The following is a 57,671-nucleotide window of genomic DNA, read 5'->3' on the forward strand; positions in this document are numbered from 1 at the left end:
AGGCCATTCTGATCGACTACGGCGCCATTTCTGCCGAAGCCACCGACTGCTCCTGGCTCGGGGATCTGTTGTTGTCTTTCCTGATTACGGTCAAGGAAATCCTGCAGCGTCGCATTGTCCCGGCTAGTCCCGGTCGGGAGCCAGCCCTGGACTTTATGATGCTTCCGCCGCGTTATCGCAATGCATTCATCCAGGCATTCGGAAGTGATCAAGCGCGCTGGACGTTTGCAGAGCTCCAGGAGTGCCTAGCGCGTTCCGAATCCGTCGCGCTACGTGCGCCAGAGTGGACTTCGCTTTACAGCCACATGCAACAGGCGCTGCTGAGCTACAACACACGCCTTGGGGCGCTCTATACGCAGAACGAGCATGACCGTGTTGAGCTTGCGGCACGCGCATCCTTGATTGAGCGCCTGCAAGTAGGTGCTCAGCAGGCACAGGACAAGCTTGAAACCCTTCAGCTGGAAGCAGAGGCGGCCGAAAAGCGCTACCGCGATCTGGAAAAGGTGAGTAGCGAACTGCAGGAGTGGGCGAAAGATCTGGAAAAGCGTACTGTTGAAGCCGAGGACAGGGAGAAGCAGCTCAATAAGGTAATGGCGGATCGCGAGGCCGAGAGCGCAAGGCTCGTCTCGCAGATTTCGGTGCTCGAGTCGGAGCTGGAAGAGCGTCAACGGGTTCGTGAATTGTCGGAGTTGCTTGCCGCTGACCTCAGTCGACTGGTTGAGGAACGCGATGGGATGCAGGTCAGCATGTCGGGGATGGAGCACGTTAACGCGCGGCAGCAGTCCACCATCGACGAACTGCAGGCGAAAATTGTTTCTCTGGTTCAGCGCGTCGATAGGTCGGAGACTGCCGGCGCCACGGACGCACGCAGGGTGAAGGAGCTGCAGCTGGATCTGTCCCATCGCTTGAAGGCCCTCGAGGACGCACGTAGCCGCATTCGTGAACTTGAGTTGGCAGTGGATATGCTGGAGGGCCAGATCGGAGAGCTTCATACGAGTCGCTCATGGCGTGTGACAGCACCTTTGAGATGGGTCACCATGAAAGTGACCAAGCGTGGCAGACCTCTCGGGGTTCATGCGCCACAGCGGCTGGAGCGCACAGAGCCTTTGCTTGCGGAGGATGAGGTGGCAACGCCAGCTGATGTTGCAATCGACAAGCAGCTGGCAGCGCTGGATCAGTTGGGTAGCCGGATCAGGAAATCGAAGAAATAAGGACAGGGATGCCATGTACCGGCAAGGACATCATGAAGGGGAATGTAGGTGAAGAGAGTTATTGTGCTTGGCGCGCAGGTGCCATTTGTCAGAGGCGGCGCGGAGCTGCTTAACGAAGAGCTTGTCAAGCAGATCAATCTGTGGGGCAAACAGCGCCAGGTCGTCGCAGAGCTGGTGCAGTTGCCTTATAAGTGGTACCCAGAAACAGAAATTCTGTCTTCTATGCTCGCATGGAGATTGTTGAATTTGAACGAAAGCAATGGTCAGAAGATCGACCTGTGCATTTGCACCAAGTATCCGACCTATGCCGCCTCGCATGCCAATAAGGCGCTTTGGCTCGTGCATCAGCATCGGGTGCTCTACGACCTAGAACGCACGCGGTTCGATCAGCCCCACCTGACCGCGAAGGATTCGGCGGTGCGTGATGCCCTGCGGGCCTCCGATAGCGAGCTGCTGGCGGAGATCGAGCCGCGCTACACCATTTCTCAGACGGTTACCGACCGTCTGCGGCAGTACAGCGGTCTAGGCTCCGAGGTTCTCTATCCGCCGTCGAAGCTGGCGCCATTCATTACCTCGGGAGACTATGGCGACTACGTGTTGTGTATCGGTCGTGTTGAGCTGATGAAGCGTCCCGACCTGCTGATTCGGGCCGCGAAGCATGTACCCCATGCCAAGGTGGTCATCGCCGGAACCGGTACCAGCGAGTATGCCCACTCTTTGGCACCGCTGATTCGCGAGCTGGGCCTGACGGATCGTGTCCAACTTGCAGGTTTCGTGGAAGACGAGAAGCTGCTCGAGCTGATTGCCAACTGCCGTGCGGTCTTCTACTCGCCGGTGGATGAGGATTACGGATTTGCGACGTTGGAAAGCTTCGCCGCCTATAAGCCGGTCATCACAGTTGACGATAGCGGTGAAGTGGGCAGGATCGTCGAGTCCACCGGCAGCGGTTGGGTCACAAGTCCTACGCCAGAGGCGATCGCTGAAAGCCTGCTTGATTGTTATGAGAAAGGACCGGCGCAACTTCGTGCATTGGCCGAGGCTGGACAGCACATGAGTACCTCCATTACATGGGATCGCGTGATAAGCAATCTGGTGGAGGGCCGACTTTGAGTACGCCGTTTCGCATCGCGATGGTTGGGCCGCATCCTCCGGAGCGCTCAGGCATTGCCGAGTACACGGCAGGCCTGTCGAATTTGCTGCGTGACCAGGGGATGCAAGTTGATGCATTTACCCTGGAAGATCTTACTCGCCTCGGGGTGAGCGTCGCCATCGGCAGATTGCTTAACGCAGATGCGATCGTTTACCAAATGGGGAACCACCCGGTGTTTCACGGCTGGATGCTGCCCTTGATGGCAGGAGCGCCGGGGATCGTGCATTTGCATGACCTCGTATTGCATCACATGGCTGCCGGGGTGCTCAACGACGAAGGCCGTCTACTCAACGGCGACTATCTGAATCTGCTGGATAAGTGGTGCTCGGTCACTGATGTCCGGACCGCGAGTCTGGCGCTTCGTAGTGGATCGCCTGTATGGAATCGGGAAGACGTAGTGCGTTTCCCGCTGCACCAAGTGGCGACAAAGCTGGCCACCGAGGTGGTGGTTCATTCACAGTATGCGGCCGATCGCGTCAATAGAGATTTTCCCTGGCTTCCCGTCACGGTAGTGCCACAACTGTATCCGGTCGTTGCTCCGTACCGCGTCCGCGACGGCCTTCGTACCATCGCACTATTGGGCGGTGGACAGGCCAATCGCCGTTTCGACTGGGTCGTGCAGGCACTGGCGATGATCGACGCCGATCTGGATAAACCCATCACGCTTGAGATTGCCGGCCAGGTGGAAGCGGCCGTACTCTTACAGTTGGAAACTCTTGCCGACCTGCGCAACGTGCGATTGGTCAACCACGGTCATGTCGATGATGAACAGTTCTGGAAGATATTCGAGCGCGCGGATCTGATGATAGCGTTGCGCCAACCGACGATGGGCGAGGCTTCGGCAGTCGTGTGTAAGGCAATGCAAGCTGGCCTTCCGAGCGTCGTATCCGATCACGGGTGGTACGCAGAACTGCCCGCTTCGGTCAGGAAGCTCGCGCCGGACACGGAGTGCCCGCAGGCCCTTGCCGCATTGCTGCGCCAACTGGCAATTGACCCGGTAGCTTACGCCGCATGGGCTGAAGAGTGCTCCGATGCAGCAAGGCGGCCGGCGCTAGATCCGTATGTCGCTACCAAGCAGTATGCACGCCTGCTGAGACGGCATCGTGTCGTCTCCGATTTCAAGGATCTGGTTGCCGATGCAGTCGTGAGCCTGAAAGTCGAAATCGACTCGCCGCTTGCCGAAGAGTTGCATCGAATTGACGTGCTGAGCAGCCTGCGTGGGGACCGCTGGGTTAACCCAGCCCTGGCAGCATTGAAGGATCAAGAACTGGATTCGCATGCGCGTGTAGTGGAGGCAACAGTGGGACCCTATCCCTACAATGAGCCACTGCCGGAAGAGGCCTTTCAGGGGCAGGCTGTCGTTGATGATCAGGGGGTACCGGTTGTCGAACCATCCAGCATGGTCTCTTTGCGTGTCGAATTGACCAACAACAGCGCATACTCCTGGTCCAGTCCGCTCGGTCACGCACTGCGGCCGTTCGGCATTTACCTCGGACACTTCTGGATTCATGCAGAAACACCGACGGCAGTAGCCGAGCAGCCTCGTCATTTTATTCACGATGCGGTTGCGCCGATGTCTTCTGCAGTCCAGGATATCACCGTCCGCGCTCCGGCAGTTGCAGGTGACTATTACCTGGAGATTGATCTAGTCCAGGAGTCGGTTTGCTGGTTCAAACGCCGTGGCTTCTCACCGGCCCGACTTCTCATTCGAGTAGAAGCCGCTCAATAATGAGCGGCGCACTCATCCACCACAGGTCCTTATCCATGAAAAGTAGTATGAAATCTCCTGTCTCCTTCGGTTCATTTGCAGTACTGGCAACGGTAATCGCGTTCACTGGCTGCTCAAAGGCCCCGGAAGCAGAACAGCCAGCGAAGGCCGAGCCACAGCAGGCTGCCCAGACTACCGAGGTCGGCGGTATGTCGACTCCGCTGACGCAAGAGCAGGTCGGCGCACGCTACGCCATTGCCTCGGAACCGGTACTGGTCAATAACGGCGAACTGGTACGGATTGTGGTGTCTGTCATCAATTCGGGCAAGGTCGCGATCAACTCCAAGGGCACACTGCCGGTCAATCTCGCCATCTCCCTAGTGGATGATTCCGGCAATTTCTCGAATCGAGACTTCCTGCGCGCTCCGCTTCCTGCCGAGGGCATTCCTGCGGGTGGTTCCGCTGAAGTGGTCGCAGATGTACCCAGCCACGCAGTGATTGGGAAAACGCTGAGATTCGGCCTCGTTCAGGAATCGGTGGCGTGGTATAGCGACTTCAAGGTGAATTCGCTCGACTATGGTCCCCTGACTTCGTGCCAGGACCAGGGCAAGGAAACGGTTTGCGTTGCAGGCGGAAAGCCTTTGGCCACGCGCTGAGACTCGACGATCACAGGAAAGAGCCGCATTGAGTCTCGGCTTGATTCCGGAATTTATAAGTAACCAAGAGAGGGATGATGAAAACTGCATTGATTACCGGCATTTCCGGCCAAGACGGTGCCTACCTGGCCCAGCTGTTGTTGGATAAAGGCTACCGCGTGTTCGGCACATATCGCCGTACTAGCTCGGTCAATTTCTGGCGAATCGAAGAGGTGGGAATTGCAAACCATCCCAATTTGCACCTGATCGAGTACGACCTGACCGACCTTGGTTCGAGCATCCGTATGCTTGAAAGCACCGGCGCCACCGAGGTATACAACCTGGCGGCCCAAAGTTTTGTGGGCGTGTCGTTCGACCAGCCCACGACGACCGCGCACATCACCGGCATCGGCCCGGTTCACCTGCTGGAAGCCATTCGACAGGTGAACAAGGACATCCGGTTCTACCAGGCCTCGACGTCGGAAATGTTCGGCAAGGTGCAGGCGGTCCCGCAGATCGAAAGCACGCCGTTCTATCCTCGCAGCCCTTATGGCGTTGCCAAGCTGTATGCGCATTGGATGACGGTCAATTACCGTGAGAGCTATGGCATCTTCGGTTCCAGCGGGATTCTGTTCAATCATGAAAGCCCGCTGCGCGGCCGCGAATTTGTGACACGCAAGATCACCGACTCGGTAGCCAAGATCAAACTTGGACGGTTGGAATGCCTGGAGCTGGGCAATCTGGATGCCAAGCGCGATTGGGGTTTTGCGCGCGAGTACGTGGAAGGGATGTGGCGCATGCTTCAGGCCGATGAGCCGGATACCTTTGTTCTGGCGACAAATCGCACTGAAACCGTCCGTGATTTTGTCAGCATGGCCTTCAAAGGCGCCGGGATTGACGTCGAATTCCGCGGCAAAGATGCAGATGAAACTGCAGTGGATGTCGCTACCGGCAAGGTGGTGATGCGCATCAATGCGAAGTTCCACCGCCCTGCAGAAGTGGACCTGTTGATCGGCGATCCTGAGAAAGCGACTCGCGTTCTCGGCTGGAAGCCTGAAACTACACTGGAGCAGCTCTGCCAAATGATGGTCGAGGCCGACCTCAAGAGGAACGCGCATGGCTTCTCGTTCTGATCTGGACGGTAAGCGCGTTCTGGTCAGCGGAGCGTCCGGGTTCACCGGACGCTATCTGACCCAGGAACTCAGAGAGCAGGGCTGCACCGTGATCGGAGTTGGAACCCGTGCGGAAAGTGCGGGTTCGGCCGTTACAGACGAGTTTCTGCCGATGGACCTGCGCGATGCGGCGGATGTTGCGCGCGTCGTTGCAGAGGTTGACGCCGACTACGTCGTTCACTTGGCCGCAGTGGCCTTTGTCGGACATGGCGAAGCCGACGATTTCTATCATGTCAATCTGATTGGAACGCGTAACCTACTGCAGGCGCTGGCCTCCGCCCAACGCCGTCCAGAGAGAGTGCTGATTGCCAGTAGCGCAAATGTCTATGGTAATGCGACCGAGGGCGTCATTGAGGAGTCGGTAGAGCCAGCTCCTTCGAACGATTACGCGGTAAGCAAGCTCGCCATGGAATATGTGGTAAGGCTGTGGCATGAGCGTCTTCCGTTGGTGATCACGCGCCCCTTCAACTACACCGGCGTCGGTCAGTCAGCTAATTTCCTGGTGCCGAAAATTGTTTCCCATTTCGCATCACGAGCTCCTGCAATAGAGCTCGGCAATACCGAGGTGTGGCGTGATTTTGGAGACGTCAGATCGGTCGTGCTGGCCTATCGGCAGCTTTTGCAGACACCTGATGCCGATGGACAAACCGTCAATGTATGTTCCGGGACTGCCAGTTCGTTGGGTGACATCATCACGATCTGCTCGGAAATCACCGGACACCGGATCGGTGTGCAGGTGAACCCTGCATTTGTTCGTCAGAACGAAGTCAAGAAACTGCTTGGCAGCAATGCGAAATTGCAGAGCCTGATCGGTGACTGGCGTTGCCCGCCGCTGGAAGACACGTTGCGGTGGATGCTTGAGAGTGCAAATCAAAGTAGCTCGGGAGTGGACTAAATCGTATAGCTAATAAAATAGCAAAGCCTCGCTCTCAGAGTAATACTGTTCACTTAAGCAACTGAGTCACGAAAATCCTATGCCAGACCTCTGGTATCGGATTTGTTTGTGCCTTTTCAACAGTAGCTGCTCGACCATAACGCGACCTGTTCAACCTGTCGACTCCCCATGATTCAACACCAGCTAAAATTAGCAGTCTGCGATTGATATTGGGCGCCGGATTCCGCGGGAGTTAATCTGCACAAGCAAGCATACACTAAGTTAAGAATTTAAAGATGTTTTTCCTAAAGTTTAGTCTTTATAATTGAATTTCTTTCAAGATTAATTGAGGTCAGATAAATCCCCAGCATTCTGTCATCTGATGACAAGCCGAGCTGAACAGGTGATGCTGGTTCATCATAATTTAAGTCAAGCTGAATCGATTTTCCTGAGGGCAGTTGCGGCAATGAAATCCTGAGTTCTTGGGGCTGCGTTGAAGACGCACTTAGCACCTTCTCCTGCCAATTCCCCCCGTTGACTCTCACATTTACGTGCATGGCACTTCTCCCTACTGCCCATAGAGCAGTAACCCGCAAGATCAATTCATCTCCTTCATTAGTCGTTCCCTGGAAGCGCAGTCTAATCTCCGAATTTTCGCCTACTGACCATATGCCTAATGGTTCAATTCGAGACCATCCATTTCCTAAGTAGGGCCGAAGATCTCTTGCAGCCAGAGCACGCGCGCTTGGAAAAAGCGGTGCTTGTGGTAGGTCTATCTTATTAACCAAAAAATACTGGGATGAAGAAGGAGGGGGGCCGATTTTTCTGGCAATTAGCTTCGCTGCAGTGCTTGAGGAAAATCCGCATGCGCCTTCTGGGTAAACAGTGATCTTGCTCGAATCACCTCCCGGGATGAAAAGTGCCTTTCGACACCTTGGGCCTAACACCAATGCGGGCCGAATAGGTGGTACATCCGCAACTCCGGCATTGCGCTCGAAAAAGACTTCCTCATTTGGACTCCAAATCCACGGCACATAGCCATAGATAAGTTGAGCTGCGCGGCTTGGAGTAAGAAAAGATTCTGGTTTGAGAGGCCAAGCAATCTTGATGCTGCCCATTGCCGCAAGCGTGATGGCAAGACTGATTATAATTTTTAGTGGTGAATTTTTTATTTTACCAATTTGTAGCAATGTTAACAAAATCAGTGGATAGAAAAAGCATAGGTACCAAAGGCCATATCGTGCTGGCCCAAACGTGCCGCCAGAATTAACGTTCGTGGTTGCGCCCTGCGCAAGCATCGAAATTAGAATGTAGACTGATATCCAAATCCAGAGCATCGGATGGCGCGGCAGACGAAACTGCCCACGTGCAACACCTGAGCTGACGGCCACCACGACCACGACCACGCCAAGCGGCCAATTAGGCAGTAGGCCGATATCTGGGTCAGATAAGTAGCGAAATGAAGATAAAATGTGCAGGTCTGATACCTGTGCACCACCATTTATCAATTGTGGCGTAATACTGCCAAACCGAGAAAAGTAATAAAATGGATGTAAAACGCCAATGGCAGGCGTTAGTGCTAGTGCGAGGACCTCAATAGCCGATAGTTGGTATTTTTTCGATTTTGTATGATTTATTAGGGCGAATGTGCTCGCCGCAAAAGCGGGGGCTGCGAAGCTGATGTTCTGAGAGGTAAGGATCGCTAAGAATAGTCCAGTAAATGCCCAGCGATGACGTAACGCGCAGGCCAATGAGGCGGTGGTCAACGTTATCGTGAAAAGCTCTGTATGAACTTTGTTGACGTACCATAGCGCGGGAGATGCGAAGAGGATCAACGCTGCGGCCAATCCTCCCCGCAAACCTTGTAACCCAAAGCACAGCAAAATTAGGCTCGAAACCAATACTGCATGCAATAGCATGTAGTGATCGTGCGGGTCTTTGCTAAGCCCAATCATTTGGCCGGCCTGCCCAATTATTGCTGCGGACGCGGGGTAAAACCAGAAATGGTTGAAATCCGTTCCGCCATTTACAGTTAGGCGCTTATAATAATCTTTGAGGTCATCAGCCGACTGAAGACCCCTTATTTTTTCTGAAATCCTTTGTTGCTCATATGCTGCCCATGTTTTCCCTTGAACATAGGGTCTGTGTTCAATACTAATTGCCATTTCCATCGCATAGTATTCAGATCCATCGCCCGTACGATCTCTCGAAAGACTACAAAGGATTGGGTAAAGCACCGCGACGATCAGCAGCCCAGCGACCAGATACAGCAAAGAGATGCGAATACGTCGCTGGTTGTCCGACATTTTCCGGCGCAAGTCATCCGTGCCCTGTGCAACGTATTCGGTAGTCATTAACGCCCATCCGAAGCCAGAATGTCGTTGGCCAGGTTCCTGCCTTCGCGCACGGCATAGTTGGTGCCGCGGTCTTCCGGATAGACCTGCGCCATGCTGGTCAGGTAGACATTGGGTAGCGGGGTCTTACGTCCCGGGACCAGACTCGAATAGTGCTTCTCGGCGATCGGCTGGGCATATTCGGCGCGCCATACATGTACGTCCTGAATCCAGCTACGATCGAACGCAGGAAACATCTTCTGTAGATGCGGCAGCGAGAAGTCGACCAGCTCCTGGTTGGTCATCGTGTACATCGGGTGGCTGGTCGGAAGGTACTTAGACAGATAGACGATATGGCGACCACCGTACGAACTGGCCGGCTCGAAGTTCGTATGCTCGATCACCCCGACGTACGGGAATCCGGGATCGTTGACATTCAGCCAGTAAGTCTCAGACAGGCTTCGGTCCAGCGAAAGCACCATGCACACATTCGCCAGGTAACGGATGCGCCGCAGCGATTGCAGGAATGCGTCGTCGGTCTTGCCCTGGAGCAGATTGGCGGAGATGGGGAAGGCGGTCGACAATACGACGTTGTCAGCCTGTACTTCGCCGTCTTCCAGCAGCACGCCGGTGGCAATGCCATTAGCGGTCAGTACCGAGGTCGCACTGGTACCAAGCCGAATTTCGCCACCCAATCGAACGATGGCTTCACCGAGTTTTTCAGCCAGCGCGGCGAAGCCGCCCCGATAATAGGCGAGCACTTCGTCGCCCGAGTTGCTACGGCTGCCGCCACGCAACACAAGCTTTTTCCAGAACCAGACCGCGGAAACATCGTCGGCCACATCGCCGAACTTGCCGACAAGCAGCGGATCCCATACGACCTTGTAGGCTTTCTCCCCACACAGGTCGAGCAGCCATTCCTTGGCACTGAGATTCTCCAGCTTCTTCCAGTCCTTAACCGAGCGGGCACGCAGGACCGCGATGCCAAGACGGATGCGATCAATGAATGGCAGGGCATCGAACCGGAGCAGGTCCATTGGAGTGCTGAGGCGATAGAACTGGTCCGCAAAATACATGCCGGTCCGGGTGGGGCGCAGCATGATGTTGTCGTTTGCTCCCAATTCTTCGATCAGCTTGAATATCTCGACATCGTTGTTGAACCAGTGGTGATAGAACTTCTCGAGGACCTGGTCGCCAACCTTGAAACCGCCTGCCAGGCCGCCAAGTTCATGGTCACGCTCGACGACCAGGATGCGCTTACCCTGCTTGGCGAGCTCGTAGGCGACAGATAGGCCGGCGAAACCGCCGCCGATGATCACAGTATGGAATTGGTTCATTTGCTTGAGATGCTCGCAGGGGATCGGAATGTAATGGCGCGATTGAGAGAAAATTGCAGGATTAGCACGACCACCAACGTGGCCAGCTTGGCCCAAAGCGGATTCCAGCCGAGGACCGACACCAGACCCCATAGCAATGCGCTGGAAACGAGGTAGCCCACCAAGGCCGTTGCAACGAAGAGGCCGAGACGCCGCATCGTTTTATCGTAGGTCTGAAACGTGAAGTGGCGATTCAGTGCGAAACTGAGCAGGGTGCCGGCAAGATAACCAGCTGCGTTGGCAAGTTGGTAGTTGACGTGCAGCCAGATCAGCCCGGTGTAAACACACAGGTCCAGGCAGACGCCGGAGCCCCCGCAGACCGCGTAAAGGACAAACTGGCGGATGCGCGGGTCCGCCAGCGCCACGCGCAGTAATTTCATCATGTGGCCCGTTCGTTATGTGATGGGATATTCGCGGTCGACTCAATCACTACTTGCGGCGTGGCGTTCACGTGCCGCAGGGCGCGGCCGAGGTATTCGCCAATGACGCCGATCGCAAGTAACTGGACGCCGCCAGTGATGAGCACGCAAACCATCAGGGAAGCCCAGCCGACCGGCATGGCGTTGACGGTGAACCGTTGAACGACAAAGACCAGCGCAAGCAGGAAGCCAAGCATGGAGACGGCAATCCCCATCAGCGAGGCAAGTCTCAGGGGAAATACCGAAAAGCTGGTGGCCATCTTCAGCCACAGCGAGATGGACTTGCGGAGGCTGTAACCGGACTGTCCGTCTGCACGCGCGTGATGGTCGATCTTGATGCTGGTGATTCTCGTCGTGGTAGTAAGAATCAAACCATCGAGATACACGTTGGGGCCGGTGAACTTGACCAGTTCTTCCCGGACTCCAGCGACCATCGCACGAAACGGCGACAGATAGAGTCCCTGGGGCTTGCCAAGCAGATACACCGCCATCCGGTCATTCAGTGCGCTTCCGGCTTTTTTCCACAACGCGTGCTGCTTGGAGTGGAAGCCTGCATAGCAGACATCGTAACCATCGCCGAGAGCGACAAGCAGCGCGGGAATGTCGTCGGGATTGTGCTGCAGGTCGTCATCCATGGTGATGATCTGCTGGCCGCGCGCTACACGCAGGCCGGCCATGATGGCGTTGTGCTGGCCTGCGTTCTTGCGTAGGTTGACCACCTTCCACCAAGGCCGCTCGCGCGCCAAGTCAAACAGTACCTTGCGCGAGTCATCCGGGCTGCAGTCGTTGACCAGGATGACTTCAAAGGAATCGCCGAACATGGCGGGCAGTGTCCGGCCCAGCTTGTCTGCGAGTTTTGGCAGGATCGACGCACTCTTGTAGACCGGGATAACGACCGAAAGTTTGCAGGTCTCAGTTGGCATTGTCATGGCGATGATATTTTTCCAGGAGGCGCCGCGTGTACCCGGGGCTTACGTCGATACCAAGTGTCGGTGCGACCCGCACCATGAGTGTGGCATCCGGCTGCGCCCCCCCGGTGCGGTCGACAATCTCGCGGCGCGCATGCATGCCCAAGATCGATTCCATGACGTCTAGCAGTGCCGGCATGCTGATGACCTCCGGCGGCGCCAGGCTGGCGCGCAGTTGCTCAGGCGCCCCATCCTGCAGCAGGTGCATGGTGATTGCTGCGACGTGCTCAACGTCTATCAGGCATCTCACGGCACCGGACCACATCGGGATCGGCCTGCCGCAGCGCAGACGGTCGGTCAAGAAATTGATCAGGTTGTGCGGATTTCCCGTGCGCCCCACCACTTGCGGCAAGCGCAGGATCAGATAGCGGCCGCCGCGATCGGCAACCAACTGTTCCATCCGCACTTTGTGACGAGCGTATTGGCCGCTCCCGCGATCTGGGTCTTCGATGCTGCACGTACTGAAATAGACGAAGGCGCCCTTGGCGGCCGCCAGCCGCTCCTCTAGCAGTTGCTGTTCGCGTGCATAGGCGGAGGGTTCGATCTCGCTGGAATTTGAGACTCCGGATGCGAATAATGTGGCCTCCAGTGTTTCAATAGCTTGAGCATCAAAAGCGGATGCAAGCAGTCCTCTACCGACAATCATGGGCGCGATGGATCCTCTGCATGGCGGGTGCAGGCCGATGCGACATGTCGATCCATGACCATCTCGCCTGAGCGGGGGTTGAACAGTTTACAACCAGAGCGACCGTTCTAGGAGACGATGCTAAGCAAAGAAGTGGACAGCGCTCTATGCGAGCGCCGTCTCAAGTTCCGGCAGGAGAGTGAAAAGGTCCCCCACCAACCCGATATCGGCAATCTCGAAGATTGGCGATTCCGCATCCTTGTTGATCGCCACGATCGTGCCGGCGTCCTTGATGCCGGTCAGGTGCTGGATGGCGCCGCTGATGCCGATGGCCACGTACAGTTCCGGGGCGATGATCTTGCCGGTCTGGCCGACCTGCAGCTCGTTGGGCACGTAGCCGGCGTCCACGGCCGCGCGCGAGGCGCCCACGGCTGCGCCGAGTTTGTCGGCCAGACTGTAGATGTGCTTGAAGTTGTCCGCCGAACCCACACCGCGGCCGCCAGAGACCACGCGCTTGGCGCTCTGTAGGTCAGGGCGGTCGGAGTTGCCGGCCGCCAGGCCGATGAAGCGGGTATGGGTGGGCAAGGTCGCATCGACCGTCACCGATTCGACCGCCGCGCTACCGCCCTTGGCCGCTTCGGGCCAGGACGCGCTGCGCACGGTGGCCACCACGATCTGGTCGGCCGGGGCCTTGACCGTGATGATGGCGTTGCCTGCGTAGATCGGGCGCTTGAAGGTGTAGGCGTCCTCGACCGTCATCAGGTCGGAGACCTGATTAACGCCGAGCAGTGCCGCAACCACTGGCATCAAATCCTTGCCGAAGGTGGTGGAGGGGCCGAACACATGGGTGTAGCCCTGGCCTGCCAGCTGGGCGATCTGCGGCCCCAGCACCTGGGCGATGGCGTGTTCGTTGGCGGCATTGGTCACGGTGAGTACGCGGGCAACGCCGGCCAGCTGCGCGGCCTGCGCGGCGACGGCGGCCGGGTCGGCTGCCAGCACGACCACATCGATGGACTCGGCCGAGATTGCCTGCGCGGCGCTCAGGGTCTTGGCGGTGGCCGCATTGAGCTGGCCGTTGAGATGTTCGGCAACAATGAGAACCTTGGCCATTACAACAACCCCTTCTGCTTGAGTGCGGCCACCAGTTCGGCGGCATCCTTGACCATCACGCCGCGGCTGCGCTTGGACGGCGCGGCATGGTGGGTGGTGGTCAGGCTGTCGTGCGCGTCCACGCCGAGGTCGGCGAACGCCAAGGTTTCCAGCGGTTTGCTCTTGGCCTTCATGATGTCCGGCAACTTGATGAAGCGCGGCTCGTTCAGGCGCAGATCGGTGGTAATCACGGCCGGCAGGTCGACTTCCAGCGTTTCCAGGCCGGCGTCCACTTCACGTGTGACCGTGGCCTTGCCGTCGGCCACCACGAGCTTGCCGGCGAAGGTCGCCTGCGGGCGACCCCACAACGTGGCCAGCATCTGGCCGGTCTGGTTGGCGTCGTCGTCGATGGCCTGCTTGCCCAGGATGACCAGGTCCGGCTGCTCCTTCTCGACCAGCTTGAGCAGGGTGCGGGCGGCGGTCAGCGGCTGGATGGCGGAGTCGGTGACCACATGGATGGCGCGGTTGGCGCCCATGGCCAGGCCATTGCGCAGGTGTGCGGCGGCGTCGGCCGGCGCCAGGGTGGCGACCACCACTTCACTCGCGATGCCGGCGTCGCGCAGGCGCAGCGCCTCTTCCAGGGCGATTTCGTCGAACGGGTTGGGCGAGAGCTTGACGCCCTCGGTCACCACGCCGGAGCCATCCGGCTTGACCTGGATGCGGACGTTGTAGTCCACCACGCGCTTGTAGGCGACGAGGATTTTCATCGTGTACGAGATCCTTCAGCTGTTGCGGGAAGGCCCGGCCGCGGCAGCAGGCTCGGGAGTGCGCCCATTCTAACCAGGGTGGGCGCACCATGCGATTGCGTATGGATATCGTGGCGCGGCACTCGCGTGGTGTCCGCTTAAGGTATGGGATTGCCTGGAGCGTATATCCTGTGCGGTTCGAGGAATGCAGTACGGTCCGTGAGCGATCAGGAGAAGTGGACAGTGACGACTTGGCTTGTAACCGGCGGTGCCGGTTTCATCGGTGGCAATTTTGTTCTTGAAGCGGTGGCCCGCGGAATTCGCGTGGTCAATCTGGACGCGCTCACGTATGCGGGGAATCTGAACACGTTGGCGGCGCTGGACGGCAATCCGGATCACGTGTTCGTCAAGGGCGATATCGGCGACCGTGCATGTGTCGCCGGCCTGCTGCAGGAGCATCAGCCGGACGCAGTGTTGAACTTCGCCGCCGAAAGCCATGTGGATCGTTCGATCGATGGCCCCGGCGCGTTCATCCAGACCAACGTGGTCGGCACGCTGGGCTTGCTCGAGGCGGTGCGTGACCACTGGAAGACGTTGCCGGACGCGCGCCGCGCGGCGTTCCGCTTCCTGCACGTGTCCACCGACGAGGTCTACGGCACGCTTGGGGAAACCGGTAAATTTACCGAAACCACGCCGTATGCCCCCAATTCGCCGTACTCGGCGTCCAAGGCGGCATCCGATCATCTGGTGCGCGCGTTCCACCACACCTACGGGCTGCCGGTGCTGACGACCAATTGCTCGAACAACTACGGCCCGTACCACTTCCCCGAAAAACTCATTCCGCTGGTGATCGCCAAGGCGCTGGCCGGCGAGCCGTTGCCGGTCTACGGCGATGGCAAGCAGGTGCGCGACTGGTTGTTCGTCAGCGACCACTGCGAGGCGATCCGTACCGTGCTGGCGAAGGGCGAAGTCGGCGAAACCTATAACGTGGGCGGCAATTCCGAACGCCAGAACATCGAGGTCGTGCAGGCGATCTGCGCGCTGCTGGACCAGCACCGTCCGCGCGCGGATGGCAAACCGCGCGCGAGCCAGATCACGCATGTCACCGACCGTCCCGGCCACGATCGCCGCTATGCGATCGACGCCTCCAAGTTGAAGAACGCACTCGGTTGGGAGCCGGCATTCACCTTCGAGCAGGGCATCGCGCAGACGGTCGAGTGGTATCTGAGCAACCAGGCGTGGGTCCAGGGTGTGCTGGACGGCAGCTACCGCTTGGAACGGATCGGCGCGGCAGCTTGACCCCTAGCCCCTCGCAAGAGCCCGCGCATCCCTGTGCGGACGTCCAAAGGAAACAGCGCATGACACAACGCAAAGGCATCATCCTGGCAGGCGGTTCCGGCACTCGCCTCTACCCGATCACCCAGGGCATCAGCAAGCAGCTGCTGCCGGTGTACGACAAGCCCATGATCTATTATCCGCTGAGCGTGCTGATGCTTGCGGGTATCCGCGAGGTGCTGATCATCAACACGCCGCACGAGCAGGCGCTGTTCCAGGCATTGTTGGGCGACGGCTCGCAGTGGGGAATGGATATCCAGTACGCCGTGCAACCCAGCCCCGACGGGCTGGCACAGGCCTACGTGATCGGTCGCAACTTCGCGGCGGGCAAGCCGAGCTGCCTGGTGCTGGGCGACAACATTTTCCACGGACATGGATTGACCAGCCTGCTGCAGCGTGCCGATGCGCGGCAGCAGGGCGCTTCGGTGTTCGGTTACTGGGTCAACGATCCCGAGCGCTATGGTGTGGCGGAGTTCGATGCGAGCGGCAAGGTCGTCGGGATCGAGGAGAAGCCGGCCGTGCCGCGCTCCAACTATGCCGTGACAGGGTTGTACTTCTACGATGGCAACGCGGCCGACTACGCCGCCGAGCTGCGGCCGTCGGCGCGCGGGGAACTGGAGATCACCGATCTCAACCGTCGCTATCTTGAAGCCGGCGCACTGCATCTGGAGGCGTTGGGGCGCGGATACGCCTGGTTGGACACCGGCACCCATCAGTCCTTGCACGAAGCGGCGAATTTCATCGAGACGATCCAGGCGAGGCAGGGATTGCAGATCTGCTGCCCGGAGGAGATTGCCTTCGGACAGGGCTGGATCGACGCGTCGCAGTTGCAGCGCCTGGCCGCGCCGTTGCTCAAGAACGATTACGGCAAGTATCTCCATGAGCTTGCGTTGCGAGGGAAAGTCCATTGAAAGTGATCGCGACCGATCTGCCGGGCTGCATGGTGATCGAACCGGCCGTGTTCGGTGACGAGCGTGGCGTTTTCTTCGAAACCTGGAATGCGGAGCGTTTCGGCGGACATGGCCTGCCGACGCACTTCGTGCAAAGCAACGTCTCCACGTCCGCCAAGGGCGTGTTACGCGGGCTGCATTACCAGTGGCCGCGTCCCCAGGGCAAGCTGGTGAGCGTGCTGGAAGGCGAGGTGTATGACATCGCGGTGGACATTCGTCGCGGTTCGCCCCATTTCGGGCGATGGACCGCGGTGCTGCTCAGTGCGAAAAACCGTCGGCAGGTGTGGATTCCGGAAGGCTTCGCGCATGGCTTCGCGGTGTTGTCGGAACGGGCATTGTTCAGCTATCTGTGCACCGACATCTACGTCAAGGAAGCCGATGCGAGCGTGCGCTGGGATGACGCGACGATCGGCGTCGATTGGCCGATCAGCAATCCGTTGCTGTCCGCCAAGGATGCCAATGCACCGTTCCTGAGCGATGTGCCGGCCGAGCGCCTGCCAGTCTTCGTGCCGTGACCACGCTGCTGTTCGGAGCCAACGGGCAGGTCGGTACGGAGTTGTTGCGTGCGCTGGCAGCCGATGGTCCGGTGCGGGCCACGACACGTAGCGGTCTGCTTCCTGATGGAAGCGCCTGCGAAACGGCGGACTTCGGCGTGCCTGAAACGCTCACCGCATTGCTCGATCAGCTGCAGCCTGCCTGCGTGGTCAATGCCGCTGCCTATACGGCAGTGGATCGCGCCGAGCAGGAGCGCGACAGCGCGCTGCGTGCGAATGCGCAGGCCCCGGGGGCCATCGCGCAATGGTGCGCGTCCAATGGCGTTCCCCTGGTGCATTACTCGACCGACTACGTCTTCGATGGACAGGGCGCTGCGCCGTATCGCGAGGATGCACAGACCTCGCCCTTGGGCGTCTACGGCGAGACCAAGCTTGCCGGCGAGCAGGCCATCCGCGCCTCGGGCGCGCGGCATCTGATCCTGCGCACCGCGTGGGTGTATGCCGCGCACGGCGCGAATTTCCTACGTACCATGCTGCGTGTAGGTGCCGAGCGCGACGTGCTGCGCGTGGTCGCCGATCAGATCGGAACGCCGACGCCGGCGTCCCTAATCGCCGATGTGACCGCGCAACTGCTGCGCCAGCGCAATACCGAAACATCCGGCACCTGGCATCTCACCGCCGCAGGGCAGACCAGCTGGCATGGCTTCGCCGAAGCGATCTTCGAAGAGGCGGTCAGTGTCCGTCTGTTGGCGCGAGCGCCGCAGGTCGTGCCGATCACCACGGCGGACTATCCAACACCGGCACGGCGGCCGGCGTATTCGCGGTTGTCGATCGAGAGGCTGCAAACCGATTTCGGCATCGCCTTGCCGGAGTGGCGTGCAGGCTTGCGCGACGTGATTGCCGAGTTGGCTGCCGGCAACCGGTAAGTTCGCCGCGTCGCTACGGCATCCCTCAACGCGGAAAGATAGGGCATAAAAAAACAGCCGGGGAATCCCCGGCTGCTTTCATCGCGCATCAGTCGCCTTGCCGAACCATCAGGCCCGCCCGTAGGTATCCTCAAAGCGCACGATGTCGTCCTCTCCCAGATAGCTGCCGGACTGCACTTCAATCAGTTCCAGCGGCAGCTTGCCCGGATTACGCAGGCGGTGGGTTACGCCGAGCGGGATGTAGGTGCTCTGGTTTTCGGTCAGCAGCAGCACTTCTTCGCCACGCGTCACTTCGGCAGTGCCGCTGACCACGATCCAGTGTTCCGCGCGGTGGTGGTGCATCTGCAGGCTCAGCACGGCACCGGGCTTGACGGTGATGCGCTTGACCTGGTGGCGCTGGCCCATGTCGATCGAGTCGTAGGCGCCCCACGGGCGATAGACCTTGCGGTGCCAGGTGGCCTCGGAGCGCCCGTCGGTCTTGATCCGGCCGACCACCTCCTTCACTTCCTGGATGCGATCGCGGTGACCGACCAGCACGGCATCCGGCGTCTCGACGACCACCACGTCTTCCAGGCCGACCATGGCGATCAGACGCGAGCCGTAGGCATAAGTATTGCGGCAATCCAGCTGGATCACGTCACCATGATGCGCGTTGCCCTGCGCGTCCTGCTCGGACACATCCAGCAGCGACGACCACGAACCGACATCGTTCCAGCCGGCATCCAGCGGGACCACGACCGCGTCGGCGGTCTTTTCCATCACCGCATAGTCGATCGAATCCGACGGGCTGGCCGCGAACGCGTCCTTGTCCAGGCGGGTGAAGTCGGCATCGCGCTTGCCGTTCTGCCACGCGGTCTGGCAGGCGTCGGCGATGGCGGGATGGAACTTGCGCAGTTCTTCCAGGTAACGCGAGGCACGGAACAGGAACATGCCGCTGTTCCAGTAGTACTCGCCGCTGGCCAGGTAGCCCTGCGCGGTTGCCAGGTCCGGCTTTTCGACGAAGCGCTCCACGGCCGATGCGCCGGTGCCTGCGCCAGCCTTGATGTAGCCGTAGCCGGTTTCCGGCGCGCTGGGCTTGATACCGAAGGTCACCAGTTTGCCTTGGGCCGCAGCGGCGGCGGCAACGGTCACCGCTGCCTGGAAGGCGGCCTCGTTGCCGATCACGTGATCTGAGGGCAGCACCAGCAGCAACGGATCGCCGCCATCGCGCGTGGCTTCCAGCGCGGCGACCGCAATGGCGGGGGCGGTGTTGCGGCCCTTGGGCTCCAGCAGGATGGCAGAGGGCTTGACACCCAGCTGCTGCAGCTGCTCGGCGGCCATGAAGCGATGCTCTTCGTTGGCCACCACGATGGGGGCATGGCCCGCAACGGGAGCGGCGCGCAGCCAGGTGGCCTGCAGCATGCTCTTGTCGCCGACCAGCGGCAGGAACTGCTTGGGGTAGGACTCGCGCGACAGCGGCCACAGGCGCGTGCCGGAACCGCCGGACAGAATGATCGGAAGGACGTCGCTCATGGGCGGGGGAAACTCCAGTGCGTCAAGGTGGGGGGAGAATGGTAGATCAGGCGCGCAACAAGTCGGAAATTTCCTGCGTACGCGTTTCCAGCAGGGCGGCATCGCCACGCGTTTCCACGTTCAGGCGCAGCAGCGGTTCGGTGTTGGAGCTGCGCAGGTTGAAACGCCATTGACCGAAATCGGCACTGATGCCGTCGGTGTAGTCCAGCTCCGGCGACAGGTCGGCGTAATGCTCCATCACCCGGGCCACCGCGGCCTTGGCATCGGCCACCTTGAAATTGATCTCGCCGCTGCAGGGGAACTTTTGCATGCGCGCCTCGACCAGGTCGGCCAGCGAGCGGCCGGACTGCGACACCAGCTCGGCGATCAGCAACCACGGGATCATACCGGAGTCGGCGTAGGCGAACTCGCGGAAATAATGGTGCGCGCTCATCTCGCCACCGTAGACGGCGTTCTCGCTGCGCATTTTTTCCTTGATGAAGGCATGGCCGCTCTTGCACAGCACCGGGATGCCGCAGGCTTCCTCGACCTGTTCGACCGTGTTCCAGGTCAGGCGCGGGTCGTGCACGACCTTGCCGCCCGGCTGCTTGGCCAGGATCGCCTGCGCCAGCAAGCCGACCAGGTAATAGCCCTCGATGAAGCGGCCGCCATGGTCGAAGAAGAAGCAGCGATCGAAGTCGCCATCCCAGGCAATGCCGAAATCCGCGCCATGATCCTTGACCGCCTTGGCGGTGGCGTCGCGGTTTTCCGGCAGCAGCGGGTTGGGAATCCCGTTGGGGAAGTTGCCATCGGGCTCATGGAAGACGCGCACGAATTCGAACGGCAGGTGCGGGGCCAGCAGGTCCACGATCAACCCGGCGCCACCGTTGCCGGCATTGACCACCAGCTTGAGCGGCTTGAGGGTGCTGCGGTCCACATAGCTGAGCAGGTGCTCCAGGTACGCGGTCTTGTCGGTACGGCTTTGTTCGCTGGCCGTGGGCGCGCCGGGCGCGGCGGTATCGGACGCGACCGTGTCGCGGATCGCAAACAGGCCGGTGTCCGAACTGATCGGGCGCGCCTGCTCGCGCACCAGCTTCATGCCGTTGTAGTCCATGGGGTTATGGCTGGCGGTGACCATCACGCCGCCGGCGGCCTTGAGATGATCGGTCTGGAAATAGACCTCCTCGGTGCCGCACAGGCCGATATCGATGACCTCCCTGCCACTGGCGCGCAGTCCGGCGGATAACGCTTCCTGCAACGCCGGGCTGGCCAGGCGCACGTCGTGGCCCAGGACCACGGGCCCCTGATCCAGCTGCGCCGCCAGTGCCACGCCGATCCGGCGGGCCAAGTCCTCATTGAGTTCATCCGGCACGCGGCCGCGAATATCGTAGGCCTTGAAGGCGGGTAGCGACATGGGCAATTCCTGAAATGGGGGACACAGGAGTCTAGCGGCTGCGCCGTGTCTTGGGTGTGGCGGAACTGCGACCAGGGACAGGGAACGCTCAGCAGATAGAATGGCCGCTTCGCATCAGCGAGGTGAGGGCGGTGATGGGCAACGATGAACGTGGTACGGCTGGCGGCAAACGCCATGCCGATGCCAAGGCTGCGCTGGACGGGGTGTTGGCCGATGGCCAGACCCTGGCGGTTGGCGGCTTTGGATTGTGCGGAATCCCGGAAGCCTTGATTGCCGCCGTGCGCGACAGCGGGGTGGGCGGGTTGACGGTGATTTCCAACAATGCCGGCGTGGATGGGTTCGGGCTGGGGCAGTTATTGGCCACCCGCCAGATCCGCAAGATGATTTCGTCCTATGTCGGTGAGAACAAGGAGTTCGAGCGCCAGTACCTGGCGGGCGAACTGGAGCTGGAATTCAACCCGCAGGGCACGCTGGCCGAGCGTCTGCGCGCGGGTGGGGCGGGCATACCCGCGTTCTACACCGCTACCGGCTACGGCACCATCGTGGCCGAGGGCAAGGAAACCCGCGCATTCGACGGCAAGCACTACGTGCTGGAAACCGCATTGCAGGCCGATGTCGCGTTGGTCAAGGCATGGCGGGCCGATACCGCCGGTAACCTGGTGTTCCGCAAAACCGCACGTAACTTCAATCCGGCCTGTGCGATGGCCGGACGCATCTGCATTGCCGAGGTCGAGGAGATCGTGGAGCTGGGTGCGATCGATCCGGACCAGGTGCATCTGCCGGGCATCTATGTCGATCGACTGGTGCTCAACGCGGCGCCGGAAAAACGCATCGAACAGCGCACCGTGCGCAAGGGAGACACCTGATGGCCTGGACCCGCGATGAGATGGCCGCGCGTGCCGCGCGGGAGCTTACCGACGGCGCCTACGTCAATCTGGGGATTGGCCTGCCGACGCTGGTGGCCAACCACATCCCCGACGGCGTGGATGTATGGCTGCAATCGGAAAACGGCCTGCTCGGCATCGGCCCGTTTCCGACCGAAGAGGACGTCGATGCCGACCTCATCAACGCCGGCAAGCAGACCGTGACCGCACGTGCTGGCGCCAGTTATTTCGGCAGCCACGATTCGTTCGCGATGATCCGTGGGGGCCATATCGACCTGGCGATCCTGGGCGCGATGCAGGTCACCGATCGTGGCGACCTGGCCAACTGGATGGTGCCCGGCAAGATGGTCAAGGGCATGGGGGGGGCGATGGACCTGGTGGCCGGGGTCAAGCGCGTGGTGGTGCTGATGGAACACGTCGCCAAGGACGGCAGCCACAAGATCCTGCGCGAATGCGACCTGCCGCTGACCGGTGTGGGCGTGGTGGATCGCATCATTACCGACCTGGCGGTGTTCGATGTGACGACCGATGGGTTGGTGCTGGTGGAGGCCGCGGACGGGGTGGAGATTTCCGAATTGCGCACCAAGACCGGCACGGATTTCCGGAGCTGAAAAGGCGGCAATGTGTTCCACCATCAGCAAGGCGCCGTTATGGCGCCTTGCGTGCATAGCGATAGGGCGTGCCCGCTGCCGGTTCGCCTTGGCCCAGCAGGCCTTCGATCGTGGCAAGGCGGTGCCCTGACTGGCCGACCGCATGGCCGAGGAAGCGTTCGATCGCATGCGCCAGGGTGCCATCGATCTGGCCTAGCTCGCTTTCGAAGTCGCCTGGCTGCAGATGCGCATCGAGCAGCGGGCGCAGCGCTTCGAGCCTTGCCCAGAACATGCTGCCGGAGGCGAACCGGTCGTGCTCGGCCACCGCGCGCGTCCCGGTGCGAACGGCCAGATAATCCAGCGCATCGGTGTTGCCACCGATAAAGTCGGTGACGGCCAACAGATGCTGCGCTGGTGCGGCAAGCCCAAGCTGCGGGTCGGCGACGAACGCACTGACGATTGCGTCCATGCGCCCACCGCCCAATAACGCGGCCAGCATCTCGCGCCGCCATGCGTCGCCATCGTGGCGATGCGTCGATTTCTTCGTATGCAGTTTCAAGACCACCTGCTCGCCTTCGTCGAGCAAGCGATTGGCCACGTGCAGGAACGGCAGGATGTCCCGGCCTCGATTCTCGAAGCCTTCCACCTCCGCTTCGATGCCGTGCTGCCGCAGGCATTGACGCACGTGTCCGACCAGCGTCACATCGGTGGTGACGATCAGCCGCAACGCAGCGATGCAGGGTGCAAGCGCGTCGAGGATCTCGTCCAGCACATCCAGATACCAGGCGTGCACGACCACGCAGGCGCCGTGCCGGTGCGGTGGAGGAACGCAATCGGCCGAGCGTGTCAACGCCTGGCGCGTCGCTTCCAGCCATGCATGCCCCAGGCGCATGTCCGGTTCGAGGACGGCGCCTTCGGCCCACTCGTTCCAGGCATTGATGAAGACCAGGCGATGCGCGGCCGGCGCATTTGCGAGGCGCTGCCGCACGGTGTTGGACAACCAGTCCCGATAACGGCGAGGGGAGGCGTGCAGATAGACCCGGCCTTTGCCCGAGCGGCGAGGCTCGTTGTCCCAACCTGGATTGACCCCCGGGTACAGCGTGTAGTCGCGCAACGGACGTTGCGCGATCTCGCTTGCAAGCACGCGCCAATCCAGCACCTCGCCGCTGAAATCCGGATTCAGCAGGCGCTGCTGGGCCGCCACCGATGGTGGAGTGCTCATGTTGGGAGGAAATTCGACCGCCGCATCGAATCCGATATCGCGCGGATCCGGGCGTTCGAAACCCTGCACGTAGGCCAGGTGGATTTCGCCAATGCCATTGTCGCGACACCAGGTGCGCCAGCGCGCGGCGGTCTGTGCCGGTTCGGGAAGCAGATTGGGTCGATACACCAGTAGCAGTGGACGTCCTTCGACTCGCCAATACTTCGGATGACGCATGTACGACGCAACGTGCGCAATGAAGGCGAGATCGTCGTCGGCATCATGCGCTTGATCGATCAGAATATCGTCGCCGCGCCCGTCCCAGCGCCGCGCCCATTTCTCATTCGCCCAGCACAGGCAGAACGGCAACGTGATCGAGTCATCTTCATGCCATTGAAGGATAGGCATTTCCAGCAAGGTCTTGCCGGCGAACCAGTAGAAATAGAAGCAGAATGCGGCAAGGCCGTACTCCTGCGCCAGGCGCGCCTGTTCGCGCATGATCTGCGGGTTGCGCAGGTCATAGAAGCCTAGATCCGCCGGGAGCCGGGGTTGCAGATGCCCTTCGAATTGCGGAAGCGCGCGAGCGACGTTGCGCCATTCGGTAAAGCCTCTGCCCCACCACGCATCGTTTTCCGGAATCGGATGGAATTGCGGCAGGTAAAAGGCAATCAGGCTTGCAGGAAGTACCTCAGGCAGGGCTTCGGTGCGATAGGGCACATGCCCGATCGCGGCCTGGTCGCTGCGCGCTGCTGGACGCCGAGCGATGCCGTGGCCGCTTCGGCCACGCGCAGGTTCCGGCACCCAGTCGGCATGGCGGTCCAGGAACCAGCCGCGCCAACGGTCCCGTGTCGCTTCGTCGAGCGGCATGGCACGGAACGCGGCGCGCAGCAGACCGAACAGGCGGGTGCGCAGGTGATTCCCAATCGAACGATGAGACGAATTCACAGGTTCTGGTAGTTCGGGCCCGAACCACCCTCCGGCGTCACCCAATTGATGATTTCGTAGGGGTCCTTGATGTCGCAGGTCTTGCAGTGCACGCAGTTGGCGGCATTGATCTGCAGGCGCTTGCCGGATGGGCTGGCGGTGTCTGCGACCATTTCGTAGACGTTGGCGGGGCAGAAACGCGTGCAGGGGTTGTCGTATTCCTGCACGCAGCGGGTGGCGCAGATGTCGGTGTCCAGCACCTGCAGATGCACCGGCTGGTCTTCGTCGTGTTCGGTAGCAGCGAAGTACACCGCCTGCAGGCGGTCGCGCGGGGCCAGCTCGCGGGCGACGTAGTCGCGGGTGGGTTGCTCGTAGTCGCCGATCTTGCGCAACGCCGACCAGTCGGGCTTGTTCTTCAGTGTCCACGGCGAGGCGCCCTTGAGCGCGGTTTCCCAGGCGGCGTTGAGCAGGCCAAACCACAGGCCCTTCTTGAAGCCGGGCTTGATGTTGCGCACCTGCTTCAGCTCGGTCATTGCAGCGGAGGCGCGCAGCTTGGCGTCGAAGCCCTGCGGGACCAGTTGCGACTGCACCAGGTGTTCGGCGGCCAGCATGCCGCTGCGGATCGCTTGATGAGTGCCCTTGATCTTGGGCACGTTGAGCAGGCCGGCGGTATCGCCGATCAGCAGGGCACCGGGCATGTCCACTTTCGGTAGCGACTGCCAGCCGCCGGTGACGATGGCGCGCGCGCCGGACGAGAGGATGGTGCCGCCTTCCAGCAGCGGCTTGATGAGCGGGTGGTTCTTCCATTGCTGGAAGGCCTCCCACGGTTGGTACTTGGGATCGCTGTAGTCCAGCCCGCTGACATAGCCGAGCGCGATCTGGTTGTTGTCCAGGTGATACAGGAAGCTGCCGCCGTAGGTGCGGTTGTCGGCGGGCCAGCCCAGGGTGTGCACGATCTTGCCGGGGCTGACGCGGCCTTCTGGCACCTGCCACAGTTCCTTGATGCCGATCGAATACCCCTGCGGGTCGCTGTCGGCAGTGAGGTCGAAGCGTTTGAACAGCCGCTTGGTCAGATGGCCGCGCGCGCCTTCGGCCAGCACGGTGACCTTGGCGCGGATGTCGATGCCGGCGGTGTAGCCGGGCTTGTGCGCGCCATCCTTGGCCACGCCCATGTCGCCGATGCGCACACCGATCACCTGGCCATTGTCGTCGTGCAGGGTTTCGGCGGCGGCAAAGCCCGGATAGATCTCCACGCCCAGCGCTTCGGCTTGCGGCGCCAGCCAGGCGCACATGGCGCCAAGGCTGACGATGAAATTGCCATGGTTGCGCATGCCCGGCGGCACCACCGGAAACTTGCGCGCGCTGTCCTTGCCGAGGAACCAGAATTCGTCGTCGGTGGCGGCCACGCAGATCGGCGGCGGGGTGTCGCGCCAGCCCGGCAGCAGGGCATCCAGCGGGCCAGGCTCGATCACGGCACCGGAGAGGATATGCGCGCCGATGGTGCTGGACTTTTCGATCACGCACACGCTCAACGCGGGGTTGAGCTGCTTGAGCCGGATCGCAAACGACAGCCCAGCCGGCCCGGCACCGACGGTGACGACGTCGTATTCCATGACGTCACGTTCGACCGCCTCTGGCGCCTGTGCGCCGACTCCCGTTACCGACATTGCTCCGCTCCCGTTGGCTCGATGGCTGAGCCGCATTTTCCGGGATTGCATGTGACGGCGGCAAATCGGGCCGATTCATCCGCTGCCGACGGCGCGTTGCGGACACGCGTGTTAGCGTCCGGGCGATGAAGATCGAGGTGGCATTGCCGGGGGCGCAGATCCACTGGCAGCGAGGATGGCTTGACGCGGCGCAGGCCGATGCGCTGCTGCAGACCCTGCTGGCGCAGGTGCGGTGGGAAGTGCACCGCATCCGCATGTTCGGGCGGGTAGTGGATTCGCCGCGCCTGAGCAGCTGGATCGGCGATGCGGATGCCAGCTACCGCTATTCCGGCACACGGTTTGCGCCGCAGCCGTGGCTGGACGCATTGCAGCCAGTCCGTGCGCGGCTGCAGGCCGAGACGGGGCACCCATTCAACAGCGTGCTGGTCAACCGCTACCGCAGCGGGGCCGATGCGATGGGCTGGCATAGCGACGACGAGCCGGAGCTGGGGGCGCAGCCGGTGATCGCTTCGGTCAGCCTGGGCGCGACGCGGCGCTTTGCGTTCAAGCATCGCTGCAATGCGGCGCTGAAGCAGACACTGGAACTGGGGCACGGCGATCTGCTGTTGATGGGGGGCGACACCCAGCGTTACTACAAGCACGCCTTGCCACGCACGGTGCGGCTGGTGGGGGAGCGGATCAATCTGACCTTCCGGCAGATTGCGCCGGTGGCATCGGCGTAATGGCCACGGCTAGCGCCGGTTGCTCGGTGAGCGTGTTGTGCGGTGATGCCGGAGTGCCCTCATCCGGCGCTGCGCGCCACCTTCTCCCGCGTGCGGGAGAAGGGAAGGCGTTTCGGGCGCCCGCGTGTGGGAGAAGGGAGGCCGTTTCGGGCGCCCGCGTGCGGGAGAAGGGGATTGAGCACGGCGCGCACGGCGCTTATGCTCGGGATGCCCGGCGTTTACGGTGTCTGCGGCAGCGAGGCGTTGTCCTGCTGCCCGGTCGTCAGCGTCCAGCCGACGAGTTCGGTGGTGACCTGGGTTAGCGCCTGTTCGAAAGCGACCGCGACTGCCGCAGTATCGGTGGCGCTGGAAGGGCGTGCCACCAGGAAGGTGCGCGAGGCCACCACGCGCTGATCGGCCGAATGCAGCAGCTTGGCGTTGAGTTCGATCGTGGCCGACGGCAGCGACTGGCCGGCGTAATCGGATTCGAAGCGGCGCACGTCGATAGCCAGCTTGTAGTCGGAACGGATGCCGGTGCCGATGCGAGCCACGGCGGCGATCTTGCCGGAGTCCTCGAACGCGCGGACCACGCTGTCTTCCAGCAGGTCGGTGGCGGGTTGCGCCCAGCCGGCGCCTTGGTAGACCTGCAATTCGCCCGGCGTGGGCCGTACGTTGATACGCGGGCTGTCGATCACGCGCGCGGCACTGGGTTTGGCAACCGACAGTTGCCAACGCACCTGCGGCCAGGATGGATTGGGGGTGATCCGCACGGTGGGCGCATAGATCGTGGCCGGCTTCTGGTCGCCGCCGGACAGTACCGAGCAACCGCCCAATGCCAGCAACGAAACACACAACACGGGACGCAACAGGCGCATGGCAGTCATTTCGGTTCGAACTCCTTGGGTGCGTCGCGGCCGAGCAGGTAACGCGCAGGGTTGTTGTCCAGTTTGTCGCTGACCCGGCGCAGGTCGCGGATGAGACCGCGCAATTCGGTCAATGTCGGCCCGAGCTGACCCAGCCCATCGCTGGCGAAGCTGTTGATGGCCGCGCGATTCTCGCCAAGGATGGTGTCGGCGTTGCCGGCAGCCGAATCCAGCTTGACCAGGGTGGCGTCGAGCTTTTCCAGGATGCCCGGCAACTGCTGCACCAGGTTCTGGTCCAGCCGCTTGATGGTGCCATTGGTGGTGGTCAGGGTGGTATCCAGATTGCGCGCGGCATCGCGTGCGCTGACGATCAACGCCTGCATGCCTTCGTCGCGGTCGGCGATGCCGCCGCTGATCTTTTCCAGGTTCTGCAAAGTGGCGGTGATGCTGGCCACGTTCTTGTCCGAGAGCATCTCGTCCATGCGCTCGACGATGCGGTTGGCGGTGTCGGTGATGTTCTGCAGCGCCGACGGGGTGGTCTGGATGATCGGCGCGTCGCTCTTGTCGATGGTGGTCAGCGATGGCGCTTCGGGCGTGCCGCCGGAGAGCTGGATGATCGACGGGCCGGTCAGGCTGGTGATGCCCAACTTGGCGCGGGTGTCGCTCTTGATCGGCGTGGTGGAATTGATCCGCACATGCGCCACCACCTGGCGTGGGTCGTTCGGGGCCAGGGTCAGCTCGGTGATCGAGCCGACCGCGATGCCGTTGTATTGCACCGGGCTGCCGACCGTCAGGCCGGTCACCGCCTCGCGGAACACCACCCGGTACTCTTGCCAGGTGCGGTCGGAGGAGTACTTGGCGGCCCATAGCCCGAATAGCAGCAAGGCCAGGCCGGCCACGATGGTGAAGGCGCCGATCAGGACGTAATTGGCTTTGGTTTCCATGCTCAGGCGGTCTCGGTGGAGTCGGTCTTGGCCGCGCGCGCGGCGCGGGCGCGCGGACCGTGGAAATATTCCTGGATCCAGGGATGGTCGAGCTGTTCGACCTCGGCCAGCGGTGCGTTGGCGATCACCTTGCGATCGGCCAGCACCGCGATGCGGTCGCAGATGGCGTACAGCGTATCCAGGTCATGGGTAATCAGGAACACGGTCAGGCCCAGCGCCTGCTGCAGGGTGCGGATCAGGCGATCGAAGGCGGCCGCACCAATCGGGTCCAGCCCGGCGGTGGGCTCGTCCAGGAACAACAGCGGCGGGTCCAGCGCCAGCGCACGCGCCAGGCCGGCGCGCTTGCGCATGCCGCCGGATAGCTGCGAGGGCAGCTTGTCCAGCGCATCGGCCGGCAGCCCGGCCAGCTTGATCTTCAGCAGCGCCAGTTCGAAATACCAGCGCTCCGGGAACTCGCCGTGGTGTTCCTTCAAGGGCACCTGCACGTTCTCGCCAACCGTCATCGAGGAAAACAGCGCGCCATCCTGAAACAGCACGCCGGTGTTGCGGGTGATGTGCTGGCGGTCGGCGAAACGGCCCGAGCGTGCATCCGCACCCAATACCTGGATGCGGCCGGCATCGGGTTCGCGCAGGCCCAGGATGCTGCGCATCAGCACCGACTTGCCGGTGCCCGAGCCGCCGACCACGCCGAGGATTTCGCCCCGGCGCACGTCCAGGTCCAGCTCTTCGTGCACGGTCTGGCTGCCGAAGCGGTTGGTTAGCCCGCGCACGCAGATCGCCAGCTGGTCGTCGTCGGCCTCTGGGCCGGGATTGGGGAATGGGGATTGGGGATTGGTCAAGGCACAACTCTCCCGACGCTCAGTGCGCCAGCCACGCTTCTGCTCTGCACCGATCCCAAATCCCGACTATCGAATCCCGGCTCCATCACCACCCCATCTTCATGAACCACAACGCTGCAATCGCGTCGAGGATGATGACCAAGGAAATCGTCTGCACCACCGAGGAGGTGGTGCGTTCGCCCACCGATTGCGCGGTGCCGCTGACTTTCAGGCCTTCCAGGCAGCCGATCAGGCCGATCACCAGCGCGAACAGCGGCGCCTTGGACAGGCCGACCAGAAAATGCCGCAGTTGGATGGTGTCGTGCATGCGCGCCAGATACATCTGCGGCGGGATATCCAGGTCGAACGCGCCCACCGTGACGCCGCCAGCCAGGCCGGCGATCATCGCGATGAAGGTCAGCAGCGGCAAGGTGAAGATCAATGCGAGCAAGCGCGGGATCACCAGCAGGTCGATCGGGTCCAGGCCGAGCGTGCGGATGGCATCGACTTCTTCGCGCGACTTCATCGCACCGATCTGCGCGGTGAACGCGCTGGCGGTGCGCCCGGCCAGCACGATGGCGGTGAGCAGCACGGCGAATTCGCGCAGGAAAGCGATGGAGACGAGCTCCACCACGTAGATCTCGGCGCCGAAGTCGCGCAGGATGGTCGAGCCCAGGAACGCGATCACCGCGCCCACCAGGTACGACAGCAACACCACCAGCGGCACCGCATCCAGGCCCACCTGCTCCATGTGGTGCACGGTGGAGGTCAGGCGGAAGCGGCGCGGCTCGTGGATCAGCCGCATGATCTTGACCAGGTTCTCGCCGAGGAAACTGTTGAGTTCCAGGATGCCCTGGCCAACCCCATGGGTAGTGCGGCCCAGGCGATCGAGCGCGGCCACAAAGCCGTAGTCGCGCTTGGGCTTGGGGCGCTCGTCGTTGAGTTCCTCGATGGTGCACACCAGCGCCTGGTGCTCGTCGCGGAAATCGATCGCGTCTTCCTTCAGCCCCATGCGCCCGGCAAAGCGCAGCAGCTGCAACACGCCGGCCGAGTCCAGTTGCCCGATATCGCGCGCGTCGATGCGGCGCACGCCGTCGGGTACGGCCTGCAGCAACTCTGCCTGGGGCAGGGCGGTGGCCAGCACCCAGCTGCCGGCGAGGCGGACCTGGGTCTGATCCTGCGGGTCTTGTTCGAGGCGGGGAGGTTGCTGTTCGATCATGGGTGGCCTGTCCGTGGCGCCAGCATACAGGCACGGTGTGAGCGAAAGATGGGGATGCGGCTGAAAACGGCCGGCGATGACGACGCCGATAGCAAGCGCTGCGGCATACACTGGCGTTCTCGCCTGATGGCGCCCTCGTGCTTCCACCCGCCACGCATGTCCGCTGCCATCGTCGTTCCACCGTCCGCCAGCGCCACCTATGCCCAGCGTGTGGCCTTCGTTTCGGAAATCGCCGGGCGCCTGCATTCCTACGGTACGACGGCGCAGCGGCTGGAGGCGGCGGTGATCGGTTTGTCGCAGAAGCTGGGCCTGGACTGCGAGCCCTGGTCCAATCCCACCGGCATCATCCTGAGCTTCAGCGACCCCACCAAGGCGATCGGGTCCAGCGACATCACCCGCGTGATCCGCCTGGCGCCGGGCGAAAACGACCTCTACAAGCTCAGCGTGGCCGACTATGTGGCCGACGGCGTGGCCCATGGACGCATGAGCATCGCGCAGGGGCATACCGCGTTGCGCCGACTGGACCGTGAGGTCGATCGCCGCGGCAAGGCGCTGCAGGTGCTGGCATTCGGTCTGGCGGCCGCCGGCGTGGCCGGGCTGTGGAAGCTGCCCTGGCTGGATATCGCCACCGCTGGCGGCATCGGGGTGTCGATCGGCCTGCTTACCCAATACACCGACCAGCGGCCAGCCACTAAGGAGGCGGGCGAAGCGCTGGCCGGCCTGTTGGCCGGGGTGGTGGCGGCGATGGTCGCCTCACTGCTTGGGCCGTTGAACCTCAATACGGTCATCATCGCCTCGCTGGTGGTGCTGCTGCCGGGAATGTCGCTGACCAATGCCTTCAACGAGCTGGCCAGCCAGCATTGGGTCTCCGGTACCGCGCGCCTGGCCGGGGCGGTGACCACGGTGCTCAAATTGACGGTGGGCGCGGTGATTGCGGTGACCTTGACCCAACTGGTTGGCCTGCATCCACAGGTGGCCGCCTTGCGTCCGCAGGCCGGCTGGGTGGAATGGGCTTCGCTGCTGCTGGCAGCCTATGCATTCGCGGTGTTGTTCAAGGCCAACCGCCGCGATTATCTGTGGGTGATGGCCGCCGCGATGTCCGGTTATGTCATTGCGCGTTACGCAGGACATGCCTGGGGCGGGCCGGCGGGAGTATTCGCCTCTGCCATGACCTTGACCGCCGCCGGTAATCTGTTCGGAAGGGTGATCCAAAAACCCGGTGCGTTGATTCGCTTGCCCGGCATCATCATGTTGGTTCCCGGCAGTGTCAGCCTGCGGGGATTCTTGACCCTGGTGCAGCAACAGGATGTCGGCGTCGGACAAGCCGCGTTGCTGGCGGTCACCAATATCGTGATGGCCTTGATGGCCGGCCTGCTGTTCGGAAATCTGTTGATTCCAGCCCGCAAGAATTTATGACGGGCGGAAAAGATCAGATAAAAACGCCGGCACTGCCGGCGTTTTTATCGGGATGGATCAGGCGGCCTTGGACCTCTTGGCGGCGCGCTTGGTGGTCGCTTTACGTGGCGAGGCCTTCTTGGCCGACGCCTTTTTTGCACTGCCACCCTTCTTGTTGATCAGGAACTCTTCCACGCTCTTGCCGGCGGCGGTGAATTCGGCCAGCCAGCGCGGCTGCTTGCCACGGCCGGTCCACGTGTCCTTGCGATTGGCCGGGTTGCGGTACTTCGGCGCAACCTTGCCCAGCTTGCGACCAGCGCGCGGACCCGGCTTGCCGGCAGCGGCCGGGCGACCCGGGCCTGCAGCGGCACCGAACACTTCTTCGATGGAATAACCGTGGGCCTTGGCAGCGCGGGTCAGCTCCGAGCGGACCTTGGTGATCGGGGTGCGTTGGGCGACCACGGAATGCTGTTTCTTTGCGTTTTTGATCAGTGCCGCCAATTGCTTGACCGACAGGCCGGTGAGATCGATCGACATCACGACTCCAGAAGATGAGAGAGAAAAGAATGCCAATCCCTGGCAGGGGCGGCCATCATAATGTCAGAAAACCAGTATGACAAATGCGCCGAAATAATTCGGCGCCTTGCGTTCATCCAATTGGAGCGGGATACAGGGGTTGGATCAGTGCCCCAGGCGCGTGAATAATCCGGCCTTATCCAGATTTTCCGCCGCATCGGCGGTGCGGGCACGATATTCAAATGTGCCGGCGGCCAATCCGCGCTCGGAGACAACGACCCGGTGCGGAATACCCAGCAGTTCCATGTCGGCGAACATGGCGCCGGGGCGCAGGCCGCGATCGTCCAGAGCGGCGTCGATGCCGGCAGCGGTCAATGCTTCGAGCAATGCCTGGGCGGCAGCGACGACCTGTGCGTCGTGCTTGGGGTTGATGACGCACACCACCACCTGCCAGGGGGCCATCGGCGCCGGCCAGATGATGCCGGCGTCGTCGTGGTTCTGTTCGATGGCTGCGGCCACGATGCGCGAGATGCCAATGCCGTAGCAGCCCATCTTCATCACCGCGACCTTGCCGCCCTCGTCGATGACGGTGGCCTGCAAGGCCTGGGCATACTGGCTGCCGAGCTGGAACACATGGCCTACTTCGATGCCGCGGGCCAGGCGCAATTCACCGCCATCGGCCGCGCGCTCGCCATCGACCACGTTGCGCACATCGGCCACGGTCTCCGGTTCCGGCAGGTCACGGCCCCAGTTGACGCCGGCCAGGTGGGCGCCGGCCACATTGGCACCGACCACGAAGTCGGCCATGGCCGCGACATCACGGTCGGCCACCACGCGGATCGGGCGGGCGGTAGTGACCGGGCCCAGGAAGCCCGGCTCGCAACCGAGGTGGTCGCGGATTTCGGTGTCATTGGCCAAGCGGTAGTCGGCCAGGCCGGCCACCTTGCCCAGCTTGATCTCGTTGACGGCATGGTCGCCGCGCACCAGCACCAGCACGAAGCCGGCCTGCGTCATCACCGCCACCGACTTGACCGTACGCTGCAGGGCGATCCCCAGCAGCTGGGCAACGTCCTCGCAGGTCTTCTGGGTGGGCGTTGCGACCTGGTGCATGGCCTCGCCCGCATCCGGGCGCGGGCCGGGCAGGGCGGCGCTGGCGGTTTCCACATTGGCCGCGTAATCGGAAGCCGTGGAGAACGCCAGCGAATCTTCGCCGGAGGCAGCGATGACGTGGAATTCCTGCGAGGCATCGCCGCCGATGGCGCCGGAATCGGCCTGCACCGCGCGGAACTCCAGCCCCAGGCGGGTGAAAATGCGGGTATAGGCCGCGCGCATGTTGTCGTATTCGCGCGCCATGTCCTCGTCGGTGAGATGGAAGGAGTAGGCGTCCTTCATCAGGAACTCGCGCGCGCGCATCACCCCGAAGCGCGGGCGGATCTCGTCACGGAACTTGGTCTGGATCTGGTAGAAGTTCAGCGGCAGCTGCTTGTAGCTGTTGATTTCCTGGCGCGCGAACTCGGCGGCGGCCTCTTCGGCGGTGGGGCTGTAGCAGAACTCCTGCTCCTTGCGGTCGGTGATCTTGAGTAGCTGCCCGCCGAACTTCTCCCAACGCCCGGTGGCGTCCCACAGCTCGCGCGGCTGGATGGTGGGGAACAGCACTTCCACCGCCCCGGCGCGGTTCATTTCCTCGCGCACGATCGCCTCGACCTTGCGCAGCACGCGCAGGCCCAGCGGCGACCAGGTGTACAGCCCGGAGGCCAGCTTGCGGATCATGCCCGCGCGCAGCATCAGCCGGTGGCTGACCAGCTCGGCGTCGGCCGGGGTTTCCTTGGTGGTGTGCAGGTGGAACTGGGAAAGACGCATCGGGCTTCGCTTGGGCGGAAAACCCGTAGTTTGCCAGTGTGCGCCCTGCCGGTCATTGTCGGGCGCCGCCGGCCCGGTGTCGCTGGCCGCCATGGGGCGGCCATGGGTTGGCTCAGGCCGCGGGAGCACCGGCGGCGGCCGGCTTGCAATAGGCCTTGGTGGCGGCCTCGGCCAGGTTGCGCTGGGCGGCGCGGGCTTCCGGATCCAGCGTGGTGCCGGGCTTGCCGTCGGTGCCTGTACCCATGGTCACCTCGCCCTTGCCGCTGAGCACCTCCAGGTTGCGGCGTGCGGCTAGGCAATCGGCCGACTCGGGCGTGGCGGTCTCCGACGCGGCAATGGCCGCCGTGCCGCTGCGCGCGTCGATCCGGCGCGCTTCGTAGCGCTGGCCGGTTGGCGGCGGTGTTTCGGTGTAGTGGGTCACGCCCTTGGCGTCCTTCCACTTGTATAAATCGGTGGCGCCGGCGGCGGCGCTGGCCAGCATCAACAGGGCGCAGAGCCCGGACGACAGGTGCATGTGGCTTCCCCTGGGTGATTCCCGCCACGATTGCAGCATCCGCAGCCCGTGCTGGCAAGCGATCCTGGTCCGGCGCGGCGCGCTACCCCCGGATGGACCTCAGGCCCTACACTTGGCGCATGGATGAAATGAGACCGCCTCCGCGCTCGCGCACGATCTACCTGCTGCCGAACCTGTTCACCACCGCCGGGCTGTTTTCCGGGTTCTACGCCATCATCGCCGCCGCCAATGGGCAGTTCGTCCATGCCGCCATGGCGGTGTTCGTGGCTGCGGTGATGGACGGGCTGGACGGGCGCGTGGCGCGGTTGACCAACACCAGCAGCGAGTTCGGCGTGCAGTACGACTCGCTGGCCGACCTGGTCAGCTTCGGCATGGCGCCGGCGCTGGTGATGTACCACTGGTCGCTGTCGGCGCTGAAATACGACAGCAGCGTAATGGGCCGGGTCGGCTGGTCGGCCGCCTTTCTTTATGCGGCGTGCGCGGCGCTGCGGCTGGCGCGGTTCAATACGCAGGTCGGCGTGGTCGACAAGCGCTGGTTCATCGGCCTGGCCAGCCCTGCGGCGGCCGGGCTGATGATGTCCTTCGTGTGGGCATTCGCCGACGATAGCTTGGCCCTGGACGGTGAACAGCTGCGCTATGTGGCGCTGGCCGTCACCGTGGTGGCGGCGTTGCTGATGGTCAGCCGGATCCGCTTCTGGAGTTTCAAGGGCAGTGCTCAGGGTGCGCGGGCCGACCGGGTGCCGTTCCTGGCCCTGGCGATCGCCACGGTGGTGATCGCCTTGCTGGTCATCGACCTGGCGCGGTCGCTGCTGGTGATCGGCGTGCTGTATGCATTGTCTGGCCCGGCGATGTGGCTATGGCGGCGCTGGCGCCGCGCGCCCGAGCTTCCGTGAGTCGCGGTCGATGAGCGCGTTGGCGAACGAGCCGGTGTGGTCGGATCTGCAGGTGTCGTGCCTGCAGGCGATGGGGCACACCGTGTACCTGGACCGTGCAACGGCCGAGGCCTTGCCCGCGCCGGTCGACGTGGCCGACAGTGCGCCGGTGTCGGCGACGGTGCGCCAGCAGCGTGTCCCGCCGGTGGAGGCGGCGGCTGCGCCCTTGCCGCGTCGCTCCGCGCCCACTGCGCCGGCTGAGCCGACGCGTGCGCCCAACACCGCGCCTGCGGCCGCACCGCAACGACGCAGCCGCGTCGGGCTGCCGGACCGGTTGCAAATGGCCTTGCTGCGTGCATCCGGCTGCAATCCCGGTGATGCCAGTACCCAGGCCCTGATGGCGTCCTGGCCGCTGGCCGAATTGCGAGGCAACCCCGCTGCCAAGCGCGCGTTGTGGCCGCAGCTGCGTGCGCTGCGGCGGCGGCAGGGTCCGGCGTGAACGCAAAGAATGCGCCGTTGCCCACCGCGTTGCGCGCCATGCGCGAGAGTGATCTGGATGTGGTGATGGAGATCGAACTGCGCGCCTATCCGTTTCCATGGACGCGCAGCATTTTCCGCGATTGCCTGCAGGCCGGATATCCGGGCTGGGTGATAGAACAAGCCGGTCAGGTGATCGGCTACGGCGTCATCAGCATCGCCGCCGACGAGGCGCATGTGCTCAACGTCTGCATCGCACCGGAGGCGCAATCGCAAGGGCATGGCCGCGTGCTGTTGCGCGCGCTGGTCAAGGGCGCCTGCGATCGTGGCGCGCGGCGCGCGTTCCTGGAAGTGCGCCCCTCCAATCCGTCGGCCATTGCGCTCTATCACTCCGAAGGCTTCAACGAAATCGGGCGACGTCCGCGTTACTACCCCTCCCACACCGGCCGCGAAGATGCGCTGGTGATGGCGATCGAGTTGTTCTTCGAAGGCTTTTCCTGAGCCTTGCGGCGGCCGCGCCGCCGCCTGAGGTTTTCGATTGGTTGCCACGCGCTGACGTCGGCGGCGTCCATCGTCCGCCACGGCATTTGCACCAAGACACCGACGCTGCCCGCGTAGCGCACTGCTGAGGCTATCGACCAACACCGCTACGCCCAGCGAGGGCGGCGGTGGCATTGCGCCTGTGCTGCGCATGCTGCATCGCAGTGTCCATGGCCTTGTCTCTACCTGTCCCGATTGCAGCGATTTGTCCCTTCCTGGGTGTCTCGCAACCGTTTGCGTGACTGGGCATGCACATCCATGCATTGCCTAGATACAAGCGATTGCGGCGCTCCTAGTATTCGTTTTGCGGATCTGAATATTACATAGATGAAAAATACAGTCCGATTTCGATAGACGAGGGATGCGCCGCTGCTCGGCGCATCGAATCCAATCAGGGAGAGATCAAGATGAAGCCGAAATTCTCGACGGCGGCCGCCGCGTCGCTGTGTGTCTGTGCGTTGCTGCTGACCGGCGCTGCCAGCGCCGATCCGGCACTGGAAGTGGCGACCACCGGCTGGGCCACGCAGAACGGTGGGACCAAGGGCGGCTCGAAAGCGGCGGCCGCCAACATCTACACGGTCAAGAACGCGGCAGAACTGAAAAGCGCGTTGAAGGCCAGCGTGGGCAGCAATGGGCGCATCATCAAGGTCAGCGGCATCATCGATATCAGCGAGGGCAAGCCGTACAGCACCACCTCCGACATGAAGTCGCGTGCGAGGCTGGACGTTCCGACCAAGACCACCTTGATCGGCATCACCAGCAATGCGGAAATCCGCGAAGGCTATTTTTACGTCAAGGCCAACGACGTCATCATCCGCAATCTCACCATCGAAAATCCGTGGGACCCGCAGCCGGTTTGGGATGCGGACGACGGCAGTGCCGGTAATTGGAACGCCGAATACGACGGCCTGACCGTCGAAGGCGCCACCAACGTGTGGGTGGACCACGTCACCTTTACCGATGGCCGCCGTACCGACGACCAGAATGGCACCGCCAATGGTCGTCCGAAGCAGCACCATGACGGCTCAATGGACGTCAAGAAGGGCGCCAACTTCGTCACCGTTTCCTACTCGGCGTTCAAGTCGCATGAGAAGAATTCCCTGATCGGCTCCAGCGACAGCGCCTCCAGCACCGACAGCGGCAAGCTCAAGGTGACCATCCACAACACCTTGTTCGAGAACATCTCTGCGCGCGCGCCGCGCGTTCGCTTCGGCCAGGTGCATCTGTACAACAACTATCACGTCGGTAGCACCAGCCATAAGGTCTATCCGTTCTCGCACGCGCATGGCGTGGGCAAGGAATCGAAGATCTTCTCCGAGAACAATGCCTTCGATATCAGCGGCGTGAGCAGCTGCGACAAGATTGCCGCCGACTACAAGGGCAGCGTGTATCGCGACCAGGGCTCGTTGCTCAACGGCAAGTCGCTGAGCTGCTCGTGGAACAGCAGCATCGGTTGGAAGCCGCCATATACCTACAATCTGCTGTCGGCCAACCAGGTTGCCGCAGACGTCAAGGCCAAGGCCGGCGCCGGCAAGCTGTAATCGTATCTCCACCTGATGCTGCGATGGCTGTGGCGTGACAAGGCATCACACAACGCCCGCAGCGATGCGGGCGTTGTGCGTTTGCGCATGTAAGGTGGAGCCCGCAGAAGCCGCGTCGTCGGCTGCGATGCGGCATGACTGCCGCACAACGCCTTGACCGGTGGCCTTCAGAGTTTGGCGCGCTGCTGGCGCAGCCCGGTCAGCTGCACCGTCCAGTCGTTCAGGCGTGCGCGCTCCTGCTCGACCACCGCAGCCGGCGCGTTCTGCACGAAGGTAGCGTTGCCCAGCTTGCCGTTGCACTTGCCGATCTCGCTTTCCACACGCTTGATTTCCTTGTCCAGGCGGGTGCGTTCGGCATCCATGTCCACCAGGCCTTCCAGCGGCACCAGCAGCGCCAGTTCGCCGACGATGGCGGTGGCCGAGGGCGGTGTGTCCTGGCCGGCATCCAGCCAGTCGATCGCTTCGAGCTTGAGCAGGAACGACAACTGCGAGGCGAAGCGCGCCACGCGCGCACGGTCGTCGGCGTTTCCGGCCTGCAGCAACAGGCGCACCTGCTTGGATGGCGGTACGTTCAATTCGCTGCGCACGCGCCGCAGTGCCGACACCATGGACTTCAGCCATTCGACATCGGCCTCTGCACCGGCGTAGCCGCTGGTGTCGAGGTCGCCGGCCTGCGGGAAGGCTTGCAGGGAAATCGTGGCCTGCGTGATGCCCAGGCGCGGAGCGACCTGCTGCCACAGTTCTTCGGTGACGAAGGGTGTCAGCGGGTGCAGCAGGCGCAGCAGGGTTTCGAGCACGTAGAGCAAGGTATGGCGCGTGCTGGCGGCCGCATCGCGGTCCTGCATGGCATCGCTGAGCGCCGGCTTGGCCAATTCGACGAACCAGTCGCAGAACGCATTCCAGGCAAATTCGTATAGCGCCTGGGTGAGCAGGTCGAAGCGGTAGTTGGCGTAATGCGCGTGCGTTTCGGCCGTGACTTTGTCCAGGCGCGCAAGAATCCACTTTTCCGTTTCGGTGTGCGGCTGCGGCACGCCTGTGAAGCGCGCGCCTTCGGTATTCATCAGCACGAAGCGCGTGGCGTTCCACAGCTTGTTGCAGAAGTTCTTGTAGCCCTCTGCACGCCCCAGGTCGAACTTGATGTCGCGGCCATGGGTCGCGAGTGCGGCAATGGTGAAGCGCAGCGCATCGGCGCCATGGGCGATGATGCCGTCCGGAAATTCCTTGCGCGTGGCCTTTTCGATCTTCTCGGCCATGCGTGGCTGCATCAGCCCGTTGGTGCGCTTGGCCACCAGGTCTTCGATGCTGATGCCGTCGATGATGTCCAGCGGATCGAGCACGTTGCCCTTGGACTTGGACATCTTCTGGCCCTGCGCATCGCGGATCAGACCGGTGATGTAGACATCGCGGAACGGTACCTGGCCGGTGAAGCTGTCGGTGGCCATGATCATGCGCGCCACCCAGAAGAAGATGATGTCGAAGCCGGTGACCAGCACGCTGGAGGGCAGGTAGCGGTCGAAGCCGCGCTCGACCATCGCGTTCGCATCCGGCCAGCCCAGCGTGGAGAACGGCCACAGTTGCGAGGAGAACCAGGTTTCCAGCACGTCGCTGTCCTGGTGCAGGACGATTTCTGCGCCCAGTCCGTGCTTGGCGCGCACCTCGGCTTCGTCGTGGCCGACGTAGCACTTGCCGGCCTCGTCGAACCACGCCGGAATGCGGTGGCCCCACCACAGCTGACGGCTGATGCACCAGTCCTGGATGTTTTCCATCCAGTGGCGATAGGTGTTGATCCAGTTCGGCGGCACGAACTGGACCTGGCCGCTTTCGACCAGCTCCAGGCCACGCTTGGCCAGCGCGTCCATCTTCACGAACCACTGGTCGGTGAGATACGGCTCGATCACCTGGCCAGTGCGGTCGCCGCGCGGCACTTGCAGTTTGTGCGGTTTGGTTTCCGCCAACAAGCCAAGCTCTTCCAGTTCGGACAGCACCAGCTTGCGCGCGTCGTAGCGATCCAGGCCGCGATAGCGCTCCGGCGCCTCGTCGTTGAGGGTCGCGGTGACGGTGAACAGGTTGATTATCGGCAGCGCGTGCCGCACGCCCACCTGATAATCGTTGAAATCATGCGCAGGCGTGACCTTGACCACGCCGGTGCCGAACGCGCGGTCCACGTAATCGTCGGTAATCACCGGCACTTGCCGGCCGGTCAGCGGCAACACGATGCGCGCGCTGTGCAGCGTGGCGTAGCGCGCATCGTCCGGGTGCACCATCACCGCGGTATCGCCGAGCAGGGTTTCCGGGCGGGTGGTGGCCACCACCAGGTAGTCGCGGGTTTCGCGCAGGGTCTCGTTGCCGTCGGCATCGTGCTCGACGTGCTCGTAGGTCACGCCATCGGCCAACGTGTAACGGATCGACCACAAAAAGCCGTCTTCTTCGACGTTTTCCACTTCCAGGTCGGAGATGGCGGTCTTCAGCACCGGGTCCCAGTTGACCAGGCGCTGGCCGCGATAGATCAGGCCCTGCTCGTACCAGCGCACGAAGGCTTCGTTGACCGCCGCCGACGGCTGCGGGTCCATGGTGAAGGTGCTGCGCGACCAATCGCTGGAGGTGCCCAGCCGGCGCATCTGCCGTTCGATGGTGTCGCCGGATTCGACCTTCCATTCCCATACCTTGGCGATGAAGCCTTCGCGGCCGAGCGAGTCGCGGGTGTCGCCGTTGCCTTCCAGCGCCAAGTTGCGCGAGACCACCATTTCGGTGGCGATACCGGCATGGTCGGTGCCCACCTGCCACAGCGTGTCGAAGCCGCGCATGCGGTGATAGCGCACCAGCGCATCCATCAGCGTCTGCTGGAACGCATGGCCCATGTGCAGCGTGCCGGTGACGTTGGGCGGCGGCAGCAGCACGGTGTACGGCTCACCCTGGCCGGACGGCGCGAAGTAGCCGGCCGCCTCCCACTGCGCATACAGGCGCGATTCGAAGGAAGCGGGGTCGTAGCTGGAGGCGAGGGTGGTCATAAGGCGGGGAATCGAGAGTCGGGAATGGGGAATAGGGAATAGGGAATCGGAAAGCGGGTGCGTTGAACGGTGAAGGTCTATGGGCAGTCGACGTTCGATTCCCCATTTCCGATTCCCGATTCACATGTCGTATTTGGTCAGTTCCAGGCCCAGGGCCTTGTACTGTTTCCAGCGCTCGCGCAGCGGTTCGCGGGCGGCGGGGTCGGCGGGGACTACTTCCAGGACACGGTCGCAGGCGCCCAGGTAGGGGTCGTCGCGTAGGTTGATGACCAGCGGGCGCGAGGGCGCGGCGACGTCGGGGGCAGCGATCAGCACCGGGGCCAGTTCGTCCTCGTCGTCGGTGCCGGCGATCTGGTGCGGCACATAGGCGTCGTCGTCGAACGCCCACAGCAGGTCGTCCAACGCTTCGGCCTGCTGCGCGTCACGCGCCAGGATCAACGTGGACAGGTTGGCGTCGTTGGCCTTGCGCGCCAGCTCGCAAACCAGCCGCAGCGGTTCGTCGAGGAAGCGCGGCTTGGCGATCAGATAAAAATCGGCACGGGGCATCAGGGCAGGGAATCGGGAGAGGGGAGTCGGGAATGGTCACGGCACCGCCGCGACCTCGAAGGTCGCGGCGGTGCCTGAGAATAGAGGGCTTTCACGATTCCCTATTCACGATTCTCAATTCTCAATTCCCACCTGCGGCGCGGTCCAGCAACCACTGCGTCAGCAGGCCGACCGGGCGGCCGGTGGCCATGCCGCGCTTGCCTTCGTCGCTGGCCACGCCGGCGATGTCCAGGTGCGCCCAGCGCTGGTTTTCGGTGAAGCGCGACAGGAAGCAGCCGGCAGTGATGGCGCCGCCCCAACGGCCACCGATGTTGTAGACATCGGCGAAGGTGGAATCCAGCAGGCCCTGGTATTCGTCCCACAGCGGCAGTCGCCAGGCGCGGTCGAATACCTGCTCGCCAGCGGCCAGCAGCTCGTTGGCCAGGTCGTCGTGCTTGCTCATCAGGCCGGCGGTCTGGTGGCCCAGCGCCACCATGCAGGCACCGGTGAGGGTGGCGACGTCCACCAGCGCCTCGGGGTTGAAGCGCTCGGCATAGGTCAGTGCATCGCACAGGATCAGGCGGCCTTCGGCGTCGGTATTGCCGACTTCGATGGTCTTGCCGGACATGCTGGTAATCACGTCCGACGGGCGGTAGGCGTTGCCGTCGATGGCGTTTTCCACCGCCGGCACCACCACCACCAGGTTGATCGGCAGCTCGGCCTTGACCGTGGCCACGAAGGTGCCGATGACGTTGGCGCCGCCGCACATGTCGTACTTCATTTCCTCGATGCCGCCCTGCGTCTTGAGGTTGACGCCGCCGGTGTCGAAGGTGATGCCCTTGCCCACCAGCACGTAGGGACGCGCGTCGCCGCCGCCGTTCCACTTCAGCACGATCAGGCGCGGGCGGTTGGCCGAACCGCGCGCCACCGACAGCAGCGAACCCATGCCCAGCGCTTCCATCTGCCCCTCGTCCAGCACCTCGGCCTCGGCGCCGGGATACTTGCCCGCGAAGGCGGCGGCGGTGTCGGCCAGGTAGGCCGGGGTGCAGTAGTTCGGCGGCAGATTGCCCAGCTCGCGGGCGAACTCCACGCCGTCGGCGGTGGCGATGCCCACCGCCAGTGCACGGGCGTCGTCGCCGGCGATGGCCAGGGTGGTCAGGCCGGTGTCGTCGGCCTTCTTCTTGCCCAACGTGGCGGTGTAGCGGTAGGCAGCATGGTCGCTGACCACGACCGCCTGGCGGATGTTCCAGGCCGCATCGCGGGCCTTGACCGGCAGCTCGGTCAGGGTGAGCAGGGCGGTGCCGACCGCACCGGTCTTCAGCGCGCGGGTGGCATCGCCAATGGCCTTGAGATAGGGTGCCACGCCGAACTTGCCGGTTTCGCCCAGCCCCACCACCAGGACGCGCGGGGCGGTCACGCCAGGCAGGTCGTGAACCAGGGTGGTGCTGCCAGTCTTGGCAATCACGTCGCCGCGTGCCACCAGGGCCGTCAGGCGACCCTGGCTGGCGCTGTCCAGCGCCTGGGCAGCGGGCGAGAGGGTCTTGTCGGCGAACACGCCAACCACGATGCAGTCGACGGCAGCGCTTGCCGGCGCGTCTTGGTTCAGGGTGAATTGCAGGGCCATTGATCAGATTCCGTAGGCAAATCCGTACAATCGCGGGCTGTTTACGCCGGCCCGGTTAGGCTGGCGGAGCCGCGAACGAATCCGAGAGTTTAAAACAAGCCCACCCCATGCCGAAGCTCGATCGATACCTGCTTAGCGATTTCACTCAGAGCTTCCTGGCCACCTTGATCGTGCTGCTGGTCGTCAGCGTCGGCGGTGTGCTGGTGGATATCCTCGGCAATATCGCCGACGGCCGCATCCCGGCACGCCTGTTGCTGTCGCAGGTGGGGCTGCAGTTCGTGGCCTACCTGCCCATCATCCTGCCGCTGGCGCTGATGCTGGGCCTGCTGCTGGCGCTGGCGCGGCTGTACCGCGATTCAGAAATGGCCGTGATTACCGCCATTGGCGTGGGCCCCAGGCGCATGCTGCGCCCCATGCTGATGCTGGTGGTGCCGGTGGTGGTCATCATCGGGCTGTGTTCGTTGTGGCTGGGCCCCTGGGCCAGCCGGACCGCCGAGACCATGCTGCAGGACGCCAACCGCAGCGTGCTGATGGCCGGGCTGGAATCGGGCAAGTTCACCCCGCTCTCCGGCGGCGGCGTGGTCTACCTGACCAGCATCTCCGCCGATGGCAAGGGGTTGGGCAAGGTGTTCCTGCAGCGGCAGAAGGACGACCGCATCGACGTGGTCACCGCGCAGCGCGGGGCGATGTTCTTCGAAGGCAAGACCGACCGCTACCTGCGGCTGGAAGATGGCTACCGCATCGAAGGCCCGGTGGCCGGCGACACCCTGGACTACCGCCTGATGAAGTTCGCTAGCAACGACGTGGCCCTGCCCGATCATTCACGGCCGCGCGATGCCAACGACCCGGAGGTGATGTGGACCACGCAACTCCTGTCCGACCAGCGCCCGGCCGCGCGGGCGCAGCTGCATGAGCGGCTGGCGCCACCGTTGCTGGCGCTGGCGTTCGCGCTGCTGACCCTGCCGCTGTCGCGCAGCGCGCCACGGCAGCAACGCTATGGCCGGATCATGCTGGCCTTCCTGGCCTACATGGTCGGCACCAACCTGATGATCGTCGGCACCCAGTGGATCACCAATGGCAAGACCCCGGCCGCGCTGGGCCTGTGGTGGCTGACCTTGCCGTTGCTGGCGGTCGCGATCTGGGCGTATGCACGCGATGGCCGCGTGCGCCGGCCGAGGGCGCGCGCATGAGGCTGACGCCGCGGGTGCATGATTGGTACGTCGGCCGTGCAGTGCTGTTCACCGTGCTGCTGACCTGGTCGGTGCTGCTGGGGTTGGACCTGGTCAATGCATTCGCCAGCGAGGCCAAGAACATCGGCCAGGGCAGCTACAGCTTCGGCCACGCGGTGGCGTACGTGGCCTATACGGTGCCGCGCCGTGCCTATACCTTGTTTCCCACCGCTGCGGTGATCGGTGCGCTGATGGGCCTGGGCCAGCTGGCGGCCACGTCCGAACTGACCGCGCTGCGGGCGTTGGGCGTGTCGCGCAAACGCATGTCTGCGTCGGTGGTCGCTGCAATGGCCTTGTTGACCGCCAGCATGGTCATCAGCGGCGAGACCGTGGGGCCGTGGGCGCAGGACCAGGCCGATACGCTCAAGACCAACGCCCGTTACAACAGCAACATGGCCTCTTCGCGCTATTCCGGCCTGTGGGCGCGCGAAGGCGACACCTTCCTCAACGCGCTCAGCGGCGAGGAAAAGCTGCTGGACGGCGGTGGCACCGCGCTGGATCTGCACGACGTGCGCCTGTATCACCTGGACGCCGATGGCCGCGTGCAGCAGTTGACCTATGCGGCAGTGGCCGAGCATCGCGAAGGCCGCTGGACCCTGCGCCAGGTACGCCGCGATACCTTCCAGCAGCGATCGGTACAGCGCGAGACCTTTCCCGAGCTGGCCTGGCAATCGCAACTGAGCCCGGCCGCGCTGGCGGCTGGCCTGGCCAAGCCCCGTAATCTTTCGGCGCATGAGCTGGAGCAGAGCATCGAATATCGCCGCCGCAACGGGCTGGACGCGCGCGACTACGAAGACCAGTACTGGAGCCGCTGGTTCTACCCGCTCAACGTGCTGGCGCTGTGCATGGCGGCCATCCCGTTCTCGTTTGGCTCGCTGCGCAGCGGCGGTCTGGGCAAGCGGCTGTTCCTGGGCATCTTGTTCGCGCTGGGGTTCTGGCTGCTGCAGCTGTTCTTCGGCCGCATGGCTGGCGCGCTCAAGCTGGATTACCGCATTGCCTACGCGCTGCCACCGATGGTGATGCTGGGGATCTCGGTCTGGTTGTTCCGGCGGCGCAGTAGTTGACGCGCGCCGTGCAGGTGCGGGCCGGTTGCGATGCGTGGCGGTTGCACATGCCGCCGTCAAGGTATTGCGCGGGGTGTGGCGACCGCGGCGCAGGTCGCCGCTAGGGCTTGGGAACGCGCTGTAGCCGGGTCCTGCTGGCCCGGTCGTGCCAGGTGAGCCGGTCGCGATCCAGCCAGGCCCACCAGAATCCGGCGCCGGCCAGGCCCAGCGACAGCGTGGCCACCGCATAACGCGTCCAGGCCTGTCGCCAGGTGGGGCGTGGCTCCTGCAATCGCAGCCGCCACGGGCGCATGCCCAGGGTCTGTCCGCCGCGGTGCCAGCTGAGCGTGGCGTAGAGGCCTGCCACGGCCCAGCAGCACAACCACAGCAGCCATTGCCAACCACTGAAGGGAGCGATGTTTTCGCGTGCCGGGTGGCCAGCGAGCGTGAATCCCAGTGTGAACCCGGTAGACACCAGCATCCAGAGCGCCAGCACCGGCCAGAAGTCGTAACACAGGGCCAATACCCGCCAGCCCAGCAGGGCAGGTGGGCGTGCAGTGCAGGGGGCAGGAAGCGACGTCATGCCAGCAGCATAGCGGTCGCCAACGCGACGGCAACGCCGCGCTGCGGCAGTGCCCTGTCCCAGGCCTGGCGTGCCTGGTGGAGCGGCGAGCCAACGGGGCCGGAGGTTTGATATCGCGTCGCCAATCGAAACCTGGCCTCGCGCCGGCCGTGCGTCGCGTTCTATGCTGTGGCGATGCCTGCCAGCAGCCCTTCCGAACGTCGCCAGCTCGCCCGGCAACTGCCGCCCGTGCAGGCGGCCGATGCGGCGCTGATTGCCCGTTTCCTGGACCGTTTCTGGGCCGAGAATGGCGTGGCGCGGCAGACCCTGGACAGTTATCGACGCGATCTGGAAGGGCTGGCGCGCTGGCGCGACGGGGCCGGTGGCGGCCTGGCCGGGATGCAGCGCGCGGCGCTGTTCGACTACCTGCGCTGGCGTACCCAGGCGCACTATTCGCCGCGCAGCAATGCCCGGCTGTTGTCCACCTTGCGCGCCTTCTACGGGCTGTTGCTGCGCGACGGGAGCCGCAGCGACGACCCGACCGCGCTGCTGGACCCGCCGCACCTGCCGCGTTCGCTGCCCAAGGCACTGACCGAGACTCAGATCGACGCCTTGCTGGCGGCGCCCGACATCCAGGTGCCCGTGGGGCTGCGCGACCGCGCCATGCTGGAACTGATGTACGCCGCAGGCCTGCGCGTCAGCGAACTGGTCACGCTGCCGGCGGTGGGGGTCAACCTGCGCCAGGGCGTGCTGCGCGTCACCGGCAAGGGCAGCAAGGATCGCCTGGTGCCGCTGGGCGAAGAATCCCAGCACTGGCTGGAGCGGTACCTGCGCGAGGCGCGTCCGCTGCTGGCCGGTGGCAAGCCGGTGTCCCCCGTGGACGGGCAGGTTCCCTTGTTCATCGACGCCGTCGGCCGGCCGCCCAGCCGCCAGCAGTTCTGGGCGCTGGTCAAACGCTACGCGGCGCTCGCCGGCATCGACCCGGCCACGGTGAGTCCGCATGGTCTGCGGCACAGTTTTGCCACTCATCTGCTCAACCGCGGCGCGGACCTGCGCGCGCTGCAGATGCTGCTGGGGCACAGCACGTTGTCGACCACCCAGATCTACACGCTGGTCGCGCGGGCCCAATTGCAGACGCTGCACGCCCGGCATCATCCACGCGGCTAGGCGCACGCCGGGGGAGCGGCCTGCACCTCTCATGAACTGGCCCGTCTGCCAGCGAACCGATCGCCCCTGCCGCCGCGCGGCTTCATCTGCCCTGTGCGAGAATCCAGCCACCCCATTCCACTGGATGCGTGAATGTACCGTTTTGCCATCGTCGCGCTGCTGGGCGCAATCAGCCTCACTGCCTGCGCGCAATCCTCGCAGCCCGCATCAAGCACCGCCACCAAGCCAGTCGCCGCTGCCAACGCCCCGGCCGGGGACGTGGATCAGCGCGTGGGCAAGGCGCTCAAGTTGCTGGACCCGGAATTCAAGCCCGACTACATCGGCGCTGCGCCGTTCCCGGGGTTTCGCGAGGTGGTGACCGGCGGCCAGGTGCTGTACGTCAGTGACGATGGGCGTTACCTGATCCAGGCGCAGCCATTCGACATCCAGAACAAGCAGTTCGCTGCCAGCGCGGGTTTGCTGGCGTATCGCCGCAAGCAGCTGGAGTCGGTGCCCAAGGCCGACCGCATCGTGTTCGCGCCGGCCAACCCCAAGTACACCGTCACCGTGTTCACCGACGTGGAATGCGGTTACTGCCGCAAGCTGCACAGCGAAATCGGCGAGCTCAACAAGCAGGGCATCGCGGTGGAATACCTGGCGTTCCCGCGCATGGGCCTGGGCAGCCAGGACCACAAGGAAATGATTGCGGTGTGGTGCGCGGCCGACCGCAAGCAGGCGCTCACCGCCGCCAAGTCCGGCCAGCCGGTGGCCTCCAAGGACTGCAAGAACCCGGTGTCGATGGAGTACACGCTGGGCCAGCGGCTGGGCGTCAACGGAACCCCGGCGATCTTTGCGCCGGATGGCACCCAGCTCGGCGGTTACCTGCCGCCGGCGCAGCTGCGTGAAGCGCTGGAAAAGCGCGCCGTGACCACCGCCGTTGGAAGCCGCTAAGAAACACCGCCCAGGCTGGCAGTCGATGCGTGCCATCCGGGTGTGTGACTGCGGCGAAAGGGATCACGAAGGCCGGGATGCAGACGCATTTCGGCCTTCGTCGTTTCAGTGATCCGGGGTTTGCGGTGGCGGGATTGCGGATGGAAACCGTCCACTGGTGGCTCGCGGATACGTGCGATGCCAAGGGGGGCGCCAGCCGTTCTGGCCCTGGCCGCCGACGCCAGCCTGCCCGCTTCCCGCTTCCCGCTTCCCGATTCCCGCTTCCCGCTTCCCGCTTCCCGCTTCCCGGCCGGACGGCCGGCCCCAGCCAACCTCCGCTACAATGATCGGCCACGTTTCTGACACGGTTCTCCGGACATGATGGTCCTCGAGGGCGCTTCCGCCCTTTCGCCGTTCCGCCGCGCTCGGCTCGAAACCCGCCTGCAAACCTTCGTTCCTGCGCTGCGCATCACCGGCGCCTGGCACGTCTACTTCATTCGCGCCGAGGCCGGGCAATCGCCCGATCAGGTCACCTTGCAGCGGATCCTGCAGGCCGCTGCAGACCCCGCGCCGCGCGACGAGAATGCGTCTTCGCACTATGTCGTGCCGCGCCTGGGCACGCTGTCGCCGTGGTCGAGCAAGGCCACCGAACTGGTGCGCGGGGCCGGGCAGCCGATCCAGCGCGTGGAGCGCGGCACCCGCATCGACCTGGCCGGCTGGCCGGCCGACGTGGCCGCGCAGGCCGCCGTGGCCAAGCTGCTGCACGACCCTATGACGCAATCGCTGCTGGGCTCGACCGCTGCGGCCGAAGCCCTGTTCAACGTGCCCGAGCCGGGCCAGTTGCAACGCGTGCCGCTGGAGGCGCTGGAACAGGCCAACCGCGACCTGGGCCTGGCGCTGGCGCAGGACGAGATCGACTACCTGCGCGAACGCTTCGCCGCCCTGGGCCGCGACCCGGCCGATGTCGAGCTGATGATGTTCGCGCAGGCCAACTCCGAGCACTGCCGGCACAAGATCTTCAACGCCAGCTGGACCATCGACGGCAAGCCGCAGGAGCGCTCGCTGTTCCGGATGATCAAGCACACCCACCAGCAGACCCCGCAGCACACCTTGTCGGCCTACAGCGACAACGCGGCGGTGGTGGAAGGCGTGCCGGCCGCGCGCTACCGCCCGGACCCGGTCAGCGGCGAGTACCGCGGCGAAGCGGTGCTGCCGTCGGCATTTGCGATCAAGGTGGAAACGCATAACCACCCGACCGCGATCGCGCCGTTTCCCGGCGCGGCTACCGGCGCCGGCGGCGAGATCCGCGACGAGGGTGCCACCGGTCGCGGCGGCAAGCCCAAGGCCGGCCTGACCGGGTTTTCGGTTTCGCACCTGCGCATTCCCACCCTGCCGCAGCCGTGGGAAGCGCCGCGCGCGCTGAACCCGCGCATGGCGCCGGCGCTGGACATCATGCTCGACGGCCCGCTCGGCGGTGCCGCGTTCAACAACGAATTCGGCCGCCCGAACCTGCTCGGGTATTTCCGCAGTTTCGAGCTTGCCGAAGGTCCGGGCCTGACCCGTGCCTACGACAAGCCGATCATGCTGGCCGGCGGCCTGGGCGCGATCGATCGCAACCAGGTTGAGAAGCTGCGCCTGCAGCCCGGCGATGCGGTGATCGTGCTGGGTGGCCCGGCGATGCTGATCGGCCTGGGCGGCGGCGCGGCCAGTTCGGTGGCGGCCGGCGACAGTGCCGAAGCGCTGGATTTTGCCAGCGTGCAGCGTGAAAACCCGGAAATGGAGCGCCGCTGCCAGGAGGTCATCGACCGCTGCGTGGCGCTGGGTACCGACAACCCGATCCGCTGGTTCCACGACGTGGGCGCGGGCGGCCTGTCCAACGCCATCCCCGAACTGCTGCACGATTCCAGCGTGGGCGGCATCATCGACCTGGGCCGCGTCCTGACCGACGACCCATCGCTGTCGCCGCTGGAACTGTGGTGCAACGAATCGCAGGAACGCTACGTGCTGGGCGTGCCGCAGGCGCGCCTGGACGAATTTGCCGCCATCTGCGCCCGCGAACGCTGCCCGTTCGCCGCCGTCGGCGTGGCCACGGCCGAGGAGCGGCTGGTGGTGGGCTACGGCGTCCTGGACGCCGGGAATGGGGAATCGGGAATCGGGAATGGTAACGGCGTGCTGCCGGTTGCCGAAGCCGCTTCTCCCCATTCCCCATTCCCGACTCCCGATTCCCCGCTCCCGATCAATCTGCCGATGGATGTCCTGTTCGGCAAGGCGCCGAAGATGCATCGCGATGCGGTGCGGCCGGCCGCGCCGCAGTGGCCGGCGCTGCAGACCGCCGGGCTGGACCTGCAGCAGGCGGGTCTGCGCGTGCTGGCGCATCCCACCGTGGCGTCCAAGAGTTTTCTGGTCACCATCGGCGACCGCAGCGTGGGCGGGCTGACCGCACGCGAACAGATGATTGGGCCGTGGCAGCTGCCGCTGGCCGATTGCGCCATCACCCTGGCCGGTTTCGACACCTTCGAAGGCGAGGCGATGTCGATCGGCGAGCGCGCCCCGCTGGCGCTGTTGAACGCTGCCGCCTCGGCGCGCATGGCGGTGGGCGAGGCGATCACCAACCTGTGCGCGGCACCGGTGCAGACCCTGGCCAGCATCAAGCTCTCGGCCAACTGGATGGCCGCCGCCGGTCATGCCGGCGAAGACGCGCTGCTGTACGACGCGGTGCGCGCAGTGGGCATGGAGTTGTGCCCGGCGCTGGAGTTGAGCATCCCGGTGGGCAAGGATTCGCTGTCGATGCAGGCGCAGTGGGTTGCCGGGAATGGGGAATCGGGAATCGGGAATGGCAAAACGCCGCAGCCCTCCGCTTCCACCATTCCCGATTCCCAATTCCCAATTCCCGGAGAAACGCTGAAAAGCGTTTCTCCGGTCTCGCTAATCATCAGTGCCTTTGCGCCGGTGAGCGATGTGCGCGCCCAGCTGACGCCGTTGCTGCGCAACGATGAACAAAGCGAGCTGTGGTTGATCGGGCTCGGTGGCGGCAAGCAGCGTCTGGGTGGGTCGGTGCTGGCGCAGGTGTATGCCGACGATTCGGCGCTGCCGGCCTTCGGCGGTGAGGTGCCGGATCTGGACGATGCGCAGCGACTGCGCAGCTTCTTCGAGCTGATCCGCGATGCACGCCAGAGCGGGCTGCTGCTGGCCTATCACGACCGTAGCGACGGCGGTGCGTTCGCGGCGCTGTGCGAGATGGCGTTCGCCTCGCGCCAGGGCCTGGACATTACCCTGGATGCCTGGGGCGATGATGCGTTCCGCAGCCTGTTCAACGAAGAACTGGGTGCAGTGGTGCAGATCGCCAGCGAGGATCGCGCCGCGTTCGCCGATCTGGTCGAGCGGCATGCGCTGACCGAATGCGCGCAGCGTATCGCGCGCCCCACCGGCACGCCGCGCGTGCGGGTCAGCGCGCAGGGCCGGGTGTTGGCCGAATGGCGCTGGGAAGCGCTGTTCGATGCCTGGTGGTCGGTGACCCACGCCATGCAGACGTTGCGTGACAACCCCGACAGCGCCGACGAAGAGCGTGCCCTGGCACGCGACTTCCAGGCGCCCGGGCTGCGGCCGACGCTGTGCTTCGACCCGTCCGAAGACGTGGCCGCGCCGTTCGTGGCCACCGGCGCGCGGCCCAAGGTGGCGATCCTGCGCGAGCAGGGCGTCAACGGGCAGATCGAAATGGCCTACAACTTCGAGCGTGCCGGTTTCCGCGCGTTCGACGTGCACATGAGCGACCTGATCGAAGGGCGCGTGGATCTGGTGCAGTTTTCCGGCTTCGCCGCCTGCGGCGGTTTCAGCTACGGCGACGTGCTGGGGGCCGGCCGCGGCTGGGCCACCTCGATCCTGGAACGCGCGGCCCTGCGCGAGGCCTTTGCCGCGTTCTTTGCGCGCAGCGATACGTTCGCGCTGGGTGTGTGCAACGGCTGCCAGATGCTCAGCCAGCTCAAGGACATCATTCCCGGTGCCGAGCACTGGCCCCGTTTTCTGCGTAACCGTAGCGAGCAGTTCGAAGCGCGCACCGCGTTGCTGGAAGTGGTGGAGTCGCCGTCGATCTTCCTGCGCGGCATGGCGGGTTCGCGGATCCCGGTGGCGGTGGCGCACGGCGAAGGCCGCGCGGAGTTCGACAGCGCCGTGGACCAGGCCGCCGCACGCGTGGCGCTGCGCTATATCGATGGCGATGGCGCGGTGGCCGCGCGTTACCCGCTCAATCCGAACGGCTCGCCGGACGGCATCACCGGCCTGACCAGCACCGATGGCCGCGTCACCATCCTGATGCCGCATCCCGAGCGCACCCCGCGCACGGTGAACCTGAGTTGGCATCCCGCACAGTGGGGCGAGCAGTCGCCCTGGCTGCGGATGTTCCGTAACGCGCGCGTCTGGTGCGGTTGAGCCGCATGCGTTGAGTGCGCCATGCGTTTCTTGCAAACGGCCGTGTGCAGCGATGCACACGGCCGTTTGCATTTGGCGCGCGGCATGCCCGTTGCGGTGAATGGAAAGCACATTGTCGCGCGCCAGAACCACACGCTTGGTCCGGCCAGTGCACGCAATGCCTGCTGTGCAGCACTGGTCAACGACGGGTGTTGCTTGGGATGCATGACAGGCGGCAGGGCGGTCGCTTGCACTGCTGACGATCGCCTCATGCCCGCGAGATCAATTGCAGGGCACGGTGCGCGGGAATCGCCTTGCGCATTCCGTAGCAGCGTTGTTGCCGGCTGCTAGGGAATGCTGTTTTGTTGAGTCACGTGGTTGCCTTGGTCCGCATTCGAAACTATGTATCGAATCGTCAATAAAGGTTGCTCCAGGTAACTGCAAAAATGAGATTTATTTGGTGTGGATGCCTCTTTTTTCATCAGCGTGACACGGTTCGCATTTAGTCATTCGGATTTTTAATAGATTCATCACGCGCTGCATATCTGCAAACGTCGTAATCCTGCTGACTGCTCAAGATCGCTTCTTTTCGCCTGTAAATACGCGCGAACGGGAGTTGCTGTGCTCTATAAAACCTCAGGGGGACCATGCGCCGCAGCGGTGCATGGTGGTCGGTTTTCATACGCCAGACCATAATGGGGAGTAATTCGTTAATGAAAAACATCAGGCATGCCGGGGGAGATCTTTCCGCGGCTACGGTGAAGTGCTATCCAATCCTTTCAAATTTCCAGGGATGGGCTGAAGCCAAAGCAGGCAACGGCCTTGCGCTAGCCATCTGCATCATCCTTGCCGGCGGGGTTATTCCGGCAACTGGATCGGCTGAGGAACACACTGCCGCCGAACGCTGCACGGTCATCGATGGTCGGCAGACCTGCGTTGCGCCCGTGGCAGCGACCATGACCGGCGTCAATGCGCTCGCCAGTACAGCCGTGCAGACAACCGCCGCCAAGATGACGGCAGCAGCGGTGGAGGAAGACGAAGTGCCTCCCTTTGTGGATGGGCGCGACGCCATCGCGTTGGGTGCCGCGAGTAACGCGCTGGCCGATGGTGCCAGTGCGTTGGGAGCCGGCAGCCTGGCGCTGAAACGCGATGCGACCGCCGTGGGGCGCAATGCGGTCGCCGTCGGCACTTCCGCCGTTGCGGTGGGGGGGGTGGCGACGGTGTTCGACTACGACGCGTTTGGTTTCGTCATCGGCAGCAGCGAGCAAGCCACCGAGGCCACCGGGACTTCCTCCACCGCCATCGGTGGCGGCGCGAAGGCCGTCGATCCGCTGACCACTGCGGTGGGGACTGGCACCATTGCCAGCGGCATCCAGAGCACGGCACTGGGCTACCACGCGCGCACCGCTCAGGACGCCGCCACGGCGGTGGGTGGCTTGTCGCAGGTGTCCGGCTTCGGTGGCGCCGCGCTGGGCTACACCGCCAATGCAAGTAGCGATTTCGCTACGGCGGTGGGCTTCGGTGCACGCGGCACCGGCATCAGCACAGTGGCAATGGGCGACGGTTCGCTCGCCAGCGGTGCCGAGAGCGTGGCGATCGGCGGTACCAGCAGAAGCACCCAGGGATCGATCAGTGCAGCGACAGGACTTGGCGGTATCGCGCTGGGTGCCGGTGCGCAGAGCCAGTCCGATTACGCCATTGCCATTGGCTACAACTCCACCGTTTTCCCCAATCTGCCGGGCAACACCGATGCGATTGCAATCGGCCATTCCGCGGCAAGCTTTGCGCCGCGCACCGTGGCCCTGGGGGGCATTGCATTGGCGGCGGGCGATGGCAGCGTGTCGATCGGCCAGGAGAGCATCACCTTCGCCGAGAACAGCATTGCGCTGGGCGCGCGTGCCGCGACCTCGTGGGTCAACGGCAACAACATCGCCATCGGCGCGGATGCGCAAACCAATGGCGTCGATGCGCTGGCGATCGGTTATGGCGCGCGGGTGAGCAATCAGGTCGACGATGCATGGGGTCGCTCCCCGTCCAACGCCGTCGCACTGGGGGCGTCGTCGTACGCCGATCGCAGCAACGCGGTGTCGGTGGGCAACGTGCAGGCCGGGCTGACCCGGCAGATCACCAGCGTTGCGGCCGGGACCGAGGCCACCGATGCGGTGAATCTGGCGCAGCTCGATCGTGTTGGCGCCCTCGCCACGCGTCTGGACCACCATCTGGCACTGGCCAAGTCCGATACCGATGAGACAGGCGCGTTTGCCGAAGGCAGCAATGCCATCGCCCTCGGTAGCGCCAGCAATGCACTGGGCAACGGCGCCAATGCGTTGGGCTCCGGCAGTGCGGCAATCGGCCGCGACACCGTGGCAGTGGGGCGCAACGCCAGCGCTTCCGATGTGTCGGCAGTGGCACTGGGCGGCGTTGCCAGCGTCCCGTTGTTGGACGAGAACGGCTTCATCGTGGGCGAACAGGAACAGGCCACGAGCGCGCAGGGGCGTGGCGCGGTGGCGTTGGGTGGCGGCGCGCAGGCCATGCAGACATTCGCCACCGCTGTCGGCACCGGTGCGTCGGCGCGCGGCGCGCAGTCCACGGCGGTCGGCTTCGCCGCGCAGGCGCTGGAAGACACCAACAGCGCACTGGGCAGCTTTTCGGCGGCGCATGGCGCGGGCTCTTCGGCGTTGGGATCCAATGCGGTGACCACCGGCAGGCTGGCCACCGCCGTGGGATTCGCGGCGCTTGGCAATGGCGAGAGCAGCATTGCGGTGGGTAGTGGTGCAGCTGCCGTGGGGGACCGCAGCGTCACCATCGGTGGTTTCTCGCTGATCAGCAACACGCTCTTCAATTCGAGCAGCTCCGGTCTTGGTGGCGTGGCGATCGGCGCAGGCGCGCGAAGCGGTGCCGACTACGCCATTGCGTTAGGCTACAACGCCAATGTGTTCAGCAACGACAATAACGTCGATGCGGTGGCCATCGGGCATAGCGCCGGCGCGTTCGGACCACGCGCTGTGTCGCTGGGTGCATCGTCGTCGGCACAGGCGGCAGAGGCGATTGCCATTGGTTATGACGCACGTGCCATTTCCAACCGAAGCATCGCCATCGGCAGTGGCGCCGATACCTCGATCATCTACGGCGATACCATCGCTTTGGGAACCAATGCCAAGGCTGATGCGCCCGACGCGATCGCGATCGGACGCAATGCCAGCGTTGGTGTGTTCGTTGGTGAAGTGGGTAGTGCGGCGGTGGCATTGGGTGTGCAGGCGCGGGCGCTCGGCAACAACAGTATGGCGATGGGCTATAACGCCTTCACCCGGGAGGGCGCGCGCAATGCGCTCGCACTGGGTGCCAACTCCGGCGCCAGCGGTGCGGACTCGGTGGCACTGGGTTCCGGCGCGCGCAGCGGCGAAGCCAATGTAGTGTCGGTGGGGAATGGCAATGGTCGTGGCGGTCCGGCGACGCGGCGCATCGTCAACGTGGGCACCGGCGCGATTGCAGGCAGCAGTACCGATGCGATCAATGGCGGCCAGCTGTTCCAGTCGTTGAGCAACACGGCCAGCTTCCTCGGCGGTGGTGCAGCGATCGGTGCGCAGGGTGTGTTCGTGGCACCGACCTATGTGATTCAAGGCAGCAGTTACAGCAACGTCGGCGCGGCATTGACGGCACTGGACAGCAAGGTCAGCGAACTGGATGCGCGTGCGGGGAGGGCAACGGTCTCGCGGGTATCTGCGGCGCGCACTGCAGACACGCGGATGAGCGCAACAGGAGGCGGCACAGGTGTTGGCAGCGCTGCCGATGCGACGGTTGCGGCAGCGCCGACCTCCGTCGCCAGCGAGACGGCGCTTGTCTCGACGCCGGCCGCCAGTGCCGTTGCAGCAAGCAACGTGAGCGGTGCAACCTCCAGCTTGCATGGTACGCCGACCGCAGCGGCGGTCGGCGGCATCACCCCAGCGGCGACGTCCACAACGGTGGGGACTGCTGCAGTGGCCAACCACGTTACCGGCACGGCCATCGGCGGCAGCGCGTATGCACACGGCGCCGACGACACCGCGATCGGCAGCAATGCGCGTGTCGATGCCGACGGCAGCACCGCAGTGGGCGCCAACACGCAGATCGCCGCCGCGGCGACCAATGCGGTGGCGATGGGCGAAGGCGCCCAGGTCACCGCGGCGTCGGGAACGGCCATTGGCCAGGGTGCACGGGTCACCGCGCAAGGCGCAGTGGCGCTGGGCCAGGGTTCGGTCGCCGACCGCGCCAACACGGTGTCGGTGGGCAGCGTGGGCGGCGAGCGGCAGGTGGTCAACGTGGCCGCCGGCACGCGCGCCACCGATGCGGTCAACAAGGGCCAGCTGGACAGTGGCGTGGCGGCGGCCAACAGCTACACCGACAGCCGCTACAACGCGATGGCCGACAGCTTCCAGAGCTACCGGGGTGATCTGGAAGACCGTCTGCGTCGGCAGAACCGGCGTCTGGACCGCCAGGGTGCGATGGGCTCGGCGATGTTGAACATGTCCGCCAGCGTGGCGGGTATCGCCTCGCAGAACCGTGTCGGTGCCGGCGTGGGTTTCCAGAACGGCGAATCGGCGCTGTCGGTGGGCTACCAGCGGGCGATCAGCCCGCGCGCCACCCTGACGGTGGGCGGCGCGCTCAGCGGCGACGACCGTTCCATCGGCGTGGGTGCCGGTTTCGGTTGGTAAGTGCGGTTGCATCAACGCGACGGCGCGGCAGCGCGCCGTCGCGGCAGGGCAGGGCCTGAGGGGGCGG

Annotated in this window: 46 protein-coding genes (1 of these 46 only partly in view); 24 read left to right on the top strand and 22 right to left on the bottom strand. The window is 63.7% G+C overall.

The features are described from left to right. From ACCQ13_RS02370 to ACCQ13_RS02395, 6 genes are all read left to right on the top strand, one after another. Nucleotides 1-1,211, top strand: the 3' portion of a protein-coding gene (locus ACCQ13_RS02370; RefSeq protein ID WP_223214395.1) for a methyltransferase domain-containing protein. 1,078 nt of this gene lie to the left of the window's left edge; 1,211 of the gene's 2,289 nt are visible here — the last part of the coding sequence; the start codon falls outside the window, past its left edge; the stop codon is at nucleotides 1,209-1,211. 48 nt (nucleotides 1,212-1,259) lie between these two features. Beyond that, nucleotides 1,260-2,321, top strand: a complete 1,062-nt coding sequence (locus ACCQ13_RS02375; RefSeq protein ID WP_159406564.1) for a glycosyltransferase — start codon at nucleotides 1,260-1,262, stop codon at nucleotides 2,319-2,321. A 20-nt stretch (nucleotides 2,322-2,341) separates the two neighbouring features. Next, complete coding sequence (locus ACCQ13_RS02380; RefSeq protein WP_159407914.1) at nucleotides 2,342-4,090, top strand: glycosyltransferase; 1,749 nt, start codon at nucleotides 2,342-2,344, stop codon at nucleotides 4,088-4,090. 47 nt (nucleotides 4,091-4,137) lie between these two features. Further along, on the top strand, nucleotides 4,138-4,725 hold the full coding sequence (locus tag ACCQ13_RS02385; protein WP_223214396.1) for a glycosyltransferase: 588 nt from the start codon (nucleotides 4,138-4,140) through the stop codon (nucleotides 4,723-4,725). Between the two features lie 77 nt (nucleotides 4,726-4,802). Further along, the gene (gmd, locus tag ACCQ13_RS02390) at nucleotides 4,803-5,837 is read left to right on the top strand and encodes a GDP-mannose 4,6-dehydratase (protein WP_012439287.1); all 1,035 of its coding nucleotides are present in this window, start codon (nucleotides 4,803-4,805) and stop codon (nucleotides 5,835-5,837) included. Continuing rightward, a complete protein-coding gene (locus tag ACCQ13_RS02395; RefSeq protein WP_159406565.1) occupies nucleotides 5,821-6,771 on the top strand; it encodes a GDP-mannose 4,6-dehydratase in 951 nt (316 codons plus the stop codon). The genes gmd and ACCQ13_RS02395 overlap by 17 nt, the downstream gene beginning before the upstream one ends. Nucleotides 6,772-7,055: 284 nt before the next feature. Here the strand turns inward: ACCQ13_RS02395 and ACCQ13_RS02400 are convergent, their stop codons facing one another. The 7 genes from ACCQ13_RS02400 to ACCQ13_RS02430 form a co-directional block, all read right to left on the bottom strand. Beyond that, nucleotides 7,056-9,104, bottom strand: a complete 2,049-nt coding sequence (locus ACCQ13_RS02400; protein WP_159406566.1) for a hypothetical protein — start codon at nucleotides 9,102-9,104, stop codon at nucleotides 7,056-7,058. Beyond that, nucleotides 9,104-10,420, bottom strand: coding sequence for an NAD(P)/FAD-dependent oxidoreductase (locus tag ACCQ13_RS02405; protein ID WP_159406567.1), 1,317 nt, complete (start codon nucleotides 10,418-10,420; stop codon nucleotides 9,104-9,106). The genes ACCQ13_RS02400 and ACCQ13_RS02405 overlap by 1 nt, the downstream gene beginning before the upstream one ends. Beyond that, on the bottom strand, nucleotides 10,417-10,842 hold the full coding sequence (locus ACCQ13_RS02410) for a GtrA family protein (RefSeq protein WP_223214397.1): 426 nt from the start codon (nucleotides 10,840-10,842) through the stop codon (nucleotides 10,417-10,419). Before ACCQ13_RS02410 ends, ACCQ13_RS02405 begins: the two co-directional genes overlap by 4 nt. After that, nucleotides 10,839-11,807 (bottom strand): glycosyltransferase family 2 protein, encoded by a 969-nt coding sequence (locus ACCQ13_RS02415; protein WP_223214398.1) that lies wholly within the window; start codon nucleotides 11,805-11,807, stop codon nucleotides 10,839-10,841. The genes ACCQ13_RS02410 and ACCQ13_RS02415 overlap by 4 nt, the downstream gene beginning before the upstream one ends. Further along, a complete protein-coding gene (locus tag ACCQ13_RS02420; protein ID WP_159406568.1) occupies nucleotides 11,791-12,492 on the bottom strand; it encodes an NAD-dependent epimerase/dehydratase family protein in 702 nt (233 codons plus the stop codon). Before ACCQ13_RS02420 ends, ACCQ13_RS02415 begins: the two co-directional genes overlap by 17 nt. Before the next feature lie 144 nt (nucleotides 12,493-12,636). Beyond that, complete coding sequence (locus ACCQ13_RS02425) at nucleotides 12,637-13,581, bottom strand: electron transfer flavoprotein subunit alpha/FixB family protein (protein ID WP_159406569.1); 945 nt, start codon at nucleotides 13,579-13,581, stop codon at nucleotides 12,637-12,639. Continuing rightward, a complete protein-coding gene (locus tag ACCQ13_RS02430) occupies nucleotides 13,581-14,327 on the bottom strand; it encodes an electron transfer flavoprotein subunit beta/FixA family protein (protein ID WP_159406570.1) in 747 nt (248 codons plus the stop codon). The genes ACCQ13_RS02425 and ACCQ13_RS02430 overlap by 1 nt, the downstream gene beginning before the upstream one ends. A 222-nt stretch (nucleotides 14,328-14,549) precedes the next feature. On the opposite strand from ACCQ13_RS02430, the gene rfbB reads away from it, so the two are divergent. The 4 genes from rfbB to rfbD are packed head-to-tail and all read left to right on the top strand — an operon-like array spanning nucleotide 14,550 to nucleotide 18,011. Continuing rightward, on the top strand, nucleotides 14,550-15,605 hold the full coding sequence (gene rfbB, locus ACCQ13_RS02435) for a dTDP-glucose 4,6-dehydratase (RefSeq protein WP_159406571.1): 1,056 nt from the start codon (nucleotides 14,550-14,552) through the stop codon (nucleotides 15,603-15,605). Between the two features lie 59 nt (nucleotides 15,606-15,664). Next, nucleotides 15,665-16,552, top strand: a complete 888-nt coding sequence (rfbA, locus tag ACCQ13_RS02440; protein ID WP_159406572.1) for a glucose-1-phosphate thymidylyltransferase RfbA — start codon at nucleotides 15,665-15,667, stop codon at nucleotides 16,550-16,552. A 29-nt stretch (nucleotides 16,553-16,581) separates the two neighbouring features. Beyond that, nucleotides 16,582-17,106 (top strand): dTDP-4-dehydrorhamnose 3,5-epimerase, encoded by a 525-nt coding sequence (gene rfbC, locus ACCQ13_RS02445; protein ID WP_372372399.1) that lies wholly within the window; start codon nucleotides 16,582-16,584, stop codon nucleotides 17,104-17,106. Continuing rightward, on the top strand, nucleotides 17,103-18,011 hold the full coding sequence (rfbD, locus tag ACCQ13_RS02450; RefSeq protein ID WP_159406574.1) for a dTDP-4-dehydrorhamnose reductase: 909 nt from the start codon (nucleotides 17,103-17,105) through the stop codon (nucleotides 18,009-18,011). Before rfbC ends, rfbD begins: the two co-directional genes overlap by 4 nt. Nucleotides 18,012-18,119: 108 nt before the next feature. Here rfbD and ACCQ13_RS02455 read toward each other — a convergent pair whose 3' ends face one another. Then, complete coding sequence (locus ACCQ13_RS02455) at nucleotides 18,120-19,523, bottom strand: mannose-1-phosphate guanylyltransferase/mannose-6-phosphate isomerase (protein ID WP_159406575.1); 1,404 nt, start codon at nucleotides 19,521-19,523, stop codon at nucleotides 18,120-18,122. A gap of 46 nt (nucleotides 19,524-19,569) precedes the next feature. Next, entirely contained in the window at nucleotides 19,570-20,916 is a 1,347-nt protein-coding gene (locus ACCQ13_RS02460) for a phosphohexomutase domain-containing protein (RefSeq protein ID WP_274392041.1), read from the bottom strand. Nucleotides 20,917-21,050: 134 nt separating this feature from the next. On the opposite strand from ACCQ13_RS02460, the gene ACCQ13_RS02465 reads away from it, so the two are divergent. Next, nucleotides 21,051-21,782: a CoA transferase subunit A gene (locus ACCQ13_RS02465; RefSeq protein ID WP_159406576.1), complete on the top strand. Its 732-nt coding sequence runs from the start codon at nucleotides 21,051-21,053 to the stop codon at nucleotides 21,780-21,782. Then, on the top strand, nucleotides 21,782-22,411 hold the full coding sequence (locus ACCQ13_RS02470; RefSeq protein ID WP_104602266.1) for a CoA transferase subunit B: 630 nt from the start codon (nucleotides 21,782-21,784) through the stop codon (nucleotides 22,409-22,411). The genes ACCQ13_RS02465 and ACCQ13_RS02470 overlap by 1 nt, the downstream gene beginning before the upstream one ends. A gap of 37 nt (nucleotides 22,412-22,448) precedes the next feature. Here the strand turns inward: ACCQ13_RS02470 and ACCQ13_RS02475 are convergent, their stop codons facing one another. Together ACCQ13_RS02475 and ACCQ13_RS02480 are read right to left on the bottom strand one after the other, a co-directional pair. After that, a complete protein-coding gene (locus tag ACCQ13_RS02475) occupies nucleotides 22,449-24,458 on the bottom strand; it encodes a glycoside hydrolase family 99-like domain-containing protein (protein ID WP_223214442.1) in 2,010 nt (669 codons plus the stop codon). 74 nt (nucleotides 24,459-24,532) lie between these two features. Then, complete coding sequence (locus tag ACCQ13_RS02480) at nucleotides 24,533-26,182, bottom strand: electron transfer flavoprotein-ubiquinone oxidoreductase (protein WP_104602268.1); 1,650 nt, start codon at nucleotides 26,180-26,182, stop codon at nucleotides 24,533-24,535. A gap of 125 nt (nucleotides 26,183-26,307) precedes the next feature. Here ACCQ13_RS02480 and ACCQ13_RS02485 point away from each other — a divergent pair, with 125 nt between their 5' ends. Beyond that, nucleotides 26,308-26,904: an alpha-ketoglutarate-dependent dioxygenase AlkB family protein gene (locus ACCQ13_RS02485; RefSeq protein WP_159406578.1), complete on the top strand. Its 597-nt coding sequence runs from the start codon at nucleotides 26,308-26,310 to the stop codon at nucleotides 26,902-26,904. A gap of 218 nt (nucleotides 26,905-27,122) precedes the next feature. Here ACCQ13_RS02485 and ACCQ13_RS02490 read toward each other — a convergent pair whose 3' ends face one another. From ACCQ13_RS02490 to ACCQ13_RS02505, 4 genes are all read right to left on the bottom strand, one after another. After that, nucleotides 27,123-27,767, bottom strand: coding sequence for an ABC-type transport auxiliary lipoprotein family protein (locus tag ACCQ13_RS02490; RefSeq protein ID WP_104602270.1), 645 nt, complete (start codon nucleotides 27,765-27,767; stop codon nucleotides 27,123-27,125). Next, nucleotides 27,764-28,690 carry an MlaD family protein gene (locus ACCQ13_RS02495; protein WP_104602271.1) on the bottom strand — a complete coding sequence of 309 codons (927 nt, stop codon included), beginning with the start codon at nucleotides 28,688-28,690 and terminating at the stop codon, nucleotides 27,764-27,766. Before ACCQ13_RS02495 ends, ACCQ13_RS02490 begins: the two co-directional genes overlap by 4 nt. Nucleotides 28,691-28,692: 2 nt before the next feature. Then, nucleotides 28,693-29,529, bottom strand: a complete 837-nt coding sequence (locus tag ACCQ13_RS02500; RefSeq protein WP_159406579.1) for an ABC transporter ATP-binding protein — start codon at nucleotides 29,527-29,529, stop codon at nucleotides 28,693-28,695. A gap of 85 nt (nucleotides 29,530-29,614) precedes the next feature. Next, nucleotides 29,615-30,727 (bottom strand): MlaE family ABC transporter permease, encoded by a 1,113-nt coding sequence (locus tag ACCQ13_RS02505; protein WP_104602273.1) that lies wholly within the window; start codon nucleotides 30,725-30,727, stop codon nucleotides 29,615-29,617. A gap of 156 nt (nucleotides 30,728-30,883) precedes the next feature. On the opposite strand from ACCQ13_RS02505, the gene ACCQ13_RS02510 reads away from it, so the two are divergent. Beyond that, nucleotides 30,884-32,143 carry a threonine/serine exporter family protein gene (locus tag ACCQ13_RS02510; protein WP_104602274.1) on the top strand — a complete coding sequence of 420 codons (1,260 nt, stop codon included), beginning with the start codon at nucleotides 30,884-30,886 and terminating at the stop codon, nucleotides 32,141-32,143. 57 nt (nucleotides 32,144-32,200) lie between these two features. Here the strand turns inward: ACCQ13_RS02510 and ACCQ13_RS02515 are convergent, their stop codons facing one another. The 3 genes from ACCQ13_RS02515 to ACCQ13_RS02525 form a co-directional block, all read right to left on the bottom strand. Continuing rightward, the gene (locus ACCQ13_RS02515) at nucleotides 32,201-32,659 is read right to left on the bottom strand and encodes an H-NS histone family protein (RefSeq protein WP_104602275.1); all 459 of its coding nucleotides are present in this window, start codon (nucleotides 32,657-32,659) and stop codon (nucleotides 32,201-32,203) included. A gap of 144 nt (nucleotides 32,660-32,803) precedes the next feature. Then, entirely contained in the window at nucleotides 32,804-34,498 is a 1,695-nt protein-coding gene (locus ACCQ13_RS02520; protein WP_104602276.1) for a proline--tRNA ligase, read from the bottom strand. Nucleotides 34,499-34,610: 112 nt separating this feature from the next. Beyond that, complete coding sequence (locus ACCQ13_RS02525; protein ID WP_104602277.1) at nucleotides 34,611-35,012, bottom strand: DUF4124 domain-containing protein; 402 nt, start codon at nucleotides 35,010-35,012, stop codon at nucleotides 34,611-34,613. Between the two features lie 119 nt (nucleotides 35,013-35,131). Between ACCQ13_RS02525 and pssA the strand changes: the two genes are divergently transcribed. The 4 genes from pssA (at nucleotide 35,132) to ACCQ13_RS02545 (ending at nucleotide 38,442) form a co-directional block, all read left to right on the top strand. Continuing rightward, nucleotides 35,132-35,905, top strand: coding sequence for a CDP-diacylglycerol--serine O-phosphatidyltransferase (pssA, locus tag ACCQ13_RS02530; RefSeq protein WP_104602278.1), 774 nt, complete (start codon nucleotides 35,132-35,134; stop codon nucleotides 35,903-35,905). 10 nt (nucleotides 35,906-35,915) lie between these two features. Beyond that, nucleotides 35,916-36,383, top strand: a complete 468-nt coding sequence (locus ACCQ13_RS02535; protein WP_104602279.1) for an alanine acetyltransferase — start codon at nucleotides 35,916-35,918, stop codon at nucleotides 36,381-36,383. Continuing rightward, nucleotides 36,380-36,862 (top strand): ribosomal protein S18-alanine N-acetyltransferase, encoded by a 483-nt coding sequence (gene rimI / locus ACCQ13_RS02540; RefSeq protein WP_167526815.1) that lies wholly within the window; start codon nucleotides 36,380-36,382, stop codon nucleotides 36,860-36,862. The genes ACCQ13_RS02535 and rimI overlap by 4 nt, the downstream gene beginning before the upstream one ends. Nucleotides 36,863-37,308: 446 nt before the next feature. Further along, a complete protein-coding gene (locus ACCQ13_RS02545) occupies nucleotides 37,309-38,442 on the top strand; it encodes a pectate lyase family protein (protein WP_159406580.1) in 1,134 nt (377 codons plus the stop codon). Nucleotides 38,443-38,609: 167 nt separating this feature from the next. Here ACCQ13_RS02545 and ACCQ13_RS02550 read toward each other — a convergent pair whose 3' ends face one another. From ACCQ13_RS02550 to ACCQ13_RS02560, 3 genes are all read right to left on the bottom strand, one after another. Continuing rightward, the gene (locus ACCQ13_RS02550) at nucleotides 38,610-41,450 is read right to left on the bottom strand and encodes a valine--tRNA ligase (protein ID WP_159406581.1); all 2,841 of its coding nucleotides are present in this window, start codon (nucleotides 41,448-41,450) and stop codon (nucleotides 38,610-38,612) included. 120 nt (nucleotides 41,451-41,570) lie between these two features. Then, entirely contained in the window at nucleotides 41,571-41,996 is a 426-nt protein-coding gene (locus tag ACCQ13_RS02555; RefSeq protein WP_104602282.1) for a DNA polymerase III subunit chi, read from the bottom strand. Nucleotides 41,997-42,117: 121 nt separating this feature from the next. After that, nucleotides 42,118-43,599: a leucyl aminopeptidase gene (locus tag ACCQ13_RS02560; protein WP_104602283.1), complete on the bottom strand. Its 1,482-nt coding sequence runs from the start codon at nucleotides 43,597-43,599 to the stop codon at nucleotides 42,118-42,120. Nucleotides 43,600-43,706: 107 nt separating this feature from the next. Between ACCQ13_RS02560 and lptF the strand changes: the two genes are divergently transcribed. Together lptF and lptG are read left to right on the top strand one after the other, a co-directional pair. Continuing rightward, the gene (gene lptF, locus ACCQ13_RS02565; protein WP_159406582.1) at nucleotides 43,707-44,789 is read left to right on the top strand and encodes an LPS export ABC transporter permease LptF; all 1,083 of its coding nucleotides are present in this window, start codon (nucleotides 43,707-43,709) and stop codon (nucleotides 44,787-44,789) included. Further along, nucleotides 44,786-45,892: an LPS export ABC transporter permease LptG gene (gene lptG / locus ACCQ13_RS02570; protein ID WP_104602285.1), complete on the top strand. Its 1,107-nt coding sequence runs from the start codon at nucleotides 44,786-44,788 to the stop codon at nucleotides 45,890-45,892. The genes lptF and lptG overlap by 4 nt, the downstream gene beginning before the upstream one ends. Nucleotides 45,893-45,992: 100 nt before the next feature. Here lptG and ACCQ13_RS02575 read toward each other — a convergent pair whose 3' ends face one another. Further along, a complete protein-coding gene (locus tag ACCQ13_RS02575; RefSeq protein WP_104602286.1) occupies nucleotides 45,993-46,454 on the bottom strand; it encodes an RDD family protein in 462 nt (153 codons plus the stop codon). Between the two features lie 174 nt (nucleotides 46,455-46,628). Between ACCQ13_RS02575 and xerD the strand changes: the two genes are divergently transcribed. The 4 genes from xerD (at nucleotide 46,629) to ACCQ13_RS02595 (ending at nucleotide 57,604) form a co-directional block, all read left to right on the top strand. Further along, nucleotides 46,629-47,600: a site-specific tyrosine recombinase XerD gene (gene xerD, locus ACCQ13_RS02580; protein ID WP_159406583.1), complete on the top strand. Its 972-nt coding sequence runs from the start codon at nucleotides 46,629-46,631 to the stop codon at nucleotides 47,598-47,600. Between the two features lie 132 nt (nucleotides 47,601-47,732). Then, entirely contained in the window at nucleotides 47,733-48,530 is a 798-nt protein-coding gene (locus ACCQ13_RS02585; RefSeq protein WP_159406584.1) for a DsbC family protein, read from the top strand. A 357-nt stretch (nucleotides 48,531-48,887) separates the two neighbouring features. Next, nucleotides 48,888-52,934 (top strand): phosphoribosylformylglycinamidine synthase, encoded by a 4,047-nt coding sequence (purL, locus tag ACCQ13_RS02590; RefSeq protein WP_104602289.1) that lies wholly within the window; start codon nucleotides 48,888-48,890, stop codon nucleotides 52,932-52,934. Nucleotides 52,935-53,869: 935 nt separating this feature from the next. Further along, nucleotides 53,870-57,604 carry a YadA-like family protein gene (locus ACCQ13_RS02595; protein WP_274396845.1) on the top strand — a complete coding sequence of 1,245 codons (3,735 nt, stop codon included), beginning with the start codon at nucleotides 53,870-53,872 and terminating at the stop codon, nucleotides 57,602-57,604. Nucleotides 57,605-57,671 lie beyond the last annotated feature (67 nt).

It is taken from the genome of Xanthomonas sp. NCPPB 1638 (assembly GCF_041475635.2).
Classification (GTDB): domain Bacteria; phylum Pseudomonadota; class Gammaproteobacteria; order Xanthomonadales; family Xanthomonadaceae; genus Xanthomonas; species Xanthomonas cucurbitae.

Excerpts from the sequence above, each read along its gene's own strand:
- ACCQ13_RS02550 (WP_159406581.1), bottom strand. The coding sequence starts at position 41,450 with ATGACCACCCTCGCCTCCAGCTACGACCCCGCTTCCTTCGAATCGCGC.
- ACCQ13_RS02560 (WP_104602283.1), bottom strand. The coding sequence starts at position 43,599 with ATGGCCCTGCAATTCACCCTGAACCAAGACGCGCCGGCAAGCGCTGCC.
- gmd (WP_012439287.1), top strand. The coding sequence starts at position 4,803 with ATGAAAACTGCATTGATTACCGGCATTTCCGGCCAAGACGGTGCCTAC.
- pssA (WP_104602278.1), top strand. The coding sequence starts at position 35,132 with ATGGATGAAATGAGACCGCCTCCGCGCTCGCGCACGATCTACCTGCTG.
- ACCQ13_RS02510 (WP_104602274.1), top strand. The coding sequence starts at position 30,884 with ATGTCCGCTGCCATCGTCGTTCCACCGTCCGCCAGCGCCACCTATGCC.
- ACCQ13_RS02575 (WP_104602286.1), bottom strand. The coding sequence starts at position 46,454 with ATGACGTCGCTTCCTGCCCCCTGCACTGCACGCCCACCTGCCCTGCTG.
- ACCQ13_RS02395 (WP_159406565.1), top strand. The coding sequence starts at position 5,821 with ATGGCTTCTCGTTCTGATCTGGACGGTAAGCGCGTTCTGGTCAGCGGA.
- ACCQ13_RS02380 (WP_159407914.1), top strand. The coding sequence starts at position 2,342 with ATGGTTGGGCCGCATCCTCCGGAGCGCTCAGGCATTGCCGAGTACACG.
- ACCQ13_RS02505 (WP_104602273.1), bottom strand. The coding sequence starts at position 30,727 with ATGATCGAACAGCAACCTCCCCGCCTCGAACAAGACCCGCAGGATCAG.
- ACCQ13_RS02525 (WP_104602277.1), bottom strand. The coding sequence starts at position 35,012 with ATGCACCTGTCGTCCGGGCTCTGCGCCCTGTTGATGCTGGCCAGCGCC.
- xerD (WP_159406583.1), top strand. The coding sequence starts at position 46,629 with ATGCCTGCCAGCAGCCCTTCCGAACGTCGCCAGCTCGCCCGGCAACTG.
- ACCQ13_RS02490 (WP_104602270.1), bottom strand. The coding sequence starts at position 27,767 with ATGACTGCCATGCGCCTGTTGCGTCCCGTGTTGTGTGTTTCGTTGCTG.
- ACCQ13_RS02520 (WP_104602276.1), bottom strand. The coding sequence starts at position 34,498 with ATGCGTCTTTCCCAGTTCCACCTGCACACCACCAAGGAAACCCCGGCC.
- ACCQ13_RS02455 (WP_159406575.1), bottom strand. The coding sequence starts at position 19,523 with ATGAGCGACGTCCTTCCGATCATTCTGTCCGGCGGTTCCGGCACGCGC.
- ACCQ13_RS02415 (WP_223214398.1), bottom strand. The coding sequence starts at position 11,807 with ATGACAATGCCAACTGAGACCTGCAAACTTTCGGTCGTTATCCCGGTC.
- ACCQ13_RS02410 (WP_223214397.1), bottom strand. The coding sequence starts at position 10,842 with ATGATGAAATTACTGCGCGTGGCGCTGGCGGACCCGCGCATCCGCCAG.
- ACCQ13_RS02480 (WP_104602268.1), bottom strand. The coding sequence starts at position 26,182 with ATGTCGGTAACGGGAGTCGGCGCACAGGCGCCAGAGGCGGTCGAACGT.
- ACCQ13_RS02470 (WP_104602266.1), top strand. The coding sequence starts at position 21,782 with ATGGCCTGGACCCGCGATGAGATGGCCGCGCGTGCCGCGCGGGAGCTT.
- ACCQ13_RS02425 (WP_159406569.1), bottom strand. The coding sequence starts at position 13,581 with ATGGCCAAGGTTCTCATTGTTGCCGAACATCTCAACGGCCAGCTCAAT.
- rfbC (WP_372372399.1), top strand. The coding sequence starts at position 16,582 with ATGGTGATCGAACCGGCCGTGTTCGGTGACGAGCGTGGCGTTTTCTTC.
- ACCQ13_RS02460 (WP_274392041.1), bottom strand. The coding sequence starts at position 20,916 with ATGTCGCTACCCGCCTTCAAGGCCTACGATATTCGCGGCCGCGTGCCG.
- lptG (WP_104602285.1), top strand. The coding sequence starts at position 44,786 with ATGAGGCTGACGCCGCGGGTGCATGATTGGTACGTCGGCCGTGCAGTG.
- ACCQ13_RS02400 (WP_159406566.1), bottom strand. The coding sequence starts at position 9,104 with ATGACTACCGAATACGTTGCACAGGGCACGGATGACTTGCGCCGGAAA.
- ACCQ13_RS02420 (WP_159406568.1), bottom strand. The coding sequence starts at position 12,492 with ATGATTGTCGGTAGAGGACTGCTTGCATCCGCTTTTGATGCTCAAGCT.
- rfbA (WP_159406572.1), top strand. The coding sequence starts at position 15,665 with ATGACACAACGCAAAGGCATCATCCTGGCAGGCGGTTCCGGCACTCGC.
- ACCQ13_RS02475 (WP_223214442.1), bottom strand. The coding sequence starts at position 24,458 with ATGCCGCTCGACGAAGCGACACGGGACCGTTGGCGCGGCTGGTTCCTG.
- ACCQ13_RS02465 (WP_159406576.1), top strand. The coding sequence starts at position 21,051 with ATGGGCAACGATGAACGTGGTACGGCTGGCGGCAAACGCCATGCCGAT.
- ACCQ13_RS02405 (WP_159406567.1), bottom strand. The coding sequence starts at position 10,420 with ATGAACCAATTCCATACTGTGATCATCGGCGGCGGTTTCGCCGGCCTA.
- lptF (WP_159406582.1), top strand. The coding sequence starts at position 43,707 with ATGCCGAAGCTCGATCGATACCTGCTTAGCGATTTCACTCAGAGCTTC.
- ACCQ13_RS02545 (WP_159406580.1), top strand. The coding sequence starts at position 37,309 with ATGAAGCCGAAATTCTCGACGGCGGCCGCCGCGTCGCTGTGTGTCTGT.
- ACCQ13_RS02515 (WP_104602275.1), bottom strand. The coding sequence starts at position 32,659 with ATGTCGATCGATCTCACCGGCCTGTCGGTCAAGCAATTGGCGGCACTG.
- ACCQ13_RS02585 (WP_159406584.1), top strand. The coding sequence starts at position 47,733 with ATGTACCGTTTTGCCATCGTCGCGCTGCTGGGCGCAATCAGCCTCACT.
- purL (WP_104602289.1), top strand. The coding sequence starts at position 48,888 with ATGATGGTCCTCGAGGGCGCTTCCGCCCTTTCGCCGTTCCGCCGCGCT.
- ACCQ13_RS02555 (WP_104602282.1), bottom strand. The coding sequence starts at position 41,996 with ATGCCCCGTGCCGATTTTTATCTGATCGCCAAGCCGCGCTTCCTCGAC.
- ACCQ13_RS02595 (WP_274396845.1), top strand. The coding sequence starts at position 53,870 with ATGACCGGCGTCAATGCGCTCGCCAGTACAGCCGTGCAGACAACCGCC.
- ACCQ13_RS02495 (WP_104602271.1), bottom strand. The coding sequence starts at position 28,690 with ATGGAAACCAAAGCCAATTACGTCCTGATCGGCGCCTTCACCATCGTG.
- ACCQ13_RS02385 (WP_223214396.1), top strand. The coding sequence starts at position 4,138 with ATGAAATCTCCTGTCTCCTTCGGTTCATTTGCAGTACTGGCAACGGTA.
- ACCQ13_RS02535 (WP_104602279.1), top strand. The coding sequence starts at position 35,916 with ATGAGCGCGTTGGCGAACGAGCCGGTGTGGTCGGATCTGCAGGTGTCG.
- ACCQ13_RS02430 (WP_159406570.1), bottom strand. The coding sequence starts at position 14,327 with ATGAAAATCCTCGTCGCCTACAAGCGCGTGGTGGACTACAACGTCCGC.
- ACCQ13_RS02485 (WP_159406578.1), top strand. The coding sequence starts at position 26,308 with ATGAAGATCGAGGTGGCATTGCCGGGGGCGCAGATCCACTGGCAGCGA.